Raw genomic sequence first — 40,673 nt, forward strand, 5'->3', positions numbered from 1 at the left:
CAAAGTGAAGCAAATGCTTCGGAGTTACTTCCGAGTACTTTGCGGGGGCCCCATAAATGAACTTAAGGAATTCAAACTTTCGCATCCAGTTTTCAGGGCGCAATCAACAAGTGAATGATTGTCTAGTACAATGATTCATGGACGAATGCAACGACATTTGGCGATGTCGACACCTGATCTTACAGTATTCCTACGGACTGTAAGTGACACTAGTAGGACAAGCGTGGCGGTGTAGCTCAGCTGGCTAGAGCGTACGGTTCATACCCGTGAGGTCGGGGGTTCGATCCCCTTCGCCGCTACCATATATTAGGAGGCTTAGCTCAGCTGGGAGAGCATCTGCCTTACAAGCAGAGGGTCGGGGGTTCGATCCCCTCAGCCTCCACCATATATGTTTTTGCAATAATCCATGGAGCTGTGGTGTAGAGGCCTAACATGCCTGCCTGTCACGCAGGAGACCGCGGGTTCGAATCCCGTCAGCTCCGCCATTTTTTTGTCCATAAGTAAGGCTCGGTAGCTCAGTTGGTAGAGCAGAGGACTGAAAATCCTCGTGTCGGCGGTTCGATTCCGTCCCGAGCCACCATTTGCTTTTGGAGGGTTAGCGAAGTGGCCAAACGCGGGAGACTGTAAATCTCTTCCTAACGGTTCGGTGGTTCGAATCCATCACCCTCCACCATTTCTCATTATTGAGAGCCATTAGCTCAGTTGGTAGAGCACCTGACTTTTAATCAGGGTGTCGAAGGTTCGAGTCCTTCATGGCTCACCATTTATCTAAACGTACAACCCGCAGATTCCGGTCTGCGGGTTTTTTGATGTTTCATATTACAACAAATAAGAAAGCCTGAAGGAGAATGAACCTCAGGCTTATTTTCATTGCTTATTTGATTTTACGGATGCGAAGTTCTTCAACAATCTCGGCTACAGAAGCATCCAGGCGCTGCTTAAGCTCGTCATTCAGTTCGAACTGCGACTCGCCGACACCGGCATCAATACGGGCGATCTGAGAGTCGATGGCATAGACGCCGCTGCCGAAATGCTTGGCATTAAGCGACGAGAGAACAGGCTTAAGCGCATAGTCGATAGAGAGCAAGTGGGCAATGGTTCCGCCGATGAATAGAGGAGTAACGAATTTATCGGTAAGTCCTTTTTGCGGAAGCAGGTCCAGGAAGGTCTTGAGTACGCCGGTGAAGGATGCTTTGTACACCGGGCTTGCAATGATAACGACGTCTGCGGCCTCAACAATGGCAGCTGCTTCAACAATGGCAGGGCTGTCAAACCGCGCATGGATAAGGTCCTCAGCTGGTAAAGAGGCCACCGTAATATGGTTGAAGGAGATGCCTTTTTCCGATAGATGCGATTCGACATATTGCGTAATTCCTGCTAAACGGGATCCGGGATTAGGGCTTCCGGACAAAATAACCACTTGAGACATCATATCCACTCCTTAATTATATAAATTCCGATATGTAAACTATGAATTAATCCTAACACGATAATTTCCAGTCGTCAAACTCATTATAACGCTGCCGGTAAAGTTTTTAATCATTTTTTTCCTCATGGTAGGGAACAATGTTGAAAGCTACAACAATTGATGTAACTGACGAAGGGGAACATTCGAATGACATACTGGCTGGCTGTGGGGATGAGCGCTGTTCTCACGATTGCTTTTGTACCTGTTATGCAAAAGATAGCACTTAAATACGGAATCGTAGATCGGCCAAACTGGCGCAAAATTCACAATCGCCCTATTCCTCTAATGGGGGGAGCGGCATTGTATGTGGCATGCGTCGTGACGATTATTGCTTTCCAAGGCATAACGCCTTTGAGTTTAAGTATTACAGTTGGAGGGGCACTGCTCGTTTGTATTGGGTTGATGGACGATGCCTCCAAATCAAAGGGAAAAGATTTTCCTATCTGGCCTAGAGTTATTATTTATTTAGGCGTATCCATGATTCCGCTGTTTTTCGGCATACATATGGACGGCATTATGAATCCGGCTAATGGCCATTTTGTCGGCTTCCCGGTCTGGTTCGATGCGCTTGGCACAATCATTTGGATATTTGCCCTAATAAATATGATCAACTTCATAGACGGCGTAGACGGACTTGCCTCCGGTGTATGCACGCTTTCCTCCATGACTTTGTTCGTTACCGCCCTCATTAAAGGACAAGGAGACATTGGAGTAACGGCGATTATTATCGGTGGCGCCTGCATCGGCTTCCTGATCTATAACTTCCATCCTGCGCGGATTTTTATGGGGGATGCCGGTGCCACGTTCCTTGGCTATACGCTTGCGGTCATTGCCATCGATGGCGCCTTCAAGAAAGCAACCTTTATTACGATTCTCGTGCCGCTGCTAGCCTTAGGTCTGCCTATTCTGGATACGGTTATTGTTATGCTTCGCAGGCTGGCTACCGGGAAGGGGCTGCATCAGGCGGATAAGCTTCATACCCATCATGCGCTGATGCGCTGGGGACTGAACCAGGTGCAAACCGTCTCCTTTATGTATCTAATTGCGGCGCTCTTCTCCTTGCTGTCGATTCTGCTGCTCGTAATGAAAGGCTGAACGGAGCAGTAGTTTTGTGTTACAATGACGAAAAATAAAGCGTCATTCTTGGAGCTGGAGATTGGAGTAATGTAAAATGAGCACGACAGATTGGTTAACCCCGCTGCAGCACATTTTGAACTGTCAGGTTCGGTTCATTACGCTCTCATTATCGGACTGGAAGGGCCTTTTGCAGCAAGCGGATACAAGCTGGGCTTACGACGATAACCGCGATAAGATATCGGAAGGCAATCGCGCAGCGAATAACGGAAGGACATGGATCATTGTAAAAGTATCGGGTAATACGGTGGAAGCGCTCGAGATCGAAGGGGAGCTTAAGCAGGCAGAGGCCGAGTTAATTACTTGGACCCTGCAATGGAATCAGGCTCAGCAGCAGGCTCCAAAGCCAAGTACCTTCTCCGAGAGCGAATCCTTCGCATTAAAGCTCAGCGAGTGGATTCAGCAGCAGCTTGAATCGGAGGAGCCTTCGTATTCCATTCCCGATCATCTGACGGCGGGCGGCAAGCTGTTCGCAGAGATGATTCCCTTCTTATTGGTAACGGAATACACGAACGGCAAGCAGGCTTCCTATCCGGAGCTTGAGAAGCTGCTCCGCTCATTCCTTGCCGAGGATATTCTGCTTATCCCGTTAAAGAATCAAGAATGGCTGATTTGGGGACCTGTTTCCCTGTTAAAAGAAGCCGACAGCGAATTTATGGATGACGAAGACGAAGAAACGGTAGAGGACAGCTTGTCCTCCATCTGTCATGGCTTGCACGAGATGCTGGCCAGCGAATGGATCGGCGAATGCCATCTGGCCGTTGCGCATCCGGTTAGCCCGGCTAAAGGAATCGTGGAGACAACCGTACTGCTTCGGGAGACGATCAACCTTGGCCGCAAATTCCATGTAGGGACAAGCATTCATCTGCCATGGATGCTGCAGCTGGAGCGGCTGCTTAACGCTATTCCGGAGGTTCAGCGCTCAAGATACCTGGAGCACGCGCTTAAACGCACGGAGCTTTTTGTGGAGGCGGAGATGCTCGCAACCCTGGAGACTTTTTTCTCGCTTGACTGCAATGTCAGCGAAACCGCAAAGAAACTTTATATTCATCGGAATACGTTATTATATCGTTTAGATAAGTTGAAGCAGGAAACCGGATTGGATGTCCGGCAGTTCCGAGATGCTGTTTTAGTCAAAATAATTTTACTATTGTACAAAGTTACGAAAAGGAATTAGTTTTTTTGTAAAGTTTGTGCATAGTCACGAACGGGCCCGTGAGATAAGATATACCCATAAGAAATTTTCTTTTAGGGGGACATTCAAATGGCAGGCGTACGTTTAGAAGGCATTTACAAAAAATACCCGGGTTCCGACAAAGCTTCGGTAACTGATGTTAACCTTGACATTAAGGACAAAGAGTTTCTGGTATTGGTAGGACCTTCCGGCTGTGGTAAATCGACGACTCTTCGTATGATCGCAGGTCTTGAAGAAATCTCCGAAGGTAAACTGTACATCGGCGACCGCGTCGTAAACGACGTAGCACCGAAAGATCGCGACATCGCGATGGTATTCCAATCCTACGCGCTGTACCCGCATATGAACGTTTATCAAAACATGGCGTTCGGTCTTAAACTTCGTAAATTCAAAAAAGCAGACATCGACAAACGCGTTCGTGAAGCTGCTAAAATTCTTGATATCGAGCATTTGCTGGATCGTAAACCAAAAGCTCTCTCCGGCGGTCAACGTCAACGTGTAGCTTTGGGACGCGCTATCGTTCGTGAACCACAAGTATTCTTGATGGACGAACCACTCTCCAACTTGGACGCTAAACTTCGCGGTCAAATGCGTGCTGAGATCAGCAAGCTGACTAAACGTCTTGAAACAACTACAATCTACGTAACGCATGACCAGATCGAAGCAATGACAATGGGTGACCGTATCGTTGTTATGAAAGACGGTTTCATCCAACAAACAGCTTCTCCTGAAGAGCTGTACAACCACCCTGTAAACATCTTCGTAGCTGGCTTTATCGGCGCGCCTTCGATGAACTTCATCACGGGTACGCTTACTGATCAAGGCGGCACATTGAAATTCAAAACAACTGGCGTTGACGTTGCAGTACCTGAAGGCAAAGCAGCTACTCTTCGCTCCAAAGGTTATTTAGGCAAAGAAGTAATCCTGGGCATTCGTCCGGAAGATCTTCACGAAGAGCCAGTGTTCCTGGAAGCTTCCCCGAACACTATCGTTAATGCTAACGTTGAAGTTGCCGAAAACCTTGGTCACGAAATGTACCTGTACCTGAACGGTATCGGTTCCGACACAGTAATCGCTCGCGTTGACGGTCGTTCGACTCTGCGTGACGGTTCCACTGTTAAGCTTGCTCTGGACATGAACAAAGTTCACATGTTCGATAAAGAGTCCGAGCTGAACATTTTCGAGAACTAATTCTTACATTTACAACAAGGTCGTCTCCTTATGGGGGGCGGCCTTTTTTACGTTTACGGGCCGTTCACATAGAGCCCCCAATATAGTTTTATCTGTTGTTTAAAAATAAAAAACCGAAATAGTCGTTCGGGCGTCTAATACATAAGAAACGCGAGGATTGGAACGGGAGGGACTATGGACAGAGATGAATATGCAGCCGCAGCAATAAAGGGGGATGACGATGCGCTTATTGCACGCATTCAAATGGATCAGAGCCGCCTCTATGGCATTGCTTATTCTTATATGCGTAATGAGACCGATGCGCTTGAGGTCATCCAGGAAACGACCTTTCGGGTATGGAGTAAACGCCGTTCTTTACGCGACCCTAAGGTTTTCACGACCTGGGTTACGAGGATTCTAATCAGGGTGTGTCTCGATGAACGTAAAAAAAGGCTTCGCGAGCTTCCACTACTCGACGAGCTTTTGGAGAGAGATGCTCAAGCTGCCGATGGGAATGGCATTGATCGATTGGATATGGCTGTTCAACTGCAAAAGCTGCCTTCTAAATACCGAATGGTTATTGTTCTGAAGTATTACCGGGATATGACGATTACGGAAATTGCCGAGTTGCTGGAGAAGCCGGATGGAACGATTCGGACATGGCTGCATCAAGCACTGAAGCGCCTAAGGACGGATAACGCATACGGAAAGGAGGGGATGAAGATTGAGTGGGAATAAGCCGGAGTTTGATCAGATCTTAGATCAGCTTTTACAGGATAAGGCGGAGGTACAAAGAATGTTGGAGCATACCTCGGAAGAATCGTTTTCTGCAGCAGTAAAAATAGGCGTTGAAAAAGGAAGACAACAATTAAAGAGAAGGAAAAGACGCAGACTGACTCTGCAGATGGCAGTTGCGGCAGCCTGTGTACTAGTTCTTCTATCCGCTTGTATCCGGGTATCCCCGGCTTTTGCAGAGCTGATGCGCGAGATACCGGGTCTAAATGGGGTTGTCGAGTTGATCCAAGGCGATTCCACTCTGACAAGCGCGATGAATCATGAGTTTATTCAGCCGGTTAACAAATCGGTTAGCAAGAATGGATATACTCTTACTGTTGATGGTATAATGGCCGACCAGCAGCGGCTCGTAATTTTTTATTCGCGTGAAGGGCAGGATGTAAATGATGATATCAAACCAATTGACTATAAAATTACAGATTCAAGCGGCAATGAATTGAAGGGCTTGATAGGTTGGGGATATTCCTTAATTGGAAAAACGGAATCGGAGATAAAAGATATGACAAATATCCGCGATAGGATGGACATAACGTTAAGCGATGGCATAAAAATGCCGGACGCAATAAGGTTCAGCATAAAGCTGGGCGGTGCATGGCAGGACATCGATATCGCAATTAACCATAAGCAGTTTGACCAGATGCGTGAAGAAATTCCAGTTAATCAGACATTTAAAGTAGCCGACCAGCGATTTACCGTTGAAAAGGCACTCATTACTCCGCTACAGGCAACAGTGATAATCCGGAGAGAGCCTGACGCTAAGATCCGTGCAAATTCATTTATGAGGCTGGCACTCGTTGATGAAAAGGGGCGGCGATGGGAGACAAAAGGCGGTTTTGGCATGCTGGACGACGGTACGACAACGCTCACATTTCAGAGCAATTATTTCGAGAAGCCGGAGCATCTTCGGCTGGTAGCGGATGGACTGCTTCTTTCGCCGAAAGGACAGAAGTTTGTTATTAATACAGAAACCGGAGAAACATTGGAGACACCGGATGACCGAATTCAGTTAACGAACGTACAGGTGACCGCTTCGGGGGTCAAATTATCAATTGAAGCAAAACGTTTGAGTGAACCGGAACAAGGGTACGGATATTGGCTGCTTAATTACAAGGCTTTGTTTCATGACGCAACGGGAGCGGAATTTAATTTAAAAGAAGGTGATGGCGTACAAAGCAGCTCAAGAGGGAATACGGATGGTTCAGGAGGATCCTATGAAGCTTATTACACCATTCCTGACAAACGGTATAAGCAGCCGTTAACTTTTGAGCTTTATCAATACCCTGGATATGTCGAACAACCGGTGAACGTGGTTATAAAATGACGAAAAGCGCCGAGCGACGGAGAAACGTTGCGTTCGGCGCTTTTTTCCTTTACGATGAAGCTATTGGCAATGGATTACACCTTTTATATAACTTAATTCGAGAACGCAAGTGAGGAGGCCGTTCGATGGCTAAGAAAGTAAAAGTATCGGAGCTAGTACAACATTTCTCGATGGAGATCGTATCCGGCGAAGACGGCTTGAAGCGTTCTATTCTGGTGGATGACCTGTATCGCCCGGGTCTGGAGATGGCAGGTTATTTCGATTACCATCCGCATGAGCGGGTACAGCTGCTCGGCAAGACGGAGCTTACCTTCCTTAGCACGCTGACAAGCGAAGAGCGCAGATGCCGGTTTGAACAGCTGTGCCACGAGAATACGCCATGCATTATTCTGACCCGCGGGCTTGAAGCGCCGGAAGAGCTGGTCGAGTACTCCAACATAACGCAAATCGCAGTGCTTCGAAGCAATGTGGCGACGACCATTCTGCAGAGCCGGATTACGGACTTCCTGGAGAAAAAGCTTGCTCCAACCGCAACGATCCACGGCGTCCTCGTGGACGTATACGGCGTTGGCATGCTTATTACGGGCGGAAGCGGCATCGGTAAAAGCGAAACGGCGCTTGAGCTGGTAAAGCGCGGCCATCGCCTTGTAGCCGATGATGCGGTTGAGATCCGCCAAACCTCCGATGGACAGCTGTTCGGCAGCGCGCCGGAGTTGATTCGCCATCTGCTTGAGATTCGGGGCTTAGGCATCATCAACGTGATGACGTTGTTTGGCGCCGGTGCCGTGCGGACAAGTAAGCGGATTACGCTTGTTATCAAGCTTGAGAACTGGCAGCAGGATAAACAGTATGACCGTCTTGGACTGGATGAAGAAAAGACAAGGATCATTGATACGGATGTGCCTTTGGTCACCGTACCGGTGCGCCCCGGCCGAAATCTGGCCGTCATCATAGAGGTCGCCGCCATGAACTTCCGTCTGAAGCGGATGGGGTATAACGCCGCTCTGCAGTTCACGAATAAGCTGACCGAGACGATTGCCGAAGACACGGATGATTTCGATTGATCGTTTCAGGGAATGGAATGCAGGAATAGACCTATTATAGAAGGAGCACGGAACAATGAATTTGTTAATTGATCCAACGGCATTTTCCATCGGGGACATTCATGTGCGTTGGTACGGGATCATTCTCGGTACGGCGGCTTTGGTTGGCTTGCTGCTCGCCGTACAGGAAGGAAAAAGATTCGGCATCAAGCCGGAGTTTTTCATGGATCTGCTGCTGCTTGGCGTGCCGTCGGCCGTCATCTGCGCGAGAATTTATTATGTAGCGTTCACCTGGGATGAGTACAAGAACAATTTCGTGGACGTTTTCAAAATCTGGAACGGCGGGATTGCGATCTACGGCGCCTTGATCGGGGCTTTTCTGTGCGGATTTTTCTACTTCCGTTATAAAGGGTATCCGTTCTGGCGGCTGGTAGATATTTGCGCGCCGGCGCTTATTGCCGGTCAAATGATTGGACGCTGGGGCAACTTCATGAACCAGGAGGCGTATGGTGGTCCGGTGGATGAGAGCTTCCTGCGGAATACGCTGCATCTGCCTGATTTTATTGTCAATCAAATGTATGTCGCAAGCGAAGGCGTCTATCACCACCCGGCATTCTTGTACGAATCGCTCTGGAGCTTGGTAGGCCTTATTATTCTGCTTGTCATCCGCCGTCAGAAATTCCTCCGCGCCGGTGAGCTTGTAGCGATCTACTTCATCTGGTACTCCATCGGACGCTTCTTCATCGAAGGCATCCGCACGGACAGCTTGGCCTTCCAAGGCCCGGGAGCACTGGGCTCCCTTATGGATGCTCTGTGGACGCCAATGACTTGGTTCGGGTTCGAGCAAGGCTTCCTTGATCCGGCGTATGGCGATGTACGGATCTCGCAGCTGCTTGCGGTATTGCTCGTTATTGCGGCCGTGATTTTTATCGTTGTCCGCCGCGTGAACGGATCGGCATCTGTCCGTTACAATGATCCGATTGTATCCACAAAGGAGGTGTCGGCGCCCGTAGCCGACGCTAAAACGGACAACCTGTAAGTCTTAACAGCAGTAGGAGTGAACGTAAGAATGACGAGCAATATTAATACGATGCTATTCGATCTGGATGGCACGATTATGGATACGAATGAGCTGATTATCCGCTCTTTCATGGAGTCGTTGAAAGGCCTGGTACCCGAGGGGTTCGGGAGAGAGCATATTATTCCGAGCATGGGTCTTACGCTTGAAGCGCAATTTCGGAATTTTACGGGTCTTACGGATGTGGAGCATCTAATCAAGGCCTACCGCACGGTAAATACAAAGCTTCATGACGAGCTGCTGCGGCCGTTTCCTTATACGAACGAGGTCATGAAGACTTTGCATGAGCAGGGCATTCGAATTGGCGTGGTTACAACCAAGATTCGGATGTCGACGGAGCGGGGAATGAAGTTTTGCGGTCTGTATGATTATGTTGACGCGTTTGTGACGGTGGACGATGTCGTTAATCCGAAGCCGCATCCGGAACCGGTTCTAATGGCTCTGGAGCTGCTTAACGCGGACCCGGCCACAACGATTATGATCGGCGATAGCGCAGTTGACATGATCTCCGCCAAGGAAGCGGGCGTTATTCCCGTTGGCGTAGCCTGGTCGCTTAAAGGCGGGGAGCTGCTGAAGGAGAACGGAGCGCGGTATATCATTGACGATATGCGCGAGTTGTACGCATTCGCGGGAATGGAGCGATAGCCCTGTGCGGAACGTGGAGCGTTATCCGGTAGAAGGGCCTAATGCCCTATGGCAGATGTACCGAACGGTTAGCCGGTTTAAGGCGGTACGTAATTTTGTCGCTATCCAGGCAGCACGGTACTGTCCCGAGCTGAGGGTGAAGAATTGGATCTACCGCAACATCCTTGGCATGAAGGTTGGGAAGCAAACCGCTTTTGCCCTGATGGTGATGGTGGATGTTTTCTTTCCGGAACGGATTGAAGTCGGGGACAATACGATCATCGGCTATAATACAACGATTTTGACCCATGAGTATTTAATCAAGGAATACCGGCTTGGCACTGTGAAGATTGGCTCGAATGTGATGATTGGCGCCAACTCCACCATCTTGCCCGGCGTAACGATTGGGGATAATGCCGTTGTTGCAGCGGGTTCGGTCGTTCATAAGGATGTGCCCGCGAATACGTTTGTGGGCGGCAATCCGATTCGGGAGATCAGGCGGCCGGACGCTAAAGAGCACAAGGATGAAGACAAGCGGGTCTTGCTGAGATCATAGCGGCCGGCAGCGGGCCCAAAGGGGAAAAGCCTCACTATTCGAATCTCTTGAGGGAGCGGATAGCGGGGCTTTCTTGCTGGATATTAAGTCTCCGCCCTGGGACGGTGGAGCCGTTTCACCTTGACGGAAGCGGATGTTCATGCTAATATTACGACTAACATTTTATTTTGGTAGTATGGTAACATGGTAGCACTTTAATATACTAAAGTATTTGAAGGTGAATAGAGATGTCCAAACCTAAAGTTTTTGAGAAACCGATTGGCGTAAAAGATTATCTTCCCGGCGCGGTAGCGAAGCTGCGCCATATTGAACGCGATGTGCTGGCCTGCATGAAAGGCTGGGGCTACGAACAAATTATTACTCCAACAATGGAATACTATGACACGGTAGGCGTCGCGAGCTCGACATCGGACCAGAAGCTGTTCAAGCTGCTCAATAACCGGGGTACAACACTAGTGCTGCGTTCGGATATGACAGCTCCGATTGCGCGCGTGGTATCTTCGCTGCTGAAGGAATCGCAGTTCCCCCTTCGTTTGTCCTATCACGGCAACGTATTCCGCTCGATTGAAGAAGAGTCGGGACGCGAGGCGGAATTCTTCCAGACAGGGGTGGAGCTTGTTGGCGATGCGTCCGCGGAGGCCGATGCGGAAGTGGTGGCACTGGCTATCGCCTCGCTTAAGGCGGCAGGCGTTGACCGGTTCAAAATCGCAATCGGCCATGTCGGCTTCCTGAACGGCTTGTTCGAAGAGACGCTGGCAGGACGCGACGAAGCACAGGAGCAGCTGAAAGCCTGCCTGTTGAACCGCGATTATGTCGGTTACCGGGAAAGCTTGCGAGGGCTTGAGCTGGAAGAGCCGGTTCAACGCGAGCTGGAAGGAATCCTTCGTCTGCGCGGCGGCCAGGAGATCTGCGAGCAGGCGCTGCAGCTTAGCGCTGATGCGACGGCCCAGCAGTCGATCCGCCACCTGTGCGAAATATGGGACGTGCTGAAAGCATACGGCGTATGCGAGCATGTTTTGATCGATCTGACCATGATTGGCGATTTCTCTTACTATACCGGCATGACGTTTGAGGGCTACGCGGCGGATCTTGGCTTCCCGGTGGCAAGCGGCGGGCGTTACGACAATCTGCTCAGCCAGTTCGGGCGTCCGGCGCCGGCTACGGGCTTTGCGCTGAAAACCACGCGTATCCTGGAGCTGATTGGAGCGGAAGAGGACACGGCGGGCGCTACGCGCGTCCTGATCGGTTATGACGGCGAAGGCCGTGCAGAGGCTTTGGCAGAAGCGCAGCAGCTTCGCGAGAAGGGAACAGCCGTTATCACGGAGCGTATGACAGCAGAGGATTGGAAAGAGCTTAGCGAAGGCTCGTTTACTTATAAAGGCGTGACATATACGAAGGGACTGCCGTTCATCGGCGGCGTGGATAAGGCGACAGGAGGCAGCAGGCAATGAGCGAAGCGAAAAAAGACATTTTAAAGGTTGCGATGCCGAAAGGCCGCATCTACAAGCAGGCATCAAAGCTGTTCCGCGAAGCGGGTCTGCCGATTCCGAGCGACTTCGACGATACGCGCAAGCTGATTATCGAGCTTCCCGAAGTGGGCATGGAATTTATTATGGCGAAGCCGGTTGACGTTCCGACTTACGTGGAGTACGGCGTTGCCGATATCGGGATTGTGGGCAAGGACGTGCTCATGGAGGAAAATAAGGACGTCTACGAGCTGCTGGATCTTGGCATCGCGAAATGCCGCATGTCCGTTATCGGATTAGCGGACTGGAAGCCGGTTATTAACCCGCGGGTAGCTACGAAGTATCCCAACGTAGCTTCGCAATATTTCCGCGAGCTCGGTCAACAGGTGGAGGTCATTAAGCTGAACGGCTCGATTGAGCTGGCACCGCTTATCGGTCTGGCCGACCGTATCGTCGATATGGTGGAAACGGGCCAGACGCTGCGCGAGAACGGACTTGTCGAGATGGAGCCCATCTTCCCGATTACAAGCCGTCTGATCGCTAACCGCGTCAGCTACCGGATGAAGAACGAAGCGATTCAAAGCTTGTGCGACCGCCTGCAGGATACGATTGCGGCTAAGGTCTAACACGCTGGACATAAAGGATAAAGGTGAGGAAGGGGACGATAGCTTATGCGGATTATGAAGGCGGAGCAGTTTGGGCTGCAGCGCGAGGTGGAGTACGGAACGCCGGAGCAAAATGAAACGGTCCGTCAGATCGTCGAAGCGATCAAGACGGAAGGGGATGCGGCTCTGCTGCGCTACACGGAGCAGCTGGACCGCGTCCGGATCGATGCGTCGTCGCTTCGCGTGACGCAGGAGGAGATTCAGGCGGCGTACGGGAAGGTGGACGCCGCGTTTCTCACGGCGATCCGCGAGGCCGCCGTGAACATTCGCGTATTCCACGAGAAGCAAAAGCGCAACTCGTGGATGGATCTGCAGCCGGACGGTACGATGCTCGGGCAGATACTCCGGCCGCTGAAGCGGGTCGGCGTATACGTGCCCGGAGGCAAGGCGGCGTACCCGTCGTCCGTGCTGATGAACGTCATTCCGGCGCAAGTAGCCGGCGTGCCGGAAATTGTAATGGTGACGCCGCCTGCAACCGGCGGCAAGGAAGGCATCGACCCGTATATTCTCGTAGCCGCCGCGGAAGCGGGCGTGAAGGAAATGTACCGGGTCGGCGGCGCGCAGGCGATTGCCGCGCTCGCTTACGGCACGGCAACGATCGCTCCGGTCGACAAGATTTGCGGACCGGGCAACATCTATGTCGCGCTGGCGAAGCGGGCGGTATTCGGCGCCGTTGACATCGACAGTATCGCCGGCCCAAGCGAGATCGTTGTGCTGGCCGACGAAGGCGCCAACGCCTCGTATATCGCGGCCGACCTGCTGTCGCAGGCCGAGCATGACGAGATGGCATCGGCAATCCTCGTAACGCCTTCGGAGACGCTCGCGGAAGCGGTAGCCGCCGAGGTGGAGCGTCAGCTTGTCGCTCTGCCGCGCGAGGCGATCGCGCGCGCATCCATCGACAGCTATGGGGCTGTGCTGCTCGTGGAATCGGTCGAAGCGGGCATCGATGTTGTAAACAAGCTGGCACCGGAGCACTTGGAAGTGCTGACGGCCGATCCGATGAGCCTCCTTGGCCTGATCGAGAACGCCGGCGCGATTTTCCTGGGACCATACAGCTCGGAGCCGGTTGGCGATTATTTTGCCGGACCTAACCATATTATCCCGACGAACGGAACCGCGCGCTTCTCCTCGCCGGTGAACGTGGACGATTTCCTGAAGAAATCGAGCCTTATCTACTACAGCAAGGAAGCGCTGCTGAAGAACGGTAACAGCATTATGACGCTTGCGCGTCATGAAGGGCTGGAGGCGCATGCCCGCGCCATTCAGATTCGTCTGGAGCAGGAAGGCAAGTAATAGGCAGCGATCATAACCATTCATAATAGAAAGAAGGAATTGCAAGTGGCGGATACACAAAGGAAAGCGGAAATCGCGCGCAAAACGAACGAAACGGACATTAAGCTGAGCTTTGCGGTTGACGGCAGCGGCGAAACGAAACTCGAGACGGATGTGCCATTTTTGAATCATATGCTTGACCTGTTCACGAAGCATGGCCAATTCGACCTGGCGGTAGAAGCACGCGGTGACATTGAAATCGATGACCACCACACGGTAGAGGATATCGGTATCTGCCTTGGTCAAGCTTTGCGTGAGGCGCTTGGGGACAAACGCGGAATTAAGCGTTATGCGAGCGTATTCGTACCGATGGATGAGGCGCTGGCGCAAGTCATCGTCGACGTCAGCAACCGTCCGCACTTTGAATACCGAGCGGAATATCCTTCGGCGCAAGTCGGCAGCTTCGAGACGGAGCTGGTTCACGAGTTTCTGTGGAAGCTTGCGCTGGAAGCGCGCATCACGCTGCACGTCATCGTTCACTACGGCAAGAACACGCATCATATGATCGAAGCGGTGTTCAAAGCCCTGGGACGCGCGATTGACGAAGCAACTACCATCGATCCTCGTGTACAAGGAGTGCCTTCAACGAAAGGAGTGCTGTAGCATGATCGCGATCATCGATTACGGCATGGGCAATTTGCACAGCGTAAGCAAAGCTGTGGAGCGTCTGGGGTACGAAGCGGTTGTAACGGCTGATCCGTCCGTTATCGCAGCCGCTGACGGAGCGATCCTCCCGGGCGTAGGCGCGTTTGGGGACGCGATGGAAAATCTTCGCGAGACGAAGCTGGATGAAGTGACTATAGGCTACGCAGCATCCGGCAAGCCGCTGCTTGGCATTTGCCTTGGCATGCAGCTCTTGTTCAGCCAAAGCGAGGAGCATGGCGTAAATGAGGGCTTAAACCTGCTCCCGGGCAAGGTTATCCGCTTCCAAGGCGATTACAAAGTGCCGCATATGGGCTGGAACAAGCTGAGCTTCCTGCAGTCCGAAAGCCCGCTGTTCAAAGGTCTCGAGGAAGGCCATGTCTACTTCGTACACTCCTTCCACGCGAAACCCGAGGTCGCAAGCGACCTTCTGGCAACAACGGATTACTATCAGCAGGTAACGGCTATTGTCGGACGGGACAACGTGTACGGCATGCAGTTCCATCCGGAGAAAAGCAGTGACCTTGGCATAAAGCTGCTTGGCAATTTCCTTGCGTTAACGGGAAGCCCGGTAACGCAACGATAATATAGATCGGTTTTTCTAAAAGCAAGAACGAGAGGGGAGCATTCACGAGATGCTGGCGAAACGTATTATTCCATGTCTGGACGTTAAGGACGGACGGGTTGTCAAAGGAGTCAACTTCGTGAACCTGCGCGATGCGGGGGATCCGGTTGAGCTTGCGTCCACTTACGATCAGGAGGGCGCCGACGAGTTGGTTTTCCTCGATATTTCGGCTTCGGTCGAAGGCCGTGCGACAATGATTGAGGTTGTGAAGCGGACGGCCGGAGAAATTACGATTCCGTTTACGGTTGGCGGCGGGATCTCCCATGTTGACGATATGAAGCGGATCCTGCGCGCAGGCGCGGACAAAATCGCGATCAACACGGCTGCGGTTCTGAATCCTTCCCTTGTCAGCGACGGCGCCCGCAAATTCGGCTCGCAATGCATTGTTGTAGCCATCGACGCGAAGTACAACGAAGCTTGGGGCGAGTGGGAAGTATTCACGCATGGCGGCCGCAAGGAAACGGGCATTAAGGTGCTGGAGTGGGCGCGCGAAATCGAACGCCTTGGGGCAGGCGAGATTCTGCTAACAAGCATGGATGCGGACGGCACCAAGGACGGATTTGATCTGAAGCTAACCCGCGCGGTATCGGATTCGGTTGGCATTCCGGTCATTGCATCCGGCGGAGCGGGACGGATTGAGCACTTCTCCGATGTGTTCGAGGAAGGCCATGCGGATGCGGGGCTTGCCGCGACGATTTTCCACTACAAAGAAATGACGATCCGCGAAGTGAAGGATGATCTCAGACAGAAAGGCGTGGAAGTACGATGACACAGCAACTGGCAGAGCTTATCAAGTGGAGCGAGGACGGACTTGTTCCGGCTATCGTGCAGGACGCGCAGAGCAAGGAAGTGCTGATGCTGGCTTATATGAACAAGGAGTCCCTGAAGCTGTCGGCGGAGTCGGGAGTAACCTGGTTCTGGAGCCGTTCCCGAAACGAGCTGTGGAACAAGGGCGCAACCAGCGGCCATACCCAGCAGATCCGTTCGATGTCGTATGACTGCGATGCGGACACGCTGCTTGTGCGCGTCGATCAGAAGGGTCCTGCCTGCCATACCGGCTCCTACTCCTGCTTCTTCAACGAGATTGAAGTGTCTGGCGCCGAGAAGGCTGCCGACTCTGCGAAGGCATCTGCCAATGACCGCTTTGGCATTCTTGGCGAGCTCGAAGGTGTCATCGCGGAGCGTTACGCGGAGCGTCCGGAAGGGGCTTACACGACTTATTTGTTCGAGAAAGGCCTCGATAAAATTTTGAAAAAAGTCGGGGAAGAAGCAACCGAAGCGATTATCGCGGCCAAAAACGGCGATAACGACGAGCTTCGCTCCGAAGCTAGCGACCTGTTGTTCCATCTGCTCGTGCTGCTGCGGGAACGCGGCCTGCCTCTTGACGACGTCATGGCGGAGCTGCAAAGCCGCCACGGCAAGCCTGCGACAAACAATGCGATGAGAAGAGAACAAACGGGTAAATAATTTTTCAAAGAGAAAGGCCGGTATGCCATGTTTATCGATTATCATACCCATCACGCCCGCTGCGGCCATGCTGTCGGCTCGCTGGAGGAATACGTACAGAAGGGCATAGAGATCGGTCTTGCGCAGATCGGTCTTTCTGACCATATGCCGCTGCTCCATGTGGACCCGGCGACGTATTACCCGGAAATGGCGATGCCGATGGAGGAGCTGCCGCGGTACGTAGAAGAGTGTCTAGCCCTGAAAGAAAAGTATAAAGGCCGGATTGACATACGCGTCGGCCTTGAAGGAGACTACATTGAGGGCCAGGAAGAAAAAATTGAAACGATCATTAGCGCCTATCCGTTTGATTATGTGATTGGGTCGGTGCACTTCCTGGGAGAATGGGATATCACCGATTTCCGTCAGACCCATGGCTGGGAAGGCAAAAACCGGATGAAGGTATATGAGCAGTATTACGATGCGGTGGCGAAAGCGGCGGCAACGGGCTTTTACGACTATATCGGCCATATCGACGTCATCAAACGCTTCGGTTTTAAGCCGGAGGGAGACGTTACCCATCTGGAGAATGCCGCGCTTGAAGCGGTGAAGCGTCACGGCATGGCGATCGAGCTTAACGCATCGGGCCTTCGGATGCCGGTGGAAGAGATGTTTCCGAGCCGCAGAATGCTCGAATACGCCAAAAAATTGAGCATTCCGATCACGATTGGATCGGATGCGCATCAGCCGGAACGATTGGGACAATATTTAGATCAAGCGCGTGCGGTGTTGAAAGATGTCGGTTTTTCTCAGCTGGCGACCTTTGAACGGCGAAAATTGGTATTAGTCGATTTTTGAATTATGGTAAATTAGATGTATAATGATTATTGAACAAGCATGACGCGGTATGAAAGCGCCCTGCAATTGACGAAGGCATTGCCGTATGGCGAAGCTTAGCACTTCATGTCAAATTATTTGGTTTAAAACGCTCAGGAGGGTATCATGTTTAGCGACAAGTTGCGTATTTTTTCGGGTTCGTCCAATCCCGCATTGGCTCAAAAGATCGCCGGTGATCTGGGATTGACACTCGGCGCCATCAAAATGTCCCGTTTCAAGAGCGGGGAAATCTACGTCCACTACGAAGAGACGATTCGTAACTGCGACGTATTCCTCGTTCAATCGTTCTCGCATCCGATCAACGAGCATTTTGTCGAATTGCTCGTCATGATTGACGCAGCGAAGCGGGCATCCGCGAAAACGATCAACATCATCATGCCGTACTACGGCTATGCGCGCCAAGAGCGCAAAGCAGCACCGCGGGAGCCGATCTCCGCGAAAATGGTGGCAGACGTTCTTACTACGGTTGGTGCAAACCGTGTCATCACGATTGACTTGCATGCGCCGGCTATCCAAGGCTTCTTCAACATTCCGGTAGACCACATGACAGCTCTTGATCTGCTCAGCGATTACCTGAAGTCGAAGAAGATCGAAAACCCGGTAGTCGTGTCTCCGGACGCTGGCCGTGCTTCCACGGCTGAAAAGCTTGCGAATAACCTGGACACATCGTTTGCCATTATGATCAAGAAGCGCCCTGCGCATAATGAGTCCTCGATTACTCACGTAATCGGCGACGTAGAGGGTCAAACCGCTATCATTATCGAGGACTTGATCGATACCGGCAGCACGATTGTCAACGTTGTGGAAAGCTTGAAGGAGCGCGGAGCGGCAGACGTCTATGTATGCGCAACTCACCCGCTGTTCTCGGGCAATGCCATTGAGCGTTTGAATCATCCTCATATCAAAGAAATTATCGTAACGGATTCGATCTCTCTGCCAGAGAATCGTCCGGATAAATTCAAGGTGTTGTCGGTCGCTCCGCTGCTGGCGGAAGCAACCCGCATTATCATTGAAGGCGGATCGATCAGCACCCTCTTCAAAACAAACGGCGGCGTTTAATCGAATATGGTAATGACAAGAAAATCGCGGGCGTTTTTCCTTACGTTCGCGATTTTCCCACATATTCTTTCGTGTTAGGATAGGCATTGCTATGGTATAATCGTAGAAAATCAAGTTCCGGGAGGTGCCTTGCCAGGTGAAAGAGAAGAAACGTGAAGCCATAGAACAGACAGCCAAGATCATACCGATACAATGGGACGCCACGTTCTTTTTCGAGCGGGCCGTGCGCTCGTTGGATCGTTACCACTATGACAAGGCACTCAAATATTTCCGGCGTGCCGTGGAGTATGAACCGGAAAATCCGGTTAACCATTGCAACATGGCGGGCATCATGTCGGAGATGGGCAATTATGAAGAATCGAATCGGATTCTGAAATGGATTGTCGACGATTTGGATCCGACCATGACGGAATGCCATTTCTACATGGCCAACAACTATGCCAACATGGAGATGTACGAAGCAGCGGAAGGCGCGCTCGTTCATTATTTGGAGGAAGACGCGGACGGACAATACCTCGACGAAGCCGAGGAGATGATGGAGCTTCTCCAGTATGAGCTGGAGCGCCCTGCTCCGCTGACGAATATAAAAGCACGCGAAGGCATGGTTGAGCATGACCAGGCCCGCAGGCTTCTGGAAGAAGGCAAGTTTACGGAAGCGGTCCGTATCCTGGAGAAAATTATCGAGGAGCAGCCCGAGTTTCTGGCAGCCCGCAATAATTTGGCGCTGGCCTATTATTATATGGGTATGTTCGACAAAGCCATGGCTACGATCCGGGAAGCGCTGGAGCTCGAGCCGGGGAATTTGCATGCCCTTTGCAACCTGGGGATTTTCTATCAGCATGCGGGAGACAAAGCTAGTCTTACTCCTCTGCTTGATTTGCTGCGCAAAACAGCGCCATTCCATCAGGAGCATGTCTTCAAGCTGGCTACCACGATGGGCATCCTGGGCGAGCATGAAGCAGCTTACCGGCACTTCACCCGTCTCCTAAAGGACACGGAGCTTAACCTTGACCCTTGCCTTTATCACTACGCCGCCGTGGCCGCATGCCATATCGGCCGTTATGTGGAAGCGGAACGCCTATGGAAGCAGGCCGCGAAGCTGGATCCCGAATCGGATATTCCCCGTTACTACATGGAGCAGCTGGCTCTCATCAAATCCGGCGATCAGAATGCGTCGGTAAGCTATCATTATCATTTGCCGTTCGAGGAGCAGTTCAAGCTGTGGGAAAATTCCTCGGATGGACTTCCCGAGCATTTGAAGCGGGACCCGCTCGTGCGCTCCTCGTTCTTCTGGGCACTCCGTCACGGAGACCAGAATACGAAGCTGCAGGTTATTCAGGCGCTTGGCATGATTGCCGATAATGAAGTCAAAGACGTCCTTCGCGCTTTCCTGCTGGAGGCGGACGAAGATGATTATTTGAAGCGGATTGCCGTGTTTGTGCTTCGTACAATCGGCGTACAGGAGCCGCTTCATGCCGTATTGGAGGGCAAACCTACGGTCATCGAACCAAACCGGGTTCCCTCCCGTCTTCCGGTCTGGGAAGACAAGTGGCAGGAGGTTGTGGAAGCGGCAATGTCTCGCGTGAACAAACGCTTTGACCTTGTGCAGCAGTACGATCTGATGACGCTGTGGGTGGAGTTCCTGTCGAGGCTTTATCCGGAAGTGCCGAAGCTGACCAAGCCGGAGGGCTGGGCGGCGGCGCTCGAATATTTGACGTCCAAGATGCACCGCCGGACAACGTCGTATCCCGAAATTTCGGAGCGTTACGGAGTCTCCATCGCAACCGTTAGCAAGAACGCCAAAAAAATCGACGAGGTATGCGGGATCAAGGAAAAGATGAAATCGATCAGCTCGGTTTTCTCCTTGGACCATCTCGAATAAGGTATTACCCGACATCGCAACGCACTTAAGGATATGGTTCCCTAAGTGCGTTTTGTCTTTCCCGGGCAAACTTATATATAATAAGAATAAATAAGTTTGCCCTAATCTTTTCCTTCTCCAACCACCCAGTGGTTGGACGACTTAAAATTCCCTGCGATGTTGCTGGAATTAGTTTGGTTGTCCGAGCAAGCGTAAGCGGAGCGAAAATAACGTACTGGAGAAACGGAGTGTTCGCCTTTAGCCATTAGTTTCAACCTTTAGAGGGTTGATCAAATCAAGAAACTAAGGGACAACAGCGATCGGAAGGACGTTATTTTCGCGCAGCGACATCAGCGGCCGGTACCGAAGTAATCCATCAACCATCGCCACTTTTAGGAGGACAACCATGTACAAATCCATTATTATAGGTACCGGCCCAGCCGGTCTTACGGCAGCGATTTATCTGGCACGCGCAAACATGAAGCCTCTTGTTATCGAAGGACCGGAGCCGGGCGGACAGCTGACGACAACGACGGAGGTCGAGAATTTCCCGGGCTTCCCCGAAGGGATTATGGGTCCCGACCTGATGGCCAATATGCGCAAGCAGGCGGAACGTTTCGGCGCCGAGTTTACGACCGGTTGGGTAACCAACGTTGACATGTCCGAACGTCCGTTCAAGCTTCAGGTAGAGGGCAAAGGCGAATTTGTAGGCGAGACGATTATCATCTCCACGGGCGCTTCGGCCAGATGGCTGGGTATACCTGGCGAGAAGGACAATATCGGACGCGGCGTGAGCACCTGCGCAACCTGTGACGGCTTCTTTTTCCGCAATAAAAAGATCGTGGTTGTCGGCGGCGGCGATTCGGCCATGGAAGAAGCGAATTTCCTTACCCGCTTTGCAACGAATGTTGAGCTGGTCAACCGCCGTGATGAGCTCCGCGCATCGAAAATCATGCAGGACCGCGCGCGGGAGAACGAGAAAATCGGCTGGAGCCTGAACCGTACGCCGCTTGAGGTGGAAGCGAACGGCATGGGCGTTACCGGCCTTAAAGTCCGCAACAATGCAACGGGCGAAGACGAGACGATTCCGGCGGATGGCGTCTTTATCGCCATTGGACATACGCCAAACACGAAGTTTCTGAACGGGCAGATCGACACCGACGAGCATGGCTACATTAAAGTGAAGCCGGGCAGCTCGGAGACGAACGTGCCGGGCGTATTCGCCTGCGGAGACGTACAGGACAACAAATACCGCCAAGCGATTACGGCGGCGGGCAGCGGCTGCATGGCGGCGCTTGATTGCGAACGGTTCCTCGAGAACATCGGTTCACATTAATACGCGAGATAACAGTTGGCCCTTTCCTCTCCCGGAGAGGGCTTTTTCCTGCCAGCTTCGTATCGTCGGAGGGAAACACTGGGGCGGCGATTATCTTGACCGGAGTAGGGCATTGGCTTATAGTTGGTTAAAGAGTAGATAACATATTAATGAGGTGGACTAGTAATGTCTGAGAAGATTTACGTTGGAGTCGATGTCGGCGGCACCGCTATTAAAGTTGGGATTTGTAACGTGGAGGGAGAATTGCTCCACACTTACGAAGGGCCGACGGAAACGAGTAAAGGTACGGACACCATCCTTCATAATATTGCGCAGTACGCGCGGAACATCGTGAGCGAATCGCCGTTTGCATGGGAGCAAGTTGAAGGCATTGGCGTAGGGATCGCCGGCTTCCTTGATATCCCGAACGGTATCGTGAAGTTCTCGGGCAACTTGAAGATTGAGAATGTTCATTTGAAGGAATATCTCGAAAAGGAGCTTCAAGTTAAAGTTCTCGTTAATAATGACGCAAACGTTGCCGCGCTTGGCGAAGCTTGGGCCGGTGCCGGCAAAGGCATCGATAACTGCGTCTGCTATACACTGGGTACCGGCGTAGGCGGCGGTATTATTATCGGCGGCAAAATCGTTGAGGGCTTTGCGGGTATGGCCGGCGAGCTGGGCCACATCGCCATTGTTCCCGATCTGGAAGCGATTCAATGCGGTTGCGGCAAAATGGGCTGCCTCGAGTCGGTATCCTCTGCGACGGGTATTATCCGCATGGCCAAGGATGCCGTTGAGCGCGGAGACCGCACCGTCCTGTCGACAGTAGAAGATATTATGGCGAAGGACGTTATCGATGCCGCGAAAGCGGGCGACGAGGTTGCTTCGCGTATCGTTAGCCGCGCAGCTTATTACTTAGGCAAATCGATGGCTCTAATGGCTGTCGTGCTGAATCCGGAATGCTTCATTATCGGCGGCGGCGTGTCGAAAGCAGGCGACTTCCTGTTTGACCAAATTCGCGAGGTATTCGAAAAGTATACCCAGAAGGAAGCGCAAGAGGGCGTGAAGATCGTTGCGGCTACGCTTGGCAATAACGCGGGCGTTGTAGGCGCAGCGGGTCTTATCCTGCGTTCCTAATGGGCATGAATAGCGTTACGATGGGGAAAGAGGGGACAGCTATGGAAACGGGAGCGATGTCAAAGCTTGTTATCATTACAGGGATGTCTGGCGCAGGCAAAACGATTGCCGTACAGAGCCTTGAGGATTTGGGCTTTTTCTGCGTTGACAATTTACCGCCGGTGCTTATCCCTAAATTCGCGGAGCTGATTGAGCAGTCGAACGGCAAAATCGGCAAAGTAGCCCTTGTAATTGATTTAAGGGGCCGCGAATTTTTTACCGCCTTATCGGAATCTTTAAGCTTTATCAAAGAGCATTTCACGATCAGCTGCGAAATTTTGTTCCTGGATGCGACGGATGAGGTGCTGGTCCAGCGTTATAAGGAAAGCCGCCGCCGTCATCCGCTTGCTCCGGAAGGCATGCCGCTTGAAGGCATCCGCAACGAGAGAAGAATGCTGGAGGATTTAAAAGGCTCGGCTTCGCAGGTTATTGATACGAGCAATATCAAGCCGGCACAACTCAAGGAACGCATTATTTCCCGGTTTACGAATCTGGAAAACAACAGCCTTTCGGTGAATGTGACCTCCTTCGGGTTCAAATACGGCATTCCGATTGATGCCGATTTGATTTATGATGTGCGCTTTTTGCCTAATCCGCATTATGTGGAACATCTGCGCCCGAATACCGGGCAAAACCCGGAAGTGTACGATTATGTGATGAAATGGCCGGAGACGCAAGCCTTTCTGACCAAGCTGCTCGATATGCTCCAGTTTCTGCTTCCTCTTTACCATAAAGAGGGCAAAAGCCAGGTCGTTATCGGTATCGGGTGTACGGGCGGCAAACACCGCTCGGTTGCGATTGCAGAATATTTGGGTCGCATGCTCGGCAGCAGCGATACGGAACGGGTACGCGTCAGCCACCGCGATGCTGACCGTGATAAGCATTGACGGGGTGATTGGATGCAGAATAGGCATAAAATATTGAGGCGGCCCAAAATTGTTGTGGTTGGCGGCGGAACCGGCTTGTCGGTGATGCTTCGGGGGCTTAAGGAGAAGCCACTCGATATTACAGCAATCGTGACGGTCGCCGATGACGGGGGAAGCTCGGGAGTGCTGCGCAATGAACTGCAGATCCCGCCCCCGGGCGACATCCGCAACGTTATTATGGCGCTTGCGGATGCGGAGCCCCTATTAACGGAAGTGCTTCAATACCGTTTCTCCAGCGGCACAGGATTAGCCGGGCATAGCCTGGGTAATCTGATGCTGGCGGCGATGACGGATATTGCCGGCGATTTCGTTACGGGCGTCCGCGAGCTTAGCAAGGTATTGGCCGTGCGAGGCCGCGTGCTTCCGGCCGCGGGCCGGGCTATCGTCCTGAAGGCCGAGATGGATGACGGTACCGTTGTTGTCGGGGAATCCATGATTCCGAAAGCGGGAAAGAAGATTAAGCGGGTATTCGTAGAGCCTGACAATGTGGAGCCTCTTCCGGAGGCTATTGAAGCCATTGAGCAAGCCGATGCGATTCTGATCGGTCCAGGCAGCTTGTATACGAGTATTATTCCGAACTTGCTCGTGCCTAAGTTAGCGAGGGCTATTGTGGAGTCAACGGCTGTTAAGCTGTTCGTGTGCAATGTGATGACGCAGCCGGGGGAAACCGATGGTTACTCGGTCAGCGATCATCTGAAGGCTGTGCAAGACCATATCGGGCATAAACTTTTCGATTACGTACTGGTCAACGATGGGGAAATATCGCCGGAAGTGGCGGAAAAGTATGCGGAAATGGGCTCTACCCAGGTAGAGCTGAATATAGACGAAGTGAACCGGTTGGGATACGAAATCATCTCCGACCGTCTCGTGCTGTATCGGACGTTTTTGCGGCATGATGCAGAGCGGCTTAGTCATCATATTTATAAATTAGTGGAAAACTGGATGTTAAGAAAGAGGTGAACAAGCGATGTCATTTGCGGCCCAAACGAAGAAAGAGCTGACGATGGTTGAGGCGGATACCTGCTGTGAACGTGCTGAATTGTCCGCACTCATTCGAATGAATGGCTCGGTCAGCGTCTCCAGCCGCAAAGTCGTCCTCGACATCTCAACCGAAAACGCGGCGATTGCCCGTCGGATCTACTCCTTGGTGAAAAAACATTTTGAAGTGCATACGGAATTGCTCGTCCGTAAAAAAATGCGCCTCAAAAAAAATAATGTATATATCGTCAGAATTCCGACGAAGGTACAGGAGATACTAAGTGAGCTGAGAATCGTATCCGAGGGTTTTGTGTTTAATTTGGGTATTGATAAAGAAATCATCAAGAAGCCATGCTGCAAACGATCTTATCTGCGCGGGGCATTCCTTGCCGGCGGCTCCGTCAACAACCCGGAAGGCTCTTCTTACCATCTTGAAATTTCATCGATGTACGAGGAGCACTGCGAGGCGCTGGTTGAGCTGGCCAACAAGTTTGGGCTGAACGCGAGATGTATCGAGCGGAAGAAGGGCTTTGTGTTCTACATCAAAGAGGGCGAGAAAATTATCGAGCTGCTGAACATTATCGGCGCCCATCAGGCCTTGTTCAAATTCGAGGATGTCCGCATCATGCGCGACATGCGGAACTCGGTTAACCGGATCGTGAACTGCGAAACGGCAAACCTGAACAAAACGATTGGCGCGGCGGTCAGACAAATCGACAATATCAAGCTGCTGCAGAAGGAAATCGGATTAAACAATCTTCCCGATAAGCTTAGAGAGGTTGCCGAAATCAGGCTCCAGCATCCGGATATGAACCTGAAGGAAGTTGGGGAGATGCTGAAGGGGACCGTAAGCAAATCCGGCGTTAACCATCGGCTGCGGAAAATTGATGAACTTGCGGAAAAAATCCGCAATGGCTAAACTTTTAACCTAGTGCATCAGATGGTATAATGATATAATATGAACAAAAAGTCTTATACAAGGCGTCATGCTGCATTTTAAAGTTATTAGTCATGTCAGGCTGAGCATTGAAGCGAAATTGCCAGGCTTATTATAATATAGGGGGTATGGTTACCATGACAAGGCTACCGGTTGTCGTTCGTCTAAAAACAGGTTTGCACGCTAGACCTGCCGCATTATTCGTTCAAGAAGCGAACAAATTTTCCTCCGAAGTATTTGTTGAGAAAGACGACAAGAAAGTAAACGCAAAATCCATTATGGGTATCATGAGCCTTGCGATCAGCTCGGGCACAGAGATTCATATCAGCGCAGAGGGTTCGGATGCAGAACAGGCTGTAAACGCTTTAGTCGCGCTCGTCAGCAAAGAAGAGCTGGAGAACCAATAAGAACCGACAAAGAGGGGTGTCCCGAGTCATCATTCTGAATGACAATGGGATAGTCCTTTTTTCTTTGGCATTTAAAAAACGACAAAAAAAGCGGCTGTCATGGAGATCCATGTACAGCCGCTTTTTGTAGTTGCGTGTTAGATACGCTCGATGACTTTGTCAACCAGACCGTATTGCCGCGCTTCTTCCGCGCTCATGAAGTAATCGCGGTCGGTATCCTTCTCGATGCGCTCGAGAGGTTGTCCGGAACGCTCAGCCAGGATGCCGTTCAGCTTGTCGCGCATTTTGATAATGCGGCGGGCGCGGATCTCGATATCGCTTGCTTGACCTTCGGCGCCGCCAAGCGGTTGATGGATCATCACTTCGCTGTTCGGGAGCGCATAACGCTTGCCTTTGGCTCCGGCCGTGAGCAGGAAAGCGCCCATCGATGCCGCCATGCCGACGCAAATTGTCGAAACATCGGGTTTAATGTATTGCATCGTATCATAGATAGCCATGCCTGCCGTAATGGATCCGCCAGGGCTGTTAATGTAGAGAGAAATGTCTTTCTCGGGATCTTCTGCTGCAAGGAACAGCATCTGAGCGATAATGGAGTTGGCTACTACGTCGTTTACGCCTGACCCGAGGAAGATGATGCGATCCTTCAGAAGGCGGGAGTAAATGTCGTAAGCGCGTTCTCCGCGATTGCTCTGTTCAATAACCATAGGAACGAAATTCATATCCAACCAAGTCCCCTCCTCAAAATAGCAAAGATGATATTACTGATTCCCATTCTAGCGGATGATCAAACAAAAGTCAAAGATAGTCAAACTCAATTTTTTATAAAAATTAAAAAAACCGTCCTCATCGAGGACGGTTTATGTTCATGTTATGTATGGCGTTAAAATAAGGTTGAATGGCGCGCCCGCTAGGAATCGAACCTAGATCTCAGGCTCCGGAGGCCTACGTCATATCCATTGGACCACGGGCGCATATTTGCATAAGAAAGCAACAGCAAAACTTAGTATACGCGATTCTATTGTAGAAAGCAAGGCAGATGAGAAAAATAAATTTGAGCAAATCGTGAATACAAACGCTTTCATCAGCGATTGCTGACTTGCCATGTGAAATGTTTTTAGCTAAAATAGAGGTGGGACTTAAAGTGAGTATGCGGGACGTTTAACGTCCATCCCCTGAAAGCCCATTACGCCTATTGACGGGTGGAGTGAAAAGTAGAGGATGCGTCACATTATTGAGCTGCAGCAGCAGCTTCTCCCAGATTTGCTTGACGTAATGAAGAAGCGTTACTCGATATTGCGCCAAGTCATGTTGTCCGATCTGATCGGCCGGAGGATGCTCGCCAATTCCTTAGGGATGACGGAACGGGTGCTGAGGGCGGAAACGGATTTGCTGAAATCGCAAGGGCTGCTGGAGATTCATACGGCGGGAATGCGGATCAGTGAAGCGGGCAAGCAATTGCTTGAGCAATTGGAGCCCTTCTACAAAACGTTATTCGGGCTGTCCGATCTGGAAGAGAAGATCAGGAGTCACTTCGGATTATCGCAGGTCATTGTTGTAGCAGGCGATTCCGAGGATTCGGAGCAATCGAAGCGGGAGCTCGGAAGAGCGGCTTGCCAAGTGCTTCGCAAAGTGATGGAGCCACACGATGTCGTGGCCGTAACCGGCGGAACGACGATCGCTCAGGTCGCTAACCAATTAACTTCGACAGCGCCGCTGAAGAACAACTGGTTTGTGCCGGCGAGAGGCGGACTTGGCGAAAGTCTCGATTACCAAGCCAATACCATTGCATCGACAATGGCAAAGCGTACAGGCGCCAATTACCGGATGCTCCATGTGCCGGATCATCTTGGTGACGAAGCCTACGCCTCCATGATGCAGGAGCCGAATATCCGCGATATTGTCGAGGTTGTCCGAAGCGCCCGAATCGTCGTACACGGGATCGGGGACGCTATGGTGATGGCCCGGCGCAGAAAGCTGAATCCTGAACTGGTGAAGGCGATGGCCGCGGATGGCGCATTGGCTGAAGCTTTCGGTTTTTATTTCGACCGTAACGGCGAGGTTGTTCACAAAATGCAGACCGTAGGATTACGACTCGAGGATATTGTGAAGACTGAAGTTGTTATAGGAGTGGCAGGCGGCCATAGCAAAGGCGAAGCTATAGCAGCCATCATGAAATTTGGGCACAATGACGTACTTGTTACCGATGAAGCGGCAGCTCTTGAGATTTCCGCGATTATCGATGAACAGCAGCAGTCGTTATCTTAACGATTTGCGGCAGGCTCTGCTGCAGAACGTTTTGAAATATATACCATAGTCATTTAAAAGCTTAGGAGGAATTTAAAATGGTTAAAATTGGTATTAACGGATTTGGTCGTATCGGTCGTAACGTGTTCCGCGCATCGCTGAACAACCCTAATGTCGAGGTAGTAGCGGTTAACGACCTGACTGACACTAAAACACTTGCACACCTGCTGAAATATGACACAACTCATGGCACTTTGGATGCTACGGTTGAAGCTAAAGAAGGCGCAATTATCGTAAACGGCAAAGAAATCAAAGTATTTGCAGAACGTAACCCTGAGAACCTGGCATGGGGCTCCGTAGGCGCTGAAATCGTTGTTGAATCCACTGGTATCTTCACAGCGAAAGAAAAAGCCGAGCTTCACCTTAAAGGCGGCGCTAAAAAAGTTATCATCTCCGCTCCTGCAACTAACGAAGACATCACAATCGTTATGGGCGTTAACGAAGACAAGTACGATGCTGCATCGCACACTGTTATCTCCAACGCTTCTTGCACAACGAACTGTCTTGCGCCATTCGCAAAAGTGCTGAACGACAAATTCGGTATCGTTAAAGGTATGATGACTACTATTCACTCGTACACAAACGACCAATCCGTACTGGACGTTCCTCACAAAGACCTGCGTCGTGCTCGCGCAGCTGCTGAGAACATCATTCCTTCGTCCACTGGTGCTGCAAAAGCGGTATCCCTGGTTCTGCCGGAACTGAAAGGCAAACTGAACGGTATGGCTATGCGCGTTCCTACGCCTAACGTTTCCGTAACGGACCTGGTTGCCGAACTGAAAGTTAACGTTACTGTTGAAGAAGTTAACGCAGCTTTGAAAGAAGCTTCCGAAGGCGCTCTTAAAGGCATTCTGAACTACAACGAACTGCCACTGGTATCCAGCGATTACAACAGCGACCCAGCTTCCTCGACAATCGACGCTCTGTCGACTATGGTAGTTGAAGGCAACATGGTTAAAGTTATCTCCTGGTACGACAACGAGTGGGGCTACTCGAACCGTGTAGTTGACCTCGCTGCATTCGTGGCAAGCAAAGGTCTGTAAGATACACACGCTATTCCACAATTGCATGGAACGCTTTCGTCCCGGAGTTGATGCTCCGGGATACGCTTAGTCTGCGGCTCCACTTAAGTGGATATTAGGCGAGGGCGTTCCTTCTTGCGAGAAGGAACGCCTTTTTTACTGCTGTTATAGGCTTTATCTTATATAGGCTTTCAACTTCATTATCAGGGAGGCAACACCATTGAATAAGAAAAGTGTTCGTGACGTAGAAGTAGCAGGCAAACGCGTATTTGTACGCGTCGATTTCAACGTACCACTCGAAGATGGCAAAATTACTGACGACAAGCGTATCCGCGAAACGCTTCCTACGATTAACTATTTGATCGAAAAAGGCGCTAAAGTTATCCTCGCGAGCCACCTTGGCCGTCCAAACGGTGAAGTGGTTGAAGAGCTGCGTCACACCGCTTCCGCTGTACGTCTGTCCGAGCTTCTGGGCAAACCGGTTGTCAAAGCTAACGACTCCGTTGGTGAAGAAGTGAAAGCACAAGTTAACGCGCTGAATAACGGCGACGTACTCTTGCTTGAGAACGTTCGTTTCCATGCGGGCGAAGAAAAGAACGATCCGGAACTGGCTAAGCAATTCGCCGAGCTGGCTGATCTGTTCGTAAACGATGCGTTTGGCGCCGCTCACCGTGCCCATGCTTCGACAGAAGGCATTGCGCACTACCTGCCTGCTGTATCGGGCCTCTTGATGGAGCGCGAGCTTGATGTTCTCGGCAAAGCGCTGAACAACCCTGAGCGTCCTTTCACGGCAATCGTTGGCGGTTCGAAAGTAAAAGACAAAATCGACGTGATTAACAAAATGATCGAGATCGCTGACAACATCATCATCGGCGGCGGCCTGTCTTACACTTTCTTCAAAGCACAGGGACATGAAATCGGTCAATCGCTCGTGGACAACTCCAAGCTGGATCTGGCTCTTGAGTTCATCGAGAAAGCGAAATCGCTCGGCAAAAACTTCCTGATTCCTGTTGATATCGTAATCACCGACGAATTCAGCAAAGACGCTAACACAAAGATCGTTGACGTAGACGGCATCCCTGCTGACTGGGAAGGCATCGACATCGGTCCTAAAACTCGCGAAATTTACGCTGACGTCATCAAAAACTCCAAGCTGGTTGTTTGGAACGGGCCGATGGGCGTATTCGAAATCGAACCATTCTCCCACGGTACGCGTGCGGTTGCTAACGCTTGCGCGGAAACAGCGGGTTACACGGTAATCGGCGGCGGCGACTCCGCTGCGGCAGCTGAGAAATTCGGCGTGGCGGACAAAATGGATCATATCTCGACTGGCGGCGGCGCTTCCCTGGAGTTCATGGAAGGCAAAGCACTCCCGGGCGTTGTAGCTCTTAACGATAAATAGTAAATAGATTCAACTATATACTTAAGAAACGAGGGAATATACGATGAGCAGAACACCTATCATTGCGGGTAACTGGAAAATGTTCAAGACCGTTTCCGAAGCCGTATCGTTCTTTTCCGAAGTGAAAGGAAAAGCCGAAGTTGCCGGCGTAGAAAGCGTCATTTGCGCTCCTTACACGACTCTTCCGGCGCTTGTTGAAGCAGCGAAAGGCACGTCGATCGCAATCGGCGCGCAGAACCTGCACTTCGAAGATAACGGTGCCTTCACAGGCGAAATTAGCGGCGTAATGCTGAAGGATCTGGGCGTTAAATACGTAATTATCGGTCACTCCGAGCGTCGTGCTTATTTCGCTGAAACAGACGAGATCGTTAACAAAAAAATGCACGCGGCATTCAAACACGGCATCACGCCAATCGTTTGCGTAGGCGAGAAGCTCGAAGAGCGCGAAGCTGACCAAACGAAGGATGTCTGCAAAGTGCAGACCGAAGCGGCTTTCAAAGGCCTGTCGGCGGCGCAAGCGGCTGAAGTGGTTATTGCTTACGAGCCAATCTGGGCGATCGGCACCGGCAAATCCTCGACATCCGAAGACGCGCAAGACGTTATCGGCTACATCCGCAGCGTAGTTGCCGATCTGTACGATGCGGCGACAGCTGATGCGGTTCGTATCCAATACGGCGGCAGCGTAAAACCGAACAACGTTGCGGAATACATGGGACAAGCGGACATCGACGGCGCTCTTGTCGGCGGCGCATCGCTTGAACCGGCTTCCTACATCGCACTCGTTGAGGGGGCCAAGTAAGATGGCTCCGAAACCAGTTGCACTGATTATTCTTGACGGCTTTGGACTTCGCGACGACGTTACCGGCAATGCGGTTGCGCAGGCGAAAAAACCAAACTATGACCGCTACTGGTCGACTTACCCGCATACAACCCTTACTGCTTCCGGCGAAGCAGTAGGTCTGCCGGACGGCCAAATGGGCAACTCCGAGGTTGGTCACCTGAACATCGGCGCAGGCCGCATCGTGTATCAGGATCTGACCCGCATCTCGAAGTCGATCCGCGACGGCGAATTTTTCGATAACGAGACGCTTCTTGGGGCCGTTCGCCACGCGAAAGCAAACGGCAAGAAGCTTCATTTGTACGGCTTGTTGTCCGATGGCGGCGTACACAGCCATATTGCTCACCTGTTCGCTCTGCTGGAACTGGCTAAGAAAGAGGAGCTGAACGAAGTATTCGTTCATGCCTTCCTCGACGGCCGCGACGTCGCTCCAGACAGCGCGAAAGGTTACCTGGAACAGCTGCAAGCGAAGATTGAAGAAGTGGGCGTAGGCCGGATCGCTACCGTTCAAGGCCGCTATTACGCAATGGACCGCGACAAGCGTTGGGAGCGTACGGAGAAGTCTTACCGCGCAATGGTTTACGGCGAAGGTCCTAAGTACACGGATCCAATCAAGGCTGTCGTTGAGTCCTACGAAAAATCCGTTTATGATGAATTCGTTATGCCAACGGTTATCGTAGGCGAGAATGATGAGCCGGTAGGCCTGGTTGAATCGGAAGATTCCATCGTCTTCTTCAACTTCCGTCCTGACCGTGCCATCCAGCTTGGCCAAGTGTTTACCAATGCGGATTTCCGCGGTTTCGACCGTGGCGAGAAATGCCCTAAAAACCTGTACTTTGTTTGCCTGACGCTGTTCAGTGAATCCATTGACGGTTATGTGGCCTACTCTCCTAAGAATTTGGATAATACCCTTGGCGAAGTGCTTGTTCAAAACAACAAGAAACAGCTCCGTATTGCGGAGACTGAGAAGTATCCGCATGTAACGTTCTTCTTCAGCGGCGGCCGCGACGTCGAACTTCCGGGTGAGACTCGCGTACTGATCAATTCGCCTAAAGTTGCAACTTATGACTTGCAGCCTGAGATGAGCGCTTATGAAGTTGCTGCAGCCGCAGTAAGAGAGATCGAAGCTGACAAGCATGATGCCATCATCTTGAACTTTGCTAACCCTGACATGGTTGGTCACTCCGGCATGCTGGAACCAACTATCAAAGCGGTAGAAGCAACAGATGAGTGTCTTGGCCAAGTGGTTGAAGCTGTCCTTGCAAAAGGCGGCGTAGCCATTATCACGGCTGACCACGGCAACGCGGATATGGTATTCGACGAGAACGGCCGTCCGTTCACGGCGCATACGACGAATCCGGTTCCTTGCATCGTTACAGTCGCTGGCGGAGAGCTTCGCGAAGGCGGCATCTTGGCTGACCTGGCTCCAACGGTTCTTGACCTGCTCGAACTGGCTAAGCCAGCCGAAATGACAGGTACAACATTGATTCAGAAGTAAGTTTCGAGGTAGAATCAATACAGCTTGTTTTCCATGCTTCAACCCTATAAATAACTTAAATGAAGGAGTGTTACTCAAATGTCTATCATCGTTGACGTTTACGCACGCGAAGTGCTGGATTCCCGCGGGAATCCGACTGTAGAAGTAGAAGTATCCCTGGAATCCGGCGGCAAGGGCCGCGCAATCGTACCATCCGGCGCTTCCACTGGCGCTTACGAAGCCGTTGAGCTTCGCGACGGCGACAAAGGCCGCTACCTGGGCAAAGGCGTTGAAAAAGCGGTTGAGAACGTAAACGCGATTATCGCGCCTGAAATCATCGGTCTGGACGCACTTGATCAAGTCGCTATCGACCGCAAAATGATCGAGCTCGACGGTACGCCTAACAAGGCTAAACTCGGCGCTAACGCAATCCTGGCTGTTTCGATGGCGGTTGCACGCGCTGCGGCAGACGCTCTTAACGTGCCTCTGTACACTTACCTGGGCGGCTTCAACGCAAAAACGCTGCCGGTTCCAATGATGAACATCATCAACGGCGGCGAGCATGCCGACAACAACGTTGACGTTCAAGAATTCATGGTTCTGCCGGTTGGCGCTCCAACCTTCAAAGAAGCTCTTCGCATCGGCGCTGAAATCTTCCACAACCTGAAATCGGTTCTGAAAGACAAAGGCCTTAACACTGCGGTTGGCGACGAAGGCGGCTTCGCTCCTAACCTTGGTTCCAACGAAGAAGCAATCACGACCATCATCTCCGCGATCGAGCGTGCTGGCTACAAACCAGGCGTTGACGTATTCCTCGGCATGGACGTAGCTTCCACTGAGTTCTACAAAGACGGCAAATACCACCTCGAAGGCGAAGGCAAATCCTTCACTTCCGCTGAATTCGTTGACCTGCTTGCTTCGTGGGTTGAGAAGTACCCAATCATCACAATCGAAGACGGCTGCTCCGAAGACGACTGGGAAGGCTGGAAATTGCTCACTGACAAACTGGGCGGCAAAGTACAGCTGGTTGGCGACGACCTGTTCGTTACAAATACGGAGCGTCTGTCCGACGGTATCGAAAAAGGCGTGGGCAACTCCATTCTCGTTAAAGTTAACCAAATCGGCTCGCTTACCGAAACCTTCGACGCGATCGAAATGGCAAAACGCGCTGGTTACACAGCGGTTATCTCCCACCGTTCCGGCGAAAGCGAAGACAGCACAATCGCTGACATCGCGGTTGCTACAAACGCTGGCCAAATCAAAACCGGCGCTCCGTCCCGTACGGACCGCGTAGCGAAATACAATCAATTGCTCCGTATTGAAGATGAGCTGGGTTCGGTTGCTCAATACGCAGGCAAATCGGCATTCTACAACCTGAAAAACTTCAAATAGGTTTTTCGGTGATATAAGAAGGGCATCCCGGTGAGGGGATGCCCTTTTTTACGTCCGAATGAATGGTTTACGCATCCTTCGAATAGTCCTGATCTTTTTCTCATATATAGGAAAACGCGCCGGAATTTGAAACTATTGAATTACTTGTCCGCCTATGATAAAATCAATTTATGTGTTTTACGGAGCTCCTATGCTGGAGGTGGATCAAATGGAAATCTTTTGGAAGATTTTGCTCGTTATTTTCGCAGTTGGATTGATCGCAGTCGTATTGCTTCAAAAAGGGAAAAGCGCTGGTTTGTCCGGTGCGATCACTGGCGGTGCTGAGCATTTGTTCGGCAAGCAGAAAGCTCGCGGTCTGGACTTGTTCCTTCAGCGTTTGACGGTAGGGCTGGCAAGCGGATTCTTTATCCTGGCCCTTGTTGTAGCATACGTTGTAAAAGTTTAATTGATGAAATGTACTCAGAAACGGAGGGGGACCTCCGTTTTTTTGTTTTTTCAGGGCATTAGCGGATGCTTAAGGATGATTTCGTGTATACTAAACGATATATGGTAATCTATCAACCGGTAGCTGGATGGCGGTAGGGAAAGCCTCCGGTGTATGAGGTGACAAGGAAAATTATGATGCAAGAGCAGGAACTGCTTGATTTTATGCGGGAAACGGCTTATAAGCCGATGACTTATCAGGAGCTGGAACAACATTTCGGCATCAACGACGCGGCGGAATTCAAAGAATTCCTGAAGCTGCTTAACCAGCTCGAGGAAGAGGGCAAAGTCATTCGGACGCGCAATGAACGCTACGGCGTTCCGGAGCGAATGAACCTGCTGAGAGGAAAAATTCAGGCGCATGCGAAGGGTTTCGCATTTTTGCTGCCTGACGAGAAAGACCATCCTGACGTTTACATACATGCAAACGATCAGAAGAGCGCGATGAACGGCGATATCGCGCTGGTGCGCATTACTTCGCAAAGCGAAGGCGGAGGCCGGATGGAAGGCGAAGTCGTCCGCATTGTGCAGCGTGCCGTTACTCAGGTGGTGGGCACGTTCGAAAGCCATGAGGCATTTGGCTTTGTTGTTCCGGATGATAAACGGATTAACCGGGATATTTTTATTCCGAAGGGTGAATTCCAGGGAGCGGTAACCGGTCAGAAGGTGGTCGTAAAGATTACTTCCTATCCGGAAGGACGGTCTGCGGCGCAAGGCGAAATTATCGAAATTCTCGGTCATAAGAACGATCCGGGCATCGACATTTTGTCCATTATCCGCAAGCATCAGCTTCCCGAGGGCTTCTCGGATGAAGTGATGGCCGAAGCCGAAGCGGCTCCGGACTCCATTACCGAAGAAGAGATCGTTGAACAAGGCCGCCGCGATCTCCGCGGAGAAGTGATTGTGACGATTGACGGCGAAGACGCAAAGGATCTTGATGACGCCGTCCATGTAAAGCGGCTTGAGAACGGCAATTATCTGCTTGGCGTTCATATTGCCGATGTCGGCTATTACGTGAAGGAACGTTCGGCGCTTGACCAGGAAGCTTTCCGCCGCGGCTGCAGCGTCTATCTGGTAGACCGGGTTATTCCGATGCTGCCGCACCGTTTGTCGAACGGGATCTGCTCGCTGAATCCTCAGGTGGACCGCCTGACGCTTTCCTGCGAAATGGAGTTTGACTCCAAGCTGAAGCGCGTACGCCACGATATTTTTACAAGCGTGATTAAGACGAAGGAACGCATGACGTATACGAATGTGCGCAAGATCTTAACGGCCACCGAAGAGGAGCCGGAGACCGAGCTGAAGGAACGCTATGCGGACCTGCTGGACATGTTCACGCTGATGGAAGAGCTTGCGATGAAGCTGCGGAAGAAACGGATGAAGCGCGGCGCGATCGACTTTGATTTCCAGGAATCGAAGGTTATCGTGGACGAGGAAGGCAAGGCGGTTGATATCGTGAAGCGCGAACGCTCCGTCGCCGAGCAGATCATCGAGGAATTCATGCTGGCGGCGAACGAAACGGTTGCCGAGCATTTCCACTGGCTCCGCGTGCCGTTCTTGTACCGGATCCATGAGGATCCGGATCAGGAGAAGCTGCTCCACTTCATGCAGTTCGCCTCGAACTTTGGTTACGTCGTGAAAGGCAAAGGCAATTCGGTTCATCCGCGCGCCTTGCAGACGCTGCTTGAAGAGATCCACGGCACGAAGGAAGAAACGGTTATTTCCACCGTAATGCTGCGCTCCATGAAACAGGCGAAGTACGATGCGGAGAGCCTAGGCCACTTTGGGCTTGCGGCGGAGTTCTATTCGCACTTCACGTCGCCGATCCGGCGTTATCCGGACCTTGTGATTCACCGGATTATTCGCGAGGTGCTCGAGAACGGCGGAGCCTTGCCGGACATGCGCAACGAAGCGCTGGCCGCGCGCATGCCTGACATTGCCCAGCATTCATCCGAACGCGAACGCGTGGCGGTGGATGCGGAACGGGATACGGATAAGCTCAAAAAATGCGAATTCATGCTGGATAAGGTCGGCGAGGAATTCGATGGCATCATCAGCAGCGTGACAAGCTTCGGCATGTTTGTCGAATTGGACAATACGGTGGAAGGCCTTATCCGGCTGAGCGGTCTGACGGATGATTATTACCACTTCCATGAGCTTCATATGGTGCTGATCGGCGAGCGCACCTCGAAGGTATACCGCATTGGCGATGAAGTGAAAATCCGCGTGGCGCAGGTGAACATGGACGATTACACCATCGACTTCGAGATGGTGGACATGAAGCCGCGCAGCGATTTCCGGGGCGTCGCGGACGCCGGCTTTGGGGCTGGCCGCGGCGGCGGGCGCAAGCGCGGCGGCTTCAGCCGCGGCGGGGACGCGGGCGCCGTAGTTGGACGCGGCGGGAAAGAAGGTCGCGGCGGGAAAGAAGGCCGCGGCGATCGGAATGAACGCGGCCCGGGCAAGAGCGGCCGCGACGGCGCTAAGCGCGCCGAGAATAGCGGCGCGCAAGGGAACGCGAAGCGGAAGCGCGGAGGCGCTGACCGCGGAGCGGCCGAGGGCGCGAGCCGCGCGGCCGAAGGCGCGGCGGAGCGCTCGCCGTGGCAAGAGCCGGCGAAGCCGCTCGAGCAAGGGCGGCAGGTGCGCGGAGCAAGGCCGCGCACGGATATGTGGGGGCTGCCGATTAGCGGCAGCCGCGGCAGAGACGCCGATACGGGCGAAGATCCGGATCAAGGCTCAGTCTTTGAAGGCGGCCGCGGCAGGCGCGGCGGCCGGGGCAACCGAAGCGGAGGCGGCGCAGGCCAGCGCGGCGATGCAAAATCCTCGCAAGGCACAAATTCTTCGCGCGGAGTGAATAATTCCGGCGAAGAAGGGAAAAACAAGAAGAAGAAACGAAATAGCGGAGGCAACTCCACCGCGGCTTTCGTTCGCAAAAAACGTAAATAAATATTTAACATGACAGATGTACTATTACTTGAAATAACGGCGCTGCCAGATGTAGCGCAAGCTGCAGGGAAGCAGCGCCGTTTTCTGTGGATAAGCTGGGAAAATATATTTAAGCTTGTCGCTTGCATTTTGATTTTGGGTATAGTACACTCAAAACAATTGATGATATGAACCTGAATTCACATATTGAAAAGGGTATCATTGTAGACGTCATGACACCTTATTCAATGTGTGAATTTTTTGTTTCGATACGAAATAGGCGCATATTAATTTATTTTTTTGGAGGTAAGACACATGCAACAAGGTACAGTTAAATGGTTCAACGCTGAGAAAGGTTTCGGCTTCATCGAAGTTGAAGGCGGCAATGACGTATTCGTACACTTCTCCGCTATCGTTGGCGAAGGCTTCAAAACTCTTGAAGAAGGCCAACGCGTTGAGTTCAACGTTGTTCAAGGCAACCGCGGACCACAAGCTGAGAACGTTGTTAAGCTGTAATAGCTTAATTTAACGAACGGAAACCGCCCTTAACGGGGCGGTTTCTTTATTTTGAAAGCGATGTATTTTCGCGGACGGGATCCCTTGCGAAACGCGCTTAATGTTTGTTACAATGAATTCCTAATAACGCTTTTCCATGCTGGAATGCGTAAACGAAAATGAGGTGAACCGCTGTGGGTGCTAAGAAAAATGACGGCAAACAGCTCGCTCAAAATAAAAAGGCTTCCCATGATTACTTCATTGAAGATACGTATGAAGCGGGAATCGTGCTGATGGGCACGGAGATCAAGGCTCTTCGCATGGGGAAGGCGAATATTGGCGATGCGTTTGCGACGATCCGGAATGGCGAGATGTTTATTCATAACATGCACATCAGTCCTTTTGAACAGGGCAACCGCCATAACCCGACAGATCCGACGCGCGCTCGGAAGCTGCTGCTTCACAAGCAGCAAATTCATAAGCTACTCGGCCAGTCCAAGCAGGAAGGCTATTCGATTGTGCCGCTGAAGATTTATGTCCGCAACGGCTACGCGAAACTGCTGATTGGTCTTGGTAAAGGCAAGAAGCAATACGATAAGCGCGATACGGCCGCGAAGCGGGATGCACAAAGGGATATCCAGCGTGCGCTGCGCGAGAAGCAGAAGGTCGCAAGATAATTGGCATTTGCTTCAGCTGCTGGTCCGTGTTCCAGTTTTCCGCCATCATTGGCAGTAAGAATCCCAGCACTAGCGATGAAGTTCGTGTTATACTAAAGTAGCGCTAAGGGATACGAAGCGCTGCTGCAAATAAAGAGTCTAAGTATTACTTGCTTGTAATGAATTAGCGCAGAAGCGCTATACCTCATTCCGGGCGTTCTTTCTTAAAGCTAATCGGTTGAAAAGACCGTTTATGCGATATCGGGGGCGTTTATGGATTCGACGGGGATAGTACGAGCATGGGTTGCGGGTAGCAGGGAGTCGTCTGCTTCATCAACGCTAAAGCCTATTAAATGGCAAACAACAACAAACTTACGCTTTCGCAGCTTAATAACCTGTGAGCGTGCTCCTACCTAGCATCGCCCATGTGACTAGACTAGGGGCTAACAAGTAGTGGGATACGCCGTTCGGTCTCCGCCTGGGGTCGACGGAAGAAGATAATCAGGCTGACCCAACGCGTAGTCGGTTACGGGACGACGCTCGGGTGACATCAATACTGTAACTACACCCGTAGAAGCCTGTGTGGCGTTGTCTTCGGACAGGGGTTCAAATCCCCTCGCCTCCACCATCATGAACCGCATCCGCATGAGGATGTGGTTTTTGCTTTATAACGGGCACGAAGAAGCTCCTTTCCTGTTGGAAGGGAGCTTTTTCGCTTTTGGTTAGACGCATGTAAAGGATTGAATGGATTGAAGGCTGAGGCCGGTATACATCCAGAACCTTCCGTTCCACTGAAACCCCGCAACCGATGTGCGTCCTAAGAATACGGGGAAGAACCAGAATTGGTTTCCATTCCTTAGCCAGATGTACGTATTTCGGAACATGCAACGCGAAATCGCGCCAGGGTCAACGGCAAACGGCTGAACCGCAGGCTGTTGAGGAATGAATCCTGGCGGAGGTGAGCTAGGTGCCATCGGCTGGCCTGGTTGCCCCGGCGGTCCTCCCGGCGGTCCCGGAGGCCCTGACGGCCCCGGCTGACCAGGGAATCCTGGGGGACCAAAAGGCGGAAAAAATGACATGAGGTTTGTCACTCCTTTATATGATGGGCTAAAACATTGTATGTAGGAGCGGAGATAAGGGAATGGGCGTAACCGATATTCTTTTAAAAAGCAGCTGCTGTGGCGATGTAGGTTTTAAACGACCGCTGATTCCCTTTTGCGGTTCAACCGGTTTTATCTCTGTTAATTAGGTCGGCCGATATTACGCAGAGGATGTGAGAAACAGGGCAACAATACGCCTTAAGGACAGTCCTTCCTTGGGACTGATTTCGCGGCGTGAAAATTTTTTTAAAATTATGCTTGCCAAATGCTTTTTATCTATGGTATATTCTAATTCCGGCCGAGAGAGACAAGATGTTCGGACCGAAAAGCTGAATATCATCGAGCAAATAGATGAAAAATAAGCTTGACACAAAAAACGATAACGTGATATGATATACCGCGTTGTTGAAAAAATTGTTCTTTGAAAACTGAACAACGAGCGAAACTGCCCCGTTAGAAATAACGGAAA

Annotated in this window: 38 protein-coding genes, 7 tRNA genes and 1 other RNA gene; 42 read left to right on the forward strand and 4 right to left on the reverse strand. The window is 51.5% G+C overall.

What is annotated here, in order from left to right:
• Positions 1-225: 225 nt before the first annotated feature.
• The 6 genes from FHT67_RS29135 to FHT67_RS29160 all read left to right on the forward strand — a co-directional run bounded on the left by FHT67_RS29135 (position 226) and on the right by FHT67_RS29160 (position 763).
• Positions 226-302: transfer RNA gene (locus FHT67_RS29135), tRNA-Met, on the forward strand.
• A 7-nt stretch (positions 303-309) separates the two neighbouring features.
• Positions 310-385: transfer RNA gene (locus tag FHT67_RS29140), tRNA-Val, on the forward strand.
• A 23-nt stretch (positions 386-408) separates the two neighbouring features.
• A tRNA-Asp gene (locus tag FHT67_RS29145) sits at positions 409-485 on the forward strand.
• Between the two features lie 19 nt (positions 486-504).
• A tRNA-Phe gene (locus FHT67_RS29150) sits at positions 505-580 on the forward strand.
• A gap of 9 nt (positions 581-589) precedes the next feature.
• Positions 590-673, forward strand: a tRNA-Tyr gene (locus FHT67_RS29155).
• A 14-nt stretch (positions 674-687) separates the two neighbouring features.
• Positions 688-763 (forward strand) — tRNA-Lys (locus FHT67_RS29160).
• A gap of 111 nt (positions 764-874) precedes the next feature.
• Here FHT67_RS29160 and ssuE read toward each other — a convergent pair.
• The gene (gene ssuE / locus FHT67_RS29165; protein ID WP_165930845.1) at positions 875-1,429 is read right to left on the reverse strand and encodes an NADPH-dependent FMN reductase; all 555 of its coding nucleotides are present in this window, start codon (positions 1,427-1,429) and stop codon (positions 875-877) included.
• A 186-nt stretch (positions 1,430-1,615) separates the two neighbouring features.
• Between ssuE and FHT67_RS29170 the strand changes: the two genes are divergently transcribed.
• The 25 genes from FHT67_RS29170 (at position 1,616) to FHT67_RS29290 (ending at position 26,113) form a co-directional block, all read left to right on the forward strand.
• Complete coding sequence (locus tag FHT67_RS29170) at positions 1,616-2,563, forward strand: MraY family glycosyltransferase (protein WP_132313426.1); 948 nt, start codon at positions 1,616-1,618, stop codon at positions 2,561-2,563.
• Positions 2,564-2,639: 76 nt separating this feature from the next.
• Positions 2,640-3,779, forward strand: coding sequence for a PucR family transcriptional regulator (locus tag FHT67_RS29175; protein WP_167202099.1), 1,140 nt, complete (start codon positions 2,640-2,642; stop codon positions 3,777-3,779).
• An 87-nt stretch (positions 3,780-3,866) separates the two neighbouring features.
• Positions 3,867-4,988, forward strand: a complete 1,122-nt coding sequence (locus tag FHT67_RS29180; protein WP_132313422.1) for an ABC transporter ATP-binding protein — start codon at positions 3,867-3,869, stop codon at positions 4,986-4,988.
• A 174-nt stretch (positions 4,989-5,162) separates the two neighbouring features.
• Positions 5,163-5,705 carry a sigma-70 family RNA polymerase sigma factor gene (locus FHT67_RS29185; RefSeq protein WP_167202100.1) on the forward strand — a complete coding sequence of 181 codons (543 nt, stop codon included), beginning with the start codon at positions 5,163-5,165 and terminating at the stop codon, positions 5,703-5,705.
• The gene (locus FHT67_RS29190) at positions 5,692-7,083 is read left to right on the forward strand and encodes a DUF4179 domain-containing protein (RefSeq protein WP_167202101.1); all 1,392 of its coding nucleotides are present in this window, start codon (positions 5,692-5,694) and stop codon (positions 7,081-7,083) included. Before FHT67_RS29185 ends, FHT67_RS29190 begins: the two co-directional genes overlap by 14 nt.
• Before the next feature lie 125 nt (positions 7,084-7,208).
• On the forward strand, positions 7,209-8,147 hold the full coding sequence (gene hprK / locus FHT67_RS29195; protein ID WP_132313416.1) for an HPr(Ser) kinase/phosphatase: 939 nt from the start codon (positions 7,209-7,211) through the stop codon (positions 8,145-8,147).
• A gap of 55 nt (positions 8,148-8,202) precedes the next feature.
• Positions 8,203-9,165 (forward strand): prolipoprotein diacylglyceryl transferase, encoded by a 963-nt coding sequence (gene lgt, locus FHT67_RS29200; RefSeq protein ID WP_132313414.1) that lies wholly within the window; start codon positions 8,203-8,205, stop codon positions 9,163-9,165.
• Between the two features lie 30 nt (positions 9,166-9,195).
• Entirely contained in the window at positions 9,196-9,849 is a 654-nt protein-coding gene (gene ppaX, locus FHT67_RS29205; RefSeq protein WP_167202102.1) for a pyrophosphatase PpaX, read from the forward strand.
• Between the two features lie 4 nt (positions 9,850-9,853).
• Complete coding sequence (locus tag FHT67_RS29210; protein WP_167202103.1) at positions 9,854-10,384, forward strand: DapH/DapD/GlmU-related protein; 531 nt, start codon at positions 9,854-9,856, stop codon at positions 10,382-10,384.
• 227 nt (positions 10,385-10,611) lie between these two features.
• Complete coding sequence (locus tag FHT67_RS29215) at positions 10,612-11,835, forward strand: ATP phosphoribosyltransferase regulatory subunit (RefSeq protein ID WP_167202104.1); 1,224 nt, start codon at positions 10,612-10,614, stop codon at positions 11,833-11,835.
• Complete coding sequence (gene hisG / locus FHT67_RS29220; protein WP_012772162.1) at positions 11,832-12,476, forward strand: ATP phosphoribosyltransferase; 645 nt, start codon at positions 11,832-11,834, stop codon at positions 12,474-12,476. The genes FHT67_RS29215 and hisG overlap by 4 nt, the downstream gene beginning before the upstream one ends.
• Before the next feature lie 45 nt (positions 12,477-12,521).
• On the forward strand, positions 12,522-13,808 hold the full coding sequence (gene hisD, locus FHT67_RS29225; RefSeq protein WP_132313406.1) for a histidinol dehydrogenase: 1,287 nt from the start codon (positions 12,522-12,524) through the stop codon (positions 13,806-13,808).
• A 45-nt stretch (positions 13,809-13,853) separates the two neighbouring features.
• Positions 13,854-14,450, forward strand: coding sequence for an imidazoleglycerol-phosphate dehydratase HisB (gene hisB, locus FHT67_RS29230; RefSeq protein WP_132313404.1), 597 nt, complete (start codon positions 13,854-13,856; stop codon positions 14,448-14,450).
• 1 nt (position 14,451) lies between these two features.
• Positions 14,452-15,075, forward strand: coding sequence for an imidazole glycerol phosphate synthase subunit HisH (hisH, locus tag FHT67_RS29235; RefSeq protein ID WP_132313402.1), 624 nt, complete (start codon positions 14,452-14,454; stop codon positions 15,073-15,075).
• A 49-nt stretch (positions 15,076-15,124) separates the two neighbouring features.
• Positions 15,125-15,883: an imidazole glycerol phosphate synthase subunit HisF gene (gene hisF / locus FHT67_RS29240; protein ID WP_132313400.1), complete on the forward strand. Its 759-nt coding sequence runs from the start codon at positions 15,125-15,127 to the stop codon at positions 15,881-15,883.
• The gene (hisIE, locus tag FHT67_RS29245) at positions 15,880-16,581 is read left to right on the forward strand and encodes a bifunctional phosphoribosyl-AMP cyclohydrolase/phosphoribosyl-ATP diphosphatase HisIE (RefSeq protein WP_132313398.1); all 702 of its coding nucleotides are present in this window, start codon (positions 15,880-15,882) and stop codon (positions 16,579-16,581) included. Before hisF ends, hisIE begins: the two co-directional genes overlap by 4 nt.
• Positions 16,582-16,608: 27 nt before the next feature.
• Complete coding sequence (gene hisJ, locus FHT67_RS29250; protein WP_132313396.1) at positions 16,609-17,415, forward strand: histidinol-phosphatase HisJ; 807 nt, start codon at positions 16,609-16,611, stop codon at positions 17,413-17,415.
• A 144-nt stretch (positions 17,416-17,559) separates the two neighbouring features.
• Positions 17,560-18,513: a ribose-phosphate diphosphokinase gene (locus tag FHT67_RS29255; RefSeq protein ID WP_167202105.1), complete on the forward strand. Its 954-nt coding sequence runs from the start codon at positions 17,560-17,562 to the stop codon at positions 18,511-18,513.
• Positions 18,514-18,649: 136 nt separating this feature from the next.
• Positions 18,650-20,395 carry a tetratricopeptide repeat protein gene (locus tag FHT67_RS29260; protein WP_132313392.1) on the forward strand — a complete coding sequence of 582 codons (1,746 nt, stop codon included), beginning with the start codon at positions 18,650-18,652 and terminating at the stop codon, positions 20,393-20,395.
• A gap of 385 nt (positions 20,396-20,780) precedes the next feature.
• The gene (gene trxB, locus FHT67_RS29265; protein WP_132313390.1) at positions 20,781-21,710 is read left to right on the forward strand and encodes a thioredoxin-disulfide reductase; all 930 of its coding nucleotides are present in this window, start codon (positions 20,781-20,783) and stop codon (positions 21,708-21,710) included.
• Positions 21,711-21,875: 165 nt separating this feature from the next.
• Positions 21,876-22,826, forward strand: a complete 951-nt coding sequence (locus FHT67_RS29270) for an ROK family glucokinase (RefSeq protein ID WP_167202106.1) — start codon at positions 21,876-21,878, stop codon at positions 22,824-22,826.
• 56 nt (positions 22,827-22,882) lie between these two features.
• Entirely contained in the window at positions 22,883-23,752 is an 870-nt protein-coding gene (gene rapZ, locus FHT67_RS29275; RefSeq protein WP_481856743.1) for an RNase adapter RapZ, read from the forward strand.
• Between the two features lie 12 nt (positions 23,753-23,764).
• Positions 23,765-24,751, forward strand: coding sequence for a gluconeogenesis factor YvcK family protein (locus tag FHT67_RS29280; protein WP_132313386.1), 987 nt, complete (start codon positions 23,765-23,767; stop codon positions 24,749-24,751).
• Positions 24,752-24,758: 7 nt separating this feature from the next.
• Entirely contained in the window at positions 24,759-25,688 is a 930-nt protein-coding gene (gene whiA, locus FHT67_RS29285; protein WP_116394254.1) for a DNA-binding protein WhiA, read from the forward strand.
• Positions 25,689-25,843: 155 nt separating this feature from the next.
• Positions 25,844-26,113 (forward strand): HPr family phosphocarrier protein, encoded by a 270-nt coding sequence (locus tag FHT67_RS29290; RefSeq protein WP_012772176.1) that lies wholly within the window; start codon positions 25,844-25,846, stop codon positions 26,111-26,113.
• Between the two features lie 137 nt (positions 26,114-26,250).
• Here the strand turns inward: FHT67_RS29290 and clpP are convergent, their stop codons facing one another.
• Positions 26,251-26,832 carry an ATP-dependent Clp endopeptidase proteolytic subunit ClpP gene (gene clpP / locus FHT67_RS29295; protein ID WP_207918210.1) on the reverse strand — a complete coding sequence of 194 codons (582 nt, stop codon included), beginning with the start codon at positions 26,830-26,832 and terminating at the stop codon, positions 26,251-26,253.
• Between the two features lie 177 nt (positions 26,833-27,009).
• Positions 27,010-27,084, reverse strand: a tRNA-Arg gene (locus FHT67_RS29300).
• A 247-nt stretch (positions 27,085-27,331) separates the two neighbouring features.
• Here FHT67_RS29300 and FHT67_RS29305 point away from each other — a divergent pair.
• The 11 genes from FHT67_RS29305 to ssrA all read left to right on the forward strand — a co-directional run bounded on the left by FHT67_RS29305 (position 27,332) and on the right by ssrA (position 39,732).
• Positions 27,332-28,378: a sugar-binding transcriptional regulator gene (locus FHT67_RS29305; RefSeq protein WP_132313382.1), complete on the forward strand. Its 1,047-nt coding sequence runs from the start codon at positions 27,332-27,334 to the stop codon at positions 28,376-28,378.
• Positions 28,379-28,455: 77 nt separating this feature from the next.
• Positions 28,456-29,460: a type I glyceraldehyde-3-phosphate dehydrogenase gene (gene gap, locus FHT67_RS29310; protein WP_132313380.1), complete on the forward strand. Its 1,005-nt coding sequence runs from the start codon at positions 28,456-28,458 to the stop codon at positions 29,458-29,460.
• Between the two features lie 199 nt (positions 29,461-29,659).
• The gene (locus FHT67_RS29315; RefSeq protein ID WP_127498588.1) at positions 29,660-30,841 is read left to right on the forward strand and encodes a phosphoglycerate kinase; all 1,182 of its coding nucleotides are present in this window, start codon (positions 29,660-29,662) and stop codon (positions 30,839-30,841) included.
• A gap of 43 nt (positions 30,842-30,884) precedes the next feature.
• On the forward strand, positions 30,885-31,640 hold the full coding sequence (gene tpiA, locus FHT67_RS29320) for a triose-phosphate isomerase (protein ID WP_132313378.1): 756 nt from the start codon (positions 30,885-30,887) through the stop codon (positions 31,638-31,640).
• Position 31,641: 1 nt separating this feature from the next.
• Positions 31,642-33,177 (forward strand): 2,3-bisphosphoglycerate-independent phosphoglycerate mutase, encoded by a 1,536-nt coding sequence (gene gpmI / locus FHT67_RS29325; protein WP_132313376.1) that lies wholly within the window; start codon positions 31,642-31,644, stop codon positions 33,175-33,177.
• Between the two features lie 78 nt (positions 33,178-33,255).
• Complete coding sequence (gene eno / locus FHT67_RS29330) at positions 33,256-34,548, forward strand: phosphopyruvate hydratase (protein ID WP_132313374.1); 1,293 nt, start codon at positions 33,256-33,258, stop codon at positions 34,546-34,548.
• 208 nt (positions 34,549-34,756) lie between these two features.
• The gene (gene secG / locus FHT67_RS29335) at positions 34,757-34,993 is read left to right on the forward strand and encodes a preprotein translocase subunit SecG (RefSeq protein ID WP_041613242.1); all 237 of its coding nucleotides are present in this window, start codon (positions 34,757-34,759) and stop codon (positions 34,991-34,993) included.
• Between the two features lie 173 nt (positions 34,994-35,166).
• A complete protein-coding gene (rnr, locus tag FHT67_RS29340; protein ID WP_167202107.1) occupies positions 35,167-37,974 on the forward strand; it encodes a ribonuclease R in 2,808 nt (935 codons plus the stop codon).
• Between the two features lie 294 nt (positions 37,975-38,268).
• Positions 38,269-38,469, forward strand: coding sequence for a cold-shock protein (locus tag FHT67_RS29345; protein ID WP_012772186.1), 201 nt, complete (start codon positions 38,269-38,271; stop codon positions 38,467-38,469).
• Between the two features lie 173 nt (positions 38,470-38,642).
• Positions 38,643-39,125, forward strand: a complete 483-nt coding sequence (gene smpB, locus FHT67_RS29350; RefSeq protein ID WP_167202108.1) for an SsrA-binding protein SmpB — start codon at positions 38,643-38,645, stop codon at positions 39,123-39,125.
• A 242-nt stretch (positions 39,126-39,367) separates the two neighbouring features.
• Positions 39,368-39,732: a transfer-messenger RNA gene (gene ssrA, locus FHT67_RS29355) on the forward strand.
• 94 nt (positions 39,733-39,826) lie between these two features.
• Here ssrA and FHT67_RS30265 read toward each other — a convergent pair.
• The gene (locus tag FHT67_RS30265; protein WP_243867555.1) at positions 39,827-40,183 is read right to left on the reverse strand and encodes a hypothetical protein; all 357 of its coding nucleotides are present in this window, start codon (positions 40,181-40,183) and stop codon (positions 39,827-39,829) included.
• Positions 40,184-40,673: the final 490 nt, after the last annotated feature.

The sequence above is a fragment of the Paenibacillus sp. BK720 genome, assembly GCF_011761545.1.
Lineage (GTDB): Bacteria > Bacillota > Bacilli > Paenibacillales > Paenibacillaceae > Pristimantibacillus.

Excerpts from the sequence above, each read along its gene's own strand:
- gap (WP_132313380.1), top strand. The coding sequence starts at position 28,456 with ATGGTTAAAATTGGTATTAACGGATTTGGTCGTATCGGTCGTAACGTG.
- FHT67_RS29290 (WP_012772176.1), top strand. The coding sequence starts at position 25,844 with ATGACAAGGCTACCGGTTGTCGTTCGTCTAAAAACAGGTTTGCACGCT.
- hisG (WP_012772162.1), top strand. The coding sequence starts at position 11,832 with ATGAGCGAAGCGAAAAAAGACATTTTAAAGGTTGCGATGCCGAAAGGC.
- FHT67_RS29175 (WP_167202099.1), top strand. The coding sequence starts at position 2,640 with ATGAGCACGACAGATTGGTTAACCCCGCTGCAGCACATTTTGAACTGT.
- whiA (WP_116394254.1), top strand. The coding sequence starts at position 24,759 with ATGTCATTTGCGGCCCAAACGAAGAAAGAGCTGACGATGGTTGAGGCG.
- ssuE (WP_165930845.1), bottom strand. The coding sequence starts at position 1,429 with ATGTCTCAAGTGGTTATTTTGTCCGGAAGCCCTAATCCCGGATCCCGT.
- hisD (WP_132313406.1), top strand. The coding sequence starts at position 12,522 with ATGCGGATTATGAAGGCGGAGCAGTTTGGGCTGCAGCGCGAGGTGGAG.
- clpP (WP_207918210.1), bottom strand. The coding sequence starts at position 26,832 with ATGAATTTCGTTCCTATGGTTATTGAACAGAGCAATCGCGGAGAACGC.
- FHT67_RS30265 (WP_243867555.1), bottom strand. The coding sequence starts at position 40,183 with ATGTCATTTTTTCCGCCTTTTGGTCCCCCAGGATTCCCTGGTCAGCCG.
- FHT67_RS29345 (WP_012772186.1), top strand. The coding sequence starts at position 38,269 with ATGCAACAAGGTACAGTTAAATGGTTCAACGCTGAGAAAGGTTTCGGC.
- lgt (WP_132313414.1), top strand. The coding sequence starts at position 8,203 with ATGAATTTGTTAATTGATCCAACGGCATTTTCCATCGGGGACATTCAT.
- FHT67_RS29185 (WP_167202100.1), top strand. The coding sequence starts at position 5,163 with ATGGACAGAGATGAATATGCAGCCGCAGCAATAAAGGGGGATGACGAT.
- FHT67_RS29180 (WP_132313422.1), top strand. The coding sequence starts at position 3,867 with ATGGCAGGCGTACGTTTAGAAGGCATTTACAAAAAATACCCGGGTTCC.
- FHT67_RS29305 (WP_132313382.1), top strand. The coding sequence starts at position 27,332 with ATGCGTCACATTATTGAGCTGCAGCAGCAGCTTCTCCCAGATTTGCTT.
- gpmI (WP_132313376.1), top strand. The coding sequence starts at position 31,642 with ATGGCTCCGAAACCAGTTGCACTGATTATTCTTGACGGCTTTGGACTT.
- trxB (WP_132313390.1), top strand. The coding sequence starts at position 20,781 with ATGTACAAATCCATTATTATAGGTACCGGCCCAGCCGGTCTTACGGCA.
- FHT67_RS29255 (WP_167202105.1), top strand. The coding sequence starts at position 17,560 with ATGTTTAGCGACAAGTTGCGTATTTTTTCGGGTTCGTCCAATCCCGCA.
- hisH (WP_132313402.1), top strand. The coding sequence starts at position 14,452 with ATGATCGCGATCATCGATTACGGCATGGGCAATTTGCACAGCGTAAGC.
- FHT67_RS29280 (WP_132313386.1), top strand. The coding sequence starts at position 23,765 with ATGCAGAATAGGCATAAAATATTGAGGCGGCCCAAAATTGTTGTGGTT.
- hisIE (WP_132313398.1), top strand. The coding sequence starts at position 15,880 with ATGACACAGCAACTGGCAGAGCTTATCAAGTGGAGCGAGGACGGACTT.
- rapZ (WP_481856743.1), top strand. The coding sequence starts at position 22,883 with ATGTCAAAGCTTGTTATCATTACAGGGATGTCTGGCGCAGGCAAAACG.
- secG (WP_041613242.1), top strand. The coding sequence starts at position 34,757 with ATGGAAATCTTTTGGAAGATTTTGCTCGTTATTTTCGCAGTTGGATTG.
- tpiA (WP_132313378.1), top strand. The coding sequence starts at position 30,885 with ATGAGCAGAACACCTATCATTGCGGGTAACTGGAAAATGTTCAAGACC.
- ppaX (WP_167202102.1), top strand. The coding sequence starts at position 9,196 with ATGACGAGCAATATTAATACGATGCTATTCGATCTGGATGGCACGATT.
- FHT67_RS29170 (WP_132313426.1), top strand. The coding sequence starts at position 1,616 with ATGACATACTGGCTGGCTGTGGGGATGAGCGCTGTTCTCACGATTGCT.
- hisF (WP_132313400.1), top strand. The coding sequence starts at position 15,125 with ATGCTGGCGAAACGTATTATTCCATGTCTGGACGTTAAGGACGGACGG.
- eno (WP_132313374.1), top strand. The coding sequence starts at position 33,256 with ATGTCTATCATCGTTGACGTTTACGCACGCGAAGTGCTGGATTCCCGC.
- FHT67_RS29270 (WP_167202106.1), top strand. The coding sequence starts at position 21,876 with ATGTCTGAGAAGATTTACGTTGGAGTCGATGTCGGCGGCACCGCTATT.
- hprK (WP_132313416.1), top strand. The coding sequence starts at position 7,209 with ATGGCTAAGAAAGTAAAAGTATCGGAGCTAGTACAACATTTCTCGATG.
- rnr (WP_167202107.1), top strand. The coding sequence starts at position 35,167 with ATGATGCAAGAGCAGGAACTGCTTGATTTTATGCGGGAAACGGCTTAT.
- FHT67_RS29215 (WP_167202104.1), top strand. The coding sequence starts at position 10,612 with ATGTCCAAACCTAAAGTTTTTGAGAAACCGATTGGCGTAAAAGATTAT.
- hisJ (WP_132313396.1), top strand. The coding sequence starts at position 16,609 with ATGTTTATCGATTATCATACCCATCACGCCCGCTGCGGCCATGCTGTC.